Source organism: Microbacterium rhizophilum, assembly GCF_039605615.1.
Taxonomy (GTDB): Bacteria; Actinomycetota; Actinomycetes; order Actinomycetales; family Microbacteriaceae; genus Microbacterium; species Microbacterium rhizophilus.
Genome location: NZ_JBCNUN010000002.1, coordinates 283,424 through 341,094 on the forward strand (window position 1 = coordinate 283,424; position 57,671 = coordinate 341,094).

Sequence of the window (57,671 nt, forward strand, 5' to 3'; positions counted from 1 at the left end):
GCGGTATGTGGCGCCGCGCACCTTGAACGAGCCGGTGCGCTGCAGGTTCTCGAGCTTGAGGTGAACGGTCGCCCCGAGCACCTCGCTCAGGTGCAGCGAGTACTCCATCGGCGTGTGGTTGACGACGTCCTCGAGGCTGCGCGCCGCGGCCTCGATCTCGGCCAGCGCCGGAATCGCCGGCAGGGCCTCCGAGCCGGCGGTGGGCTGGTGCGGGTCGACTGTGGTCACGACGTGCTTCCGTTCTCCGGGTCCGAGCGCAGGCCGGGCACGCGGCCCGTCCTGACCGGTCCGAGTGTCTTCGGGACGGTGTCCCAGATCAGGTTCTCTCCGTGCAGCGCCTCGCCCGTACGCCACGATCCGCTCGACAGGGTCACGGCGACCACGTTCACGAACGCGGCGAGCGGCACGGCGAACAGGGCGCCCGGGATGCCGGCGATCATGGATCCGCCCGCGACGACCATCACGACGGCGAGCGGATGCACCTTCACGGCGGATCCCATCAGGATCGGCTGCAGGACGTGGCTCTCGACCTGCTGCACGAGCAGGACGACGCCGAGCATGGCGAGCGCGATCCACGGGCCGTTGTAGACGAGGGCGATGAACACGGCGACGGCGCCGGTGAGGATCGCACCGACGAGCGGCACGAACGAGCCCAGGAACACCATCACCGCGATCGGGATCGCCAGCGGCAGCTGCAACAGGAACGCGCCGAGGCCGATGCCGACCGCATCGATCGTGGCGACCAGCATCTGCGTGCGGGCGTAGTTGATGACGGTCTGCCAGCCGTTGCGGGCGGCCGCGTCGACCGCGGTGCGCGCCTGCGCGGGGAAGAGTCGCACGGTCCAGCGCCAGATCCCGCCCGCGTCGGCGAGGATGCAGATCAGCGCGAAGAAGGTCAGCAGCACGCCGGCGCCGAAGTGCCCGACGGTCGAGCCGAGGGCGAGGGCGCCGCTCCACAGGCTCGCGGACTCGTCCTGCAGCAGATCCAGGCCCTGCTGGATGTACTGGTCGATCTCGGCCTCGGACACGCCGATGCCTACGAGGAACACGCGGAGCTCCGCGACCGCGTCGAGCACCCGGTCGCGGACGCCGGAGAACTCGTGCGAGATCTGCCACGCCACGAGCCACACGAGCCCGCCCACGATCGCGAACGTGCCGATCAGCGTGATCACGATCGCGGCCCACCGGGGCACACGGTGCCGTATCAGCCACGACAGCGCGGGCCACACGAGGGCCGTGACGAGGATCGCGACGAGCAGCGGGATCACGAGCAGCTTGAACTGGATGACGAGCCACACCAGCACGCCGATCGCGGCGGCCACGACGAGGAAGCGCCATGCGTACGCCGTGGCGATGCGCAGCCCCGTGGGCACCGTGTCGGCCGGCCGTGTCGTGGGAGGCACGGCCGATGCCGCGGGCCGCGGGCGGAAGACGTCCCAGATCCCGGTGCGAGGCTTGTCGTCGCTCATTCCGGCCAGTCTAGAACCGCCCCGGATTCCCGTCCGGATATATGACGGGCCACGATGTCCGAGGCCCTGGGTAGCGTGAGACGGGTGAAGCAGCAGCTCTCCCTCCCCGAGGCCCGCCGCGTCGCGCTCGCGGCGCAGGGCTTCGCGCGTGCGCGACCCGAGGCGCCCGGCACGCGTCAGCTCAACGCCGCGATCGCGCGGATGGGCGTGCTGCAGATCGATTCGGTCAACGTGTTCGCCCGCTCGCACTACGTCCCGCTGTTCTCGCGCCTCGGCGCGTACGACACGGACGACCTCGACCGGCTGGTGCTGCGCCACGGCGTCGGCGGGCGCCCGCGCAGCACCGGGTCGTACATCGAGTACCTCGCGCACGAGGCGACGTTCGTGCCGGTCGAGGACTGGCCGCTGTGGCGCTTCCGGATGGACGCCATGCGCGCGAAGTACGGCGGGCCGGGCAGCTGGTACGCCGAGAACGCGGCGACGGTCGAGTGGGTGCGCGCCGAGCTCGCCGCGCGGGGCCCCCTGCGCCCCGCCCAGATCGAGTCCGACGCGCACCGCGGCACCCGGGGCCCGTGGTGGGACTGGGACGTGGTCAAGCGCGCGCTCGAGCTCATGTGGCGGTTCGGCGAGGTGGCGATCGCGGGGCGGCGCGGCTTCGAGCGTCGCTACGGCCTCGCGGCGGACGTGGTGCCCGGCCGCCTGCTGGACGCGGAGGTCTCTCGGGACGACGCGATCCGGGAGCTGGTGCGCCGCGCGGCCCGCGCGTCGGGCGTCGCGGCGGCGTCGGACCTCGCGGACTACCACCGGATCCGCGACCGCCGCGCGGTGCTCGCCGCCGTGCAGGATCTCGTGGACCAGGGAGAGCTCGCGCCCGTGGCGGTCGAGGCGTGGGACCGCGGTCGCGCGGCGCTGCCGGCCTGGGTGCATCGCGACGCCGTGATCCCCCGCCGCATCGACGCCGCCACGGTGCTCACGCCGTTCGATCCGGTCGTGTGGTTCCGAGAGCGCGCGGAGCGCCTGTTCGGCTTCGACTACCGCATCGAGATCTACACGCCCGCCCACAAGCGGCGCTTCGGCTACTACTCCCTGCCCGTCCTGGTGGGCGACCGGATCGTGGGCCGCGTGGATCTGAAGGCCGACCGGCCCGCGTCGACGCTGCGCGTGCAGTCGGCGTGGTGGGAGGAGGGCGTGCCGGCCGCGGTCGCCGACCGCGTCGCCACCGCGTTGCGCGAGGCCGCCGCTTGGCAGGGGCTCGAGCGGATCTCCCTCTCCACGTGGGGCGATGCCACGGCCGATCTCGCGTTCGTCATGCCCGATGCCGCCCGGCACGAGCGCCCGGCCGTCGAGCCGGCCGCCTCGCCCGGGGACGAGGACGCGCTCGACGTCGCCTGATCGCCTCACCTGCGGGCGAAGCGCGGCGCGTGCTCGGGCCGCGCGCCGATGCCCACCAGCAGCGCCGGCAGCACCGACAGGCCCGGGGCGATCCGCAGCACGCGCGCCAGGCCCCGCGGCACAAGCGGCGTCCAGCCCGCGTCGAAGGCGCGGCGCATGCCCGCGTGGATCACCCGCTGCGCGGCCTGCGTGAGCGCCGTGGGCAGCGCCCGGCGGCGCTGCACCGCCGCGACGCGCGCATCCGACATCCGTCCCACGAGCAACGGCTTCGCGAGCAGCGCGGCGGCGGCCACGCCGTCCTGCACCGCCAGGTTCACCCCCACGCCGCCCGCGGGCGACATCGCGTGCGCGGCGTCGCCGATGCACAGCAGCCCGCGCTGCCACCACCGTCGCGCGCGGTCGAGCTTCACGTGGAGCCCGTGCACGCCCTCGAACTGCAGCCCCGCGACCGGATCCGCGAGCTGGGGCACCGCGGTCGCGATGATCGCCCGGAACGCCTCGACGCCGGCCGCGCGCAGCGCGTCCTCGGTGCCCTTGGGGATCAGCATCGCGGCCTGCACGTAGTCCCCGCGCGGGATGAGGACGAACAGCCTCCCGGCGGCGCCGCGCGGGATCAGGTTGCGGCCCACGTCGATGGGCGCGCCGTCGGCTGCGACCGCGGGGATCCGGAACCACAGCACGTCGAACGGCACGGGGAACTCCCGCATCCGCAGGCCCGCGAGGCGCCGCACGACCGAGTCGCGCCCGTCTGCCGCGATCGTGAGCAGAGCCTCCTGCTCGCCGCTCTCGCCCGTCGCGTGGTCCGTGAAGCGCACGCCGGTGATCCGCCCCTCCCGCCGGATCAGGCCGGTCACCTCGGTCTGCATGCGCAGCGCGAACCGCGGCTCGGCGCGCCCCGCGTCGGCCAGCAGGTCGAGGAAGTCCCACTGCGGCGCGATCGCGATGAACGGGTACGGATGCCGCAGCCGGCGGAAGTCGCCGACGGTCGCGACCGTGCCGTCGGCGGCGGGCACGCGCACGGACTCGAGCCGCGAGTACGGGATGCGCTGGAACTCGTCGATGAGCCCGAGCTCGTCGAGCAGGAGCTGCGTGGACGGGTGGATGGTGTCGCCGCGGAAGTCCCGCAGGAAGTCCGCGTGCTTCTCGAACACCGTCACCGGCACGCCCGCGCGCGCCAGCAGCAGCCCGGCGATCATGCCGGCCGGTCCCCCGCCGACGATGAGGCATCCCCGGTCGGCGTCGCTCACCTCGACCGCCCCTTCCGCCCCGTGCATCGCATGCGTCCAGACTCCCCCGCGTGTCGGCGATCCGCCAGGGGCGGAAACGCACGCCCCGCGCGCGGCGGCGCGGCAGACTGCAGGCATGAGACTCCTCGTGCTCGGCGGCACCGTGTTCCTCTCCCGTGCGGTCGCCGAGGCGGCGCTCACGCGCGGCCACGATGTGACGGTCGTGAGCCGCGGAGCGAGCGGCTCGCCGCCCGAGGGTGCGCGGCACGTGGTCGCGGACCGCGAGGCTCCGCTTCCGGTGGAGCTCGTGGAGACCGGCTTCGACGTGGTCGTGGACGTCTCGTCGCGGCCGTCGCGCGTGCGCGCGGCTCTCGCGCAGCTGCGTCCTGCGCACTGGATCTACGTCTCGTCCCTCAGCGTCTACGCCGACGACGCCACGGTCGGCGGCGGCCCCGGCACGCTGCCGCTGCACGAGCCCCTGGACGAGGACAGCGACGACCTGGCCGACTACGGCCGCCTGAAATCGGGCTGCGAGCGGCTGGTCGCCGAGAGGGCGTCCTCGCACGTGATCGTGCGCCCCGGCCTGATCGTCGGTCCCGGTGACCGCTCGGGCCGGTTCTCGTACTGGATCGACCGGATGCGCCGCGCGGACGAGGCGGAGACCGTGCTCGCACCGGGCGATCCGTCCGATCCGGTGCAGTTCGTCGACGTGCGGGACCTCGGCGACTGGATCGCGCTGCTCGCGGAGCACCGCACCGCGGGAACCTTCGACGCGATCGGGCGTCCGCGCCCGATCGGCGAGGTGCTCGACGAGGTCGCCGCCGCCTGCGGCGCGCGGCCGCGGTAGCGCTGGGCGACCGATGCGCAGCTCGACGGCGTCGGCGTGAACCCCTGGATGGGCCCGCGTTCCCTGCCGCTGTGGCTGCCGCGCCCCGACTACGAAGGCATGTCGACCCACCTCGCCGAGCCCGCACTCGAGGCCGGCCTGCGGATCCGGCCCGTGGCGGAGACGGCGGCCGACACGCTCGCCTGGCTCGACGCCACGCCCGACGCGCCCGTCACGGGCCTGACGGCCGCCGAGGAGGCCGCGGCCCTCGCGGCGCTGGGCTGACCGTGACCGGCGCGGACGCGAAACGGCCGCTCACTGGAGGGTGAGCGGCCGGAGTCAGGCGGTGCGGATCAGAACTGCACGCGCGGCGGCTCCGCGATCGCGGCGCCGTCGACGACCTCGAAGAACTCGCGCTCCGAGAACCCGAGGTTGCGCGCGAACAGGTTGTTGGGGAACACCTTGATCTTGGTGTTCAGCTCGCGGACGCCGCCGTTGTAGAAGCGGCGCGACGCCTGGATCTTGTCCTCGGTGTCGACCAGCGAGTGCTGCAGCTGGAGGTAGTTCTGGCTGGCCTGCAGCTGGGGGTAGGCCTCGGCGACGGCGAACAGGTTCTTCAGGGCCTGCTGGATATGGCCCTCGGCCACTCCGGCCTCGGCGGGACCCCGCGCGGACAGGGTCTCGGCCCGCGCACGCGTGACGTTCTCGAAGACCGCCTTCTCGTGTGCCGCGTAGCCCTTGACCGCCTCGATGAGGTTGGGGATGAGATCCGCGCGGCGCTTCAGCTGCACCGTGATGTCACTCCACGCCTCGTCGACGCGGACGTTCAGCTGCACGAGCGAGTTGTATGTGGCCCACAGGTAGATGCCCGCGATCACGACGACCGCGACCACGATGACGACTGGAATAAGCCATTCCATAGGATCCCCCCTTGGTGATGCCCCCCATCCTAGACGCGCGGTATGACACGCCGCGTCGGCCATCCGGCGGACTCCGCGGTCACGGCACACGCATCCTGCTGAGCGAGAATGAGGGCGGAGGAGCAACGTGACTGTCGTCGATACATCCCCGCCGCGGTTCTGGAGCCGGACGCGTTCCTGGGCCGTCCGCGCGCTGCGGCTCGAGCTCGGGGTCTACACGAGCATCGGCCGCGCGATCGCGCGCCGTCCCGCGCTGCCGCGCCTTGGGATCTGGGGCCTGACCTGGATGGTCGGCCTCCTCTGCGCGATGCTGATGCGCCCGCACGCGGTCGGCCCCGAGGGCATCCGCGCGCGCAGCGGCCTCGAGATCGACGTGCCGCTGTCGTGGGACGACATCGCCTCCGTCGAGATCGCCAAGAGCGTCGCCGAGGAGAAGGCGCCCCGGATCGTCGATGAGGACGGCCGCGCGACGCTCGCCCTGCGGATGGCGAACGAGACGAACATCCTCATCCTGCTCGAGCGTCCCACCCCGGTGCGGCTGCCGGGCCTCGCGCCGAAGGGCGGCGGGCACCTGGTCGAGCGGGTGCGGCTGTGGGCGGACGACCCGAAGGCGCTGATGCGCGAGGTCGCGACGCACATCTGAGCCTGCGGTGGCTACGGCTCCCCGAGGAGAAGCCGCCGGTAGTCCGCCGCGGTCGACAGCGGGCCGCGCCGGCGGTGCAGCTCGTCCAGGGCGCTCGCCCGCGCCTCGGGGTCGGAGACCGCGTGGGCCAGGTGCGCCGCCAGCTCCTGGACTGTGGCGAACACGCGGGAGTGCTCCGAGTCCTTCGCGTGGGCTGCCGTCGCGAGCACCACGAGATCGAGGTGGTACGCGGCCTTCACCACGTCGAGGACGTGCACGCCGGCGTTGATGTCGAGGTACACGGAGGCGCGATCGAGCTCCTCGCGGATCCGGCGGTGATTGACCGTGGGGAGCAGGACCAGGTTCGGGTGACTTCGACCCAGCGCGTGCAGCTTGTCGCTCATCTGCGTGAGGGCGGCGACCGAGAATGTGACCTCCGGGAAGGCCTCGAGGAGCTCCACGAGCCCGGGGATCTCGTCGGTGTTGGTCAGCGTGAAGGCGCGCCGGAGGTCGAAGTCCTGCTTCTGCGTGAACTGGCCGAGATGCGACAGGTACGCGAGGTCGACGGACGTGCCCGGGTGCCGCGCCGCGACCTCGCCCCGCAGCCACTCGTCGAAGAACACGATCCGCTCCAGCGCGCGCGGCTCCTCGAGCTCCAGCGTCATGTTCCCCGGCAGGTCGCCGGCCGCCGGCTCCTGCCAGAACAGCGTCGTGTTCGGCTCGGTCGCACGCGCGCGCATCACGAACAGCGGGTGCGACAGAGAGTTGATCAGCACGCGGTCGTCCGCGATCCGCTGGTCGTCGAGGAAGTACGAGACGAAGTCGGTCAGCGTGCGGAAGGCGAGCCGGGCCCGCGGCGAGCGCATGGTGACCGCGCGCGAAGCGTGATGCACCTCGATCTCCCACTCCCCCGACCCGCGATACACCGTCTGATAGGCGACGCCGGCGCTGTAGTGGGTCGAGGCGTATCGGTTGCCGTAGCGGTCGTAGTGGTCGGTGTGGCCGAGGCTCCGATCCGGCAGGAGCCAGTCGACGCTCTCCACCTGACGGAACGAGTTCGGGTCGTAGTTGATCCGGCCGATCGTCGCGCCCTCGCGGAGGATCTCCCCGTAGATCTCCCGTCCCTGGCGGATCTCGCACCAGGCCGGGACTGGCACCTCATTGAAGAACAGCGGCTCGCCGTCGCGGGCGATCCCGGCGTAGGTCGCGAAGGGGCACAGCGCACCCTCGGGCAGCTCGCCGTCGTACTGGATGACGACGGGCGTGAACGGGATGCCGGCGGTCGCGAGGGACCGCATCAGCTCCTGCGTCGCGTCGTCGAAGGCATCGAACAGCGCTAGCACGGCTCCTCCTCTCCCAGGAGTCGCTCCCACAACTCTCGCACCCGCGGGGCGGTGTACGCCTCCGCTTTGCGCCGGCTCCGGGCCCGCATGTCCTCGAGGGCCCCGGAGGTCAGCGCCTCCACCAGGGCGTCGGCCAGCGCGACGACGTCGCGGTCGCCCGTCGTGTGCGGCACCAGGAGGCCGTTGACGCCCGGCTCCACCATCTCCCGGTTGCCGTAGTCGACGTCGAACCCGACGATCGGCAGCCCCTCGGCGATCGCCTCGAGGAGCGACAGTCCGAAGCCCTCGGAGGTCGACGCCGACACGTACAGCGCGTACGTGCCCAGCACGCCCCCCAGCCGCTGGTGGCCCATCAGGCGGATGCAGTCGCCGGTCCCGGTCTCCTCGATGACGGCGATCAGCGGGCCGCGCTCCCCCTCGCCGTAGACGTCGAGGCGCAGGCCCGGCACCCGCTCGCGGGCCGCCGCGACGGCCCGGATCAGCACGTCGATGTGCTTCTCGTCCGCCAGGCGGCTCGCCGTGACGAGGGCGAGGGCGTCGTACTCGGGCGGAGCGGGACGCAGGGCGACGTACCCCGCGGGGATCCGCTCCACGCGGAAGTCGCCGGGCGGGAAGCGCGATGCGAGCTGCGTCTCCAGCACCTCCTGCTGGCGATGGGTCGATACGACGAACCCGTCGACCAGGTCCGGCCTGGTGAACACGTTCTCGTAATGGTTGTTCCACAGCAGTACGCCGTCGTCGATCTGCTTCAGGTCGTAGTGCTCCGCGTGCACGACCGAATACAGGCGCCGCGCTCCGATCACCGGGTAGATGCTGTCGATCACGTCCAGCGCCCTGTCCACGATCACCACGTCGTCCGGCCTGTCGAAGAGGTGCGCGAAGACGTACCGGAAGAACTGCGAGCGGCCCTCCAGCACGACGTCCCCCCGGAACGAGGTGGGGCGGTCGCTTCCCTCCCGGTGCACGCGGTCGTAGAGCGGCGACGCGGGAGTGATGACCGTGCGGGTGATCTCGCCGTCCCGGTAGAGCTGCTCGGCGCCGACCCGGCCGTCCGGAGTGTGGAAGACCCGGCGGGCCAGCGCGCCCTCGTGGAAGTGCTCGACGTTGTTGAGCGTCTCGTCGTAGTGCTCCATCCGGATCAGCTGCTCGCCCACCAGCGTCTCGACGCGGTCGACGATCCCGCCCGCGAGGGTCCGGATCCGATACAGGATGCTCGAATCGGCCAGCGCGACATCGGTATGGTGCCGGAACGTCTGCGGCTCGGCGTGCGGCTGCCGGATCGTCGCGAGGTAGTCCTCCAGGCGCACGGTGGACGGCCGCGTCTCGCGGCCCGTCACCAGGTTGTAGATCCAGAGCACCTGCGGCTGCGGGAAGCCGAGCCGGTCGGAGAAGTAGCTCAGGTTGGTGCCCATGTAGTCGGTGAAGACGTAGCGGTCGTCGACCCAGTCGATGTCGGCGAAGAGCTCCCGGCGGTACATCTGGGCGTACTCGACGCCGCTCGACGCGAGGCCGACGGCCTTGTTGATGTTGAAGACACGCACGCGACGGCGCCCCTCAGGCGAACTGGATGATGAGGCCGCCGTCGGCGCCGCGCTCGATCCGGCTCAAGCACAGCAGGCGCACGATGTCCCGGTTGATCCGCTTCTTCATCTCCTCGAAGGCGAAGTAGGCCTCCCTGCGGTACTCGTACTCGACCTTGTGCTGCGCCAGGTTGCGGTCCTGGACGACGGTCTTCAGCTGCTCCAGGAAGTCGACCTGCTCGATCCAGGCGACGTCGATCGCCTTGAGGAAGACGATGTTCTGCAGTCGCGCGTACACCTCTGCGTCGGCCAGGACGTCGATCTTGTCCTGGATCGATCGACGGAACATCGTCGCGAGGAATGCGCGCACGGCCTGCCGATCGCCCACGTCGAGGCGGTCGAAGTCGGCGGGCAGCCGGTAGCTCAGATTGTCGAAGATGTACCGCTTCACGGCGCCGGGCGTGCCCCACGCGCCGGCGTCGGCCGCATCGTCGAGCACCCCGGCCGTGATCGCGTCCAGGTCCTCGGGGCCGAGCGGCGGTCCCGTGATGATCCGCGCGCGCATCTCGTAGACCAGGTCCCGCTGTCGCGCCATCGCGATGTCGAAGTCCTTGGAGAGCTTGCGAGCGCCGGCCGCGCTCTCCTCGCTGGCGATCTGCGCGCGGTCCAGCAGCCGCCGCATGGTGCGCGGGCTGCGGCGGCGCCGGTGGATCTTCTCCTGCTTGACCGAGCCGAACTTGACGAAGATCTCGTCCTCCATCGACGCGTAGAACCGGCTGCTTCCGGGGTCTCCCTGCCGCCCGCTGCGGCCGCGCACCTGGCCGTCGACGCGTCGGTTGGGCATCTTCTCGGTGCCGATGATCACCAGACCGCCGAGTTCGCGCGCCTCGGGCGTGAGCTTGATGTCCGTGCCGCGACCGGCGATCAGGGTCGCCACGGTGATGGCCCCGACGCGGCCGGCCTCCCGCACCATCGCGGCCTCCTTCGCCTCGCTCAGGGCATTGAGCAGGTTGTGCTCGATGCCGCGCTGCAGCAGGTACTCCGAGAACGTGATCGAGCTCTTGACCGATCCCGTCGTGATCAGGATGGGCCTGCCCGTCTGCCGCACCTCTTCGAGGTAGTCCAGGACGAGGCGGTCCTTCTCCTCGAGCGTCGACACCACGACATCCGGTTCGTCCGTCCGGATGACGGGCCGATACGTCGGGATCTCGACGACGCGGGTTCCGTACATCTTGAGAAGCTCCTTCTCGGACCCCCGGGCCGTTCCCGTCATGCCGCCCATCGTCTCGAACATGAGGAACAGATTCTGGTAGGTCACGGATGCCATGGCCCGGTTCTCCGTCGTGGTCTCCAGGCCCTCGCGCGCCTCGATGGCCTGGTGCAGCCCGCCCTGGAGCTTGTTGCCCTCGAGCAGACGGCCGGTCACCGCACTCAGCAGCACGAGGCTGCCGTTCATGACCATGTAGTCGCGCATCGGCTCGAACCGCGTGCGGGCGCGGAGCGCGAGATTGACGTGGCGGTTCAGCCGGAACAGCGCGGGGTCGTAGAGGTTCTCGACGTGGAAGAACCGGTTCCCGGCGGCGATGCCCTCCTCGGTGAGACGGACGACGCCCGTGCTCTCCTCGAACTCGTACTCGATCCCCTCGCGCAGCGTCGCGGCGAACTCGTCCGCCAGCGGGTAGAGGTTCGACTGCACGCGCGGCGAGCCCGAGATCACGAGCGGCATCTGCGCCAGGTCGAGCAGCACCGCGTCCGCCTCGTCGATCAGCACATAGTTGAAGGGCCGGAGGTACTTCTCCTCGCTCGTGCCGGACAGGTTCTCGAGCAGGTAGTCGAAGCCGACCTTGTCGCTGGTCGAGTACACGATGTCCGCGGCGTAGATGTCCTTCTTCTCGCGCGATGTGAAGTCCTCGGTCGCCACCTCGGGCACGCCGATCGCCAGCCGCAGGCCCATGAACTCGAACACCGGACGGAACTCCTCCGCGTCGCGGCGCGCGAGGTAGCCGTTCACCGTGACGAGGATGGCACCGCGGCCCGACAGCGCGTTCAGGTACAGCGGCAGCGTCGCGGTGAGGCTCTTGCCCTCGCCGGTCTTCATCGCCGCGATGTCGCCCTGGTGCATCACGATCGCGGCGAGGATCTGGTTGTCGTACGGGAACTTGCCCACGACCCGCAGGTCCGCCTCCCGGATCGCCGCGTACGCCTCGGGGAGGAGCTGATCCAGGGTCTCGCCGTTCTCGACGCGCCGCCGGAACTCGTCCGTCTTCTCGCGCAGCTGCGCGTCGGAGAGGGCGCGCATGGCGTCCTTGTGCGCGTTGACGCGCTCGATGAGCCGGCGGTTCCCGGCCGCGTCACCGGGCATGGTCGTCCACCTCCAACAGGGTGAACGACGTGAAGCGCAGCTCGTCGCAGCCGGCGTTCATGAGCCGGATCGTGTAGTGATGGCAGTCACGCGGGTACTCGAACTCGTACGTCGGCGGGTACAGCACGTCGACGCGCAGCAGCTCGTCGAAGCGATCGAAGCAGCGCACCTCGAAGACCACGCTGTCGGCCGGCATGGACCGGATCGTGGGAGCGATGCGATACCTCCCGCCGTGACGAAGCAGCGGCAGCGTGGGGGCCTCCCGGACCGCCTGGTAGTCGGTGAAGGAGTACCACTCCTGCATCGTCGTCCCGCTGGGCATCAGCCGGTTCACAAGACGGACCTCTCCCGACGGATCCAGGCTCAGCGCCGATCCATACAGCGACGCCCGGCTGTTGATGCTTCCCCAGCGCACGGTCGCGATCTCGTCACTCGCCATCTCGGGCCTCCACGTACTCGTCGATGACCCGCCGGTACTGATTGACGAACCAGGTCACGATCGAGGCGCTGTCGTCGTTGTGCCGCCCCTGGTAGCCACGCGCGATCACGGTCGTGGGCTTCCCGGTCTGCGACTCGAGCAGCGTGTAGTACGCGGCGTCGTCGTAGTCGTCCTGCTGCATGTACGACATCAGGATCTTCGTGTCCCCGAAGCCCGGATCGCCCCGCCACCGGTCGATGAGCTCCCGCGTGAAGGCGTCGGCGCTGCCGGGATCGGCCTTGCTCCAGAAGTTCACGATGTCGAAGATCGTGAGGAACTCCTTCGGGCGCACGAGGCGTCCGCGCTCGGCGACGTACCCGAGGTCGATGATGGGCTTGCCCGCGATGATCGCGTGCGAGCGGAACTGCGACCCGTGGTAGAGCGCGCCGAACGACCCCATGGACAGGCCCGAGAAGATCACGTCCTCCTCGCGGAATCCGAGGGCGTCGATGTGCTCGCGGATCACCTCGTGCAGCCGGCCCTCGAGTTCGTCGCTCGCGAGGTAGAAGCGGCCGCCCTCGAGGCGGGGATCCGTGATCAGCAGGAACGGATGCCCGAGCCCGGCCATCATGAAGTAGCCCTCGAAGCCCTCCGCCGGGCGGTATCCGGCGAAGTAGATGTTCAACGGGGGCGTGAGGTCGCCGGGGTGGAAGTACGTGAACAGCTCCTCGCGGCGGCTGTCGACGATCCGGCGTCCGCCTGGCAGGAAGTGACCGGCGCCTTCGCGCGAGTGGCGGTAGTGGACGGGACCGACCTTCACCTGCCCGCGCCCCCGGGCGAAGACGGAGCACGACAGGTAGCCGCTGGACTCGTGCGAGATCAGGATCGGCTCCGCCAGCTCGGCCTCGGAGTAGCTGCGGTGGAACGCGATGACATCCGACGTGCCGCTCTGGATCAGCTGCACGACGAACTCGATCTCGCAGCCGTCGTCCTTGACGTACTCGGGCCACAGCTCCAGCGCGCGATGGTTCTCGTAGAGGATGTTCTCCTTCCACATCATCAGCTGGCGGAAGTCGCCGTCGTGCTCGATGTCGGTCGCGAGGTAGGAGTTGCCCTCGTACCGCGCGCCCGACCTGTGGAACGGCGCCACCTCGGCGCTGCGGATCTCGAGCTTCTGGCCGAACGGGCGCGCGAAGTACTGGCGGGACAGCTGCGCGACGAGCTCCTCACGGCCCGCCATGTCCCGAAACCGCGCCGCCTTGCGGACGAGGAAGCGGCGGTGCTCGTCGGCGAGCGCCGTCTCGAGGCGATCGTCCACGAGGAGCGCGTGCGGCGAGATCAGCGAGTCGATCGCCTGCAGCTCCGCGGGCGCGCAGGGCGCGTCGAGGATCGTCACGTCGGTGCGGCCGATGAGGGCCGGGTCGAAGCCCCACGACTCGCCGACGTCGGCGAACGTCCATGTGACGCCCGCGGGCAGCGTCATCGTCGCCGACCAGTCGTCACGGCCGATCTGCAGGACCCGCATACGCCACCACCTCCTTGATGAGCTCCCACCGGGTGAGCACCTCCGGCGCGCTGAAGAGATCCTCCAGGACGCGGCACTGCACCAGCGACTGGTTCCAGTGCTCGAGACCCGAGAGGAAGTGATCCAGCGCCGTCGCGAGCTCGGAGTCGTCGCCGATCGCGTAGCCGTTGATCGGGTGCGTGACGAGCTCCTGCTCGTATCGGTTGATCTGCGGCACGCCCGCGTCCACCGCGGCGGCGGCCAGCAGGACGTTCGCCCTCGCGCCGAGGTCGACCAGCACCCGGGTCTTCGCCATCGTGTGGATGAGGTCGGCCTCGCGATCCACGAACGTCAGCTGGATCTTCTCCTCGGGGCCCTCGGCGATGCCGACGTCGACGCTCAGGCGCGCGCTCACGTCGCCCTCCAGGAAGGCGAGGTCGAGGTGCTGGTAGCCCGCGATGACGCGCCGGACCTCCTGGAGGTGGTCGACGTCCTGGCGCCGGAACGTGCAGACCAGCAGGCGGGTGTGCTCCTCGACGAGCTGCGGCGCCATGGTGGCGATCGCGAAGTCGAGCTCCTCGGGGGTGATGTCGTCAGCGAACAGCGAGATGTAGACCGTGGACTCGTTCGCGCTGGCGCCGAAAGTCGCGCGTCGCTCGAGAGGGTAGATCGACAGCACGGGCAGCAGGGCCCACTCCTCCGGTCTCGTGTCGCCGTCCTGCGGCTGGCCGAAGTCCGAGAACACGGCGCCGGCCCGCTCCAGCAGCGCGCTCGAGGCGCGCGTCGGGCGCGCGGCGGAGCACGAGAGCACGAGCGTCTGGTCGCCGAGGCACGACGCCACGAGGTCGTTATGCTGCTCGGCGACCGCGAGCACCACGGTGTCGCCGGTCCCGCTGCGGCCGTCCAGGTAGCCGCGGAGGAACTCCGCCATCAACGACTCCCAGCTGTCGTACGACTGGCTGCGGATCCGCTCATCCGCGGTCTGGACGATGTCGATCCGGCCCGACGGCACGTCCTCGCTCAGGATCACGTCGCCCGCGCGCGAGAGGTAGTACTGCGTCATCGGGCGGCCCTCCTCGTCGTGCATCAGCACGCTCGAGACGAAGCCCCGGTCGTCGTAGATGCGCTCGACGGTCGGCATGCCGTCGCCGTAGTACCGGATGGACTGGAGCGTGCCCGCGCGCGCCAGGTGGACGCGCGCGTACACGTCGGCGCCGCGCATCACCGTCACGATGAACGGGTTGTAGAAGAAGCTGACGTCGTCGGGCCATTCGAGCTCGAGGAAGTCGATGGGGCGGGTGTAGTCGTCCTCGAGCCCCTGGATCTCGTCGAAGAACGACCAGTAGGGCACGTCGAAGATGTTGTGGCTGTGGAGGAACCGTCGCAGGCTCGGGGCGTAGTTCAGCACCACGAGCCCGGTCTTCTCGCTCCCCTGCCGGAAGATCCGCACGCGCGTGACGGTGTCATCCGCCTCCGTCGTGAGGGTGCTCTGGAACCACGCACGGTCGGCGGAGTACCAGGGGCGCGCAGGGTTGTACCAGGACGGGATGAAGTGGATCATGCGGTCGCACCCCCGACGCGGGACGTGAACGCGAAGTCGTACTTCGTCCCGATCCGCGTGTCCGCGATCTCCTCCTGCAGCATCCAGAGCAGTCCCAGCAGGATCATCAGGGTCCCCGGAGCCATCAGCAGGAACTGCAGGTTCGGATGCTCCCCCATGAAGGCGAGCGGCAGGCCCGTGAACACCACGAGGAAGACGCCGCTGACCGCCGACAGCGCGACGACCCGCTGCCGGACGTAGCGCCGCGTGGCCTCCCCGGGGGCGACGTGGTCGAAGTACTCGCCGCCGTCCCGCATCCGCTTCGCGATGTCCCTCGGATCGACCGTGAACAGTCCGAAGAAGATGGTCAGGACAAACAGCAGAGCCAGGTAGAACGTGAAGCCGAGCGGGCTGCTCAGCGTCCAGACCGACAGGAACCGCTCCGCGCCCGCGGAGGCGCCCGGGATCACCGCGCCCGCCGCGTTGACGATGCTCTGCGGGATGGTGAGCAGCGCCAGGGCGTACATGATCGGCGAGACGCCGGCGGGGTTCAGCTTGATCGGGAGGTACGACACTCCGATGAAGCCGTTGTCGATCGCGACCTTGTTGACGTGCAGACGCAGCTCGGCGTTGCCGGCGATGATGCCGATCAGCACGACGCCGATGCACGCGGCGATCACGACCCACAGCACGCCCGCGTCCCGCGCCTCGCCCGCCGCCTCGGACAGCGACTCGAGGTTGCGCATGGACGTGATGATGAGCTGGTACAGGATGAACATGGTGATGCCGCCCAGGCCCAGCTCCTCGTTCCGCTTGGCCAGCCAGGCGACCAGCAGGGCGCCCGCGGTGAGGACGACGACGATCACGATCTGCGCGTTCACCCCGCCGGGGAACAGACCCCAGGGCAGCGGCTCGATGTCGTACGCCGACATCAGGCTGATGGCCTGGATGATGGCCAGGATCACCACGAGCGTGTTGCGCGCACGGTCGACCGTGGACTCGGGGATGTTGCGGCCGCGGGCGATCCTGCCGATGAAGAGGAAGCGCCACAGGATCGCCGCCCCCATCCACGGGCCGAGGCCCAGCGAGAACAGGGACGGGTAGAAGAAGTCGCCGCCCGTGGCGATGTTCGCGGCGTTAAGCAGCTCGACGCCGGTTCCCGTCGCCGTCCCGTGCATGAGCGGGATGGGGATGTAGCGCCCGATCATGAAGCACACGAAGAACAGCGCCGTCCACAGCAGCTTGGTCTTCAGGCTCGCGAATCTGCCGTCAGGAATCTTCGCCACAGCCCATCCTTACCCGATTCACCCGCTGCAACTCACTTCTTCCGGTTCCCGAAGATGTTCAGCGAGGACAGCAGCGACCCGATGCGGGACGTCCCACCGGGCGCCGCGGACTCGCTCGCCAGGACGCTCTCGGCCTGCGACATGCTCTCGATGATCGAGTCGCTGACGGACGACTCGGAGTCGCTCGCCGAGAGCGTGCCGCTGAGCGACTCGTAGATCTCCGCGCTCTGGGAGTCGCTGTCGGTGGCCGACTCCCACTCGCTCGCCGACGCCGACGTCGACGTCGATGCAGCCGCCGACCCCGACGCGCCCGGCGCACCTGCGACCGCCGACTCGCTGGCGGCAGCCGCTCCCGCGATGGATGCGGACTCGGCACCGCGAGCTTCGGCACCGCGCGTTTCGGCCGGCGAGGCGGGTCCCGTCGTCGCGGTCGTGTCGGACGCGCCCGGCGCCGTGGAGCCGCTCGCGGGCGGCGCGGTCGTCGACTCGCTGGACGACGCGGGTCCACCGGGCACCGCCGCCTCGCTCGTGGCGGACTCGGAACCGCTCTCGCTGGGCACGGCCGATCCGGACGAGGAGGTCGACCCACTCGCCGAGTCCGACCCGAGCGCGCCGCCGGGAGCGGACTCACTGGGCAGTCCCGGCACGCTCGTCGACGCGGACCCCGATCCGCTGGTCGAATCCGAGCCGGTTGTCGATGCCGAGCCGGTTGTCGATGCCGAGCCGGTTGTCGATGCCGAGTCGCTCGTCGAGACCGATCCGCTGGTCGAGACCGAGTCGGTGGCCGAACCCGATGCGCTGCCGGACTGCGAGCCCGAATCGCTGGCGGACGAGGGCTCGCTCACCGAGCCGTATCCGCTCGTCGAACCGGACGCAGACTCCGACCCGCTCACGGAAGCCGGTTCGGACTCGCTGGCAGATGCCGACGCACTGCCCGAAACCGGATCACTCGTCGATGCGGAGTCGGATCCGCTGGCCGAAATCGACGCGCTGCCGGGCACCGATTCGGATCCGCCGGTCGAGATCGAGTCAGATGCGCTCGTCGACAGAGAGTCGCTCGTCGAGACGGACTCGGAGTCGCTCGCGGACAGCGACCCGCTCGTGGAGGCCGATCCCGACGCCGACCCGCTCACTGAAGCGGAATCAGACCCGCTGGTCGAGACGGAATCGGACTCGCTCGTAGAAAGAGATCCGCTCGTCGAGCTGGAACCGGACTCGCTCGCCGACAGCGACCCGCTGGTCGACGCCGACTCACTGGTCGACGCCGAGGCGCTGCCCGAAACCGAACCGCTCGTCGAGGCAGAATGAGACTCGCTTGCGGACAGAGACCCACTCGCCGAGACCGAACCCGACTCGCTGGCCGACACAGACCCGGACTCACTCGCCGAAAGCGACCCGCCGGTCGAGACGGAATCGGACTCGCTCGCCGACATCGACCCGCCCACCGAGCTCGAATCCGACACACTCGTGGAAACCGAACCCGACTCCGACACACTCGCGGAAGTGGAATCGGACCCACTTGCGGACAGAGATCCGCTCGCGGAGACCGAGCCCGACTCACTCGCCGACAGGGAGTCACTGGTCGACACCGAATCGGACTCGCTCGTCGAGAGCGAACCACTCGTGGACGCAGAACCGGACTCGCTCGTCGAGAGCGAACCACTCGTGGACGCAGAACCGGACTCACTGGTCGACAACGACCCACTCGTCGACGCAGACCCCGACTCGCTGGCGGAGAGGGAACTGCTTGCCGACGCCGAACCGCTCGTGGACGCGGACTCACTCGTCGAGAGCGAACCGCTCGTCGACGCCGAGCCAGACTCACTCGCCGACAACGACCCGCTCGTGGACGTGGACCCGGACTCGCTGGTCGACGCCGACCCCGACTCACTAGCCGACAACGACCCACTCGTGGACGCAGAACCCGACCCACTCGCCGAGAGCGACCCGCTCGTCGACGCAGACCCGGACTCGCTGGTCGACAGCGAACCGCTCGTGGACGCGGACCCGGACTCGCTGGCGGAGAAGGAACCACTCGTCGACGCCGAACCCGACTCACTCGTCGACAACGACCCACTCGTCGACGCAGAACCCGACTCACTCGTCGACAACGACCCACTCGTCGACAACGACCCACTCGTCGACGCAGAACCCGACTCACTGGTCGAGAGCGACCCACTCGTCGACGCCGACTCACTCGTCGACAGCGACCCACTCGTCGACGTCGACTCACTGGTCGACGCCGAGGCGCTGCCGGAAACAGAACCCGACTCGCTGGTCGACAGCGAACCACTCGTCGACGCAGAACCCGACTCACTCGTCGACAACGAACCCGACTCACTCGTCGACAACGACCCACTCGTCGACTCCGACCCCGACTCACTAGCCGACAACGACCCGCTCGTCGACGCAGAACCCGACTCACTCGTCGACAACGACCCACTCGTCGACTCCGACCCCGACTCACTAGCCGACAACGACCCGCTCGTCGACGCAGAACCCGACTCACTCGTCGACAACGACCCACTCGTCGACTCCGACCCCGACTCACTAGCCGACAACGACCCGCTCGTCGACGCAGAACCCGACCCACTCGCCGAGAGCGAACCACTCGTCGACGCCGAGCCAGACTCACTCGTCGAGAGCGACCCACTCGTCGACGCCGACTCATTGGTCGACGCCGAGGCGCTACCCGAAACAGAACCCGACTCGCTGGTCGACAGCGAACCACTCGTCGACGCAGAACCGGACTCACTCGTCGAGAGCGACCCACTCGTCGACGCCGACTCACTGGTCGACGCCGAGGCGCTACCCGAAACAGAACCCGACTCGCTGGTCGACAGCGAACCACTCGTCGACGCAGAACCGGACTCACTCGTCGAGAGCGACCCACTCGTCGACGCCGACTCACTGGTCGACGCCGAGGCGCTACCCGAAACAGAACCCGACTCGCTGGTCGACAGCGAACCACTCGTCGACGCAGAACCGGACTCACTCGTCGAGAGCGAACCGCTCGTCGACGCCGAACCCGACTCGCTGGCCGACAACGACCCGCTCGTCGACACCGAGCCGGACTCGCTGGTCGAGAGCGACCCGCTCGTGGACGCGGACCCGGACTCGCTCGTCGACAACGACCCGCTCGTGGACGCAGAACCCGACTCACTTGCCGAGAGTGACCCGCTCGTCGACGTCGACTCACTGGTCGATGCCGAGGCACTGCCCGACACCGAGCCCGACTCGCTGGTAGACAGCGACCCACTCGTCGACGCAGACCCGGACTCACTCGTCGAGAGTGACCCGCTCGTGGACGCAGAACCCGACTCACTCGCCGAGAGCGAACCACTCGCCGACGCAGAACCCGACTCACTCGTCGAGAGCGACCCGCTGGCCGATGCGGACCCGGACTCACTGGTCGACAGCGACCCGCTGCCCGAAACAGAACCCGACTCGCTGGTAGACAGCGACCCGCTCGTGGACGTGGACCCGGACTCACTGGTCGACAGCGACCCGCTGGTCGACGCAGAACCGGACTCGCTGGTCGACAGCGACCCGCTCGTGGACGCAGAGCCCGACTCGCTGGCGGAGAGGGAACCACTCGTCGACGCAGAACCCGACTCACTCGTCGACAACGAACCCGACTCACTCGTCGACAACGAACCCGACTCACTCGTCGACAACGACCCCGACTCACTCGTCGAGAGCGAACCACTCGTCGACACCGAACCCGACTCACTCGTCGAGAGCGAACCACTCGTCGACACCGAACCCGACTCACTCGTCGAGAGCGACCCGCTCGTCGACGCAGACCCGGACTCACTGGTCGACAGCGACCCGCTCGTGGACGCAGAACCCGACTCGCTGGCCGACACCGAACCACTCGTCGACGCAGAACCCGACTCACTGGCCGACAACGACCCACTCGTCGACGCCGAACCCGACTCACTGGCCGACAATGACCCGCTCGTCGACACCGAGCCGGACTCGCTGGTCGAGAGCGACCCGCTCGTGGACGCGGACCCGGACTCACTCGTCGACAGCGACCCGCTCGTCGACACCGAGCCGGACTCACTCGTCGACAGCGACCCGCTCGTCGACGCGGACCCGGACTCACTCGTCGACAGCGACCCGCTCGTGGACGCGGACCCGGACTCACTCGTCGACAGCGACCCGCTCGTGGACGCAGAGCCCGACTCACTGGTCGACAGCGACCCGCTCGTGGACGCAGAGCCCGACTCACTGGTCGACAGCGACCCGCTCGTGGACGCAGAGCCCGACTCACTGGTCGACAGCGACCCGCTCGTGGACGCAGAGCCCGACTCACTGGTCGACAGCGACCCGCTCGTGGACGCAGAGCCCGACTCACTGGTCGACAGCGACCCGCTCGTGGACGCAGAGCCCGACTCACTCGCCGACAACGACCCACTCGTCGACGTAGACCCCGACTCACTCGCCGACAACGACCCACTCGTCGACGTAGACCCCGACTCACTCGTCGACAACGACTCACTCGTCGACGCCGAGGCGCTGCCGGAAACAGAACCCGACTCGCTGGTCGACAGCGAACCACTCGTCGACGCAGAACCGGACTCGCTCGTCGAGAGTGACCCGCTCGTCGACGTCGACTCACTGGTCGATGCCGAGGCACTGCCCGACACCGAGCCCGACTCGCTGGTAGACAGCGACCCACTCGTCGACGCAGAACCCGACTCACTCGTCGACAGCGAACCACTCGTCGACGCAGAACCCGACTCACTCGCCGAGAGCGAACCGCTCGTCGACACCGAGCCGGACTCACTCGTCGACAGCGAACCACTCGTCGACGCAGAACCCGACTCACTCGCCGAGAGCGAACCGCTCGTCGACACCGAGCCGGACTCACTCGTCGAGAGCGACCCGCTCGTGGACGCAGAGTCCGACTCACTCGTCGAGAGCGAGCCGCTCGTCGACGCAGAACCCGACTCACTCGTCGACAACGACCCACTCGTCGACGCAGAACCCGACTCGCTGGTAGACAGCGACCCGCTCGTGGACGTGGACCCGGACTCACTGGTCGACAGCGACCCGCTGGTCGACGCAGAACCGGACTCGCTGGTCGACAGCGACCCGCTCGTGGACGCAGAGCCCGACTCGCTGGCGGAGAGGGAACCACTCGTCGACGCAGAACCCGACTCACTCGTCGACGCCGAGGCGCTGCCCGACGCAGAACCCGACTCACTCATCGACAGCGAACCACTGGTCGACGTAGACCCCGACTCACTCGTCGACAGCGACCCGTTCGTCGACGCAGAACCCGACTCACTCGTCGAGAGCGACCCGCTCGTCGACGTCGACTCACTGGTCGATGCCGAGGCGCTACCCGAAACAGAACCCGACTCGCTGGTCGACAGCGAACCACTCGTCGACGCAGAACCCGACTCACTCGTCGACAACGACCCACTCGTCGACAACGAACCCGACTCACTCGTCGACAACGACCCACTCGTCGACTCCGACCCGGACTCACTCGTCGACAACGACCCACTCGTCGACTCCGACCCCGACTCACTCGTCGACAACGACCCCGACTCACTCGTCGACAGCGAACCGCTCGTCGACGCAGAACCCGAACCACTCGTCGAGAGCGAGCCACTCGTCGACGCCGAGCCAGACTCACTGGCAGACAGCGACCCGCTCGTGGACGCGGACCCGGACTCGCTGGTAGAGAGCGACCCGCTCGTGGACGCGGACCCGGACTCACTCGTCGACAACGACCCGCTGGTCGACGCAGACCCGGACTCACTGGTCGACAGCGACCCGCTCGTGGACGCAGAACCCGACTCGCTGGCGGAGAGGGAACCACTCGTGGACGCAGAACCCGACTCACTCGTCGACAACGAACCCGACTCACTCGTCGAGAGCGAACCACTCGTCGACACCGAGCCGGACTCGCTGGTCGAGAGCGACCCGCTCGTGGACGCGGACCCGGACTCACTCGTCGACAACGACCCGCTCGTGGACGCGGACCCGGACTCACTGGTCGACAGCGACCCGCTGGTCGACGCAGACCCGGACTCACTGGTCGACAGCGACCCGCTCGTGGACGCAGAGCCCGACTCGCTGGCGGAGAGGGAACCACTCGTCGACGCAGAACCCGACTCACTCGTCGACGCCGAGGCGCTGCCCGACGCAGAACCCGACTCACTCGCCGAGAGCGACCCGCTCGTCGACGTCGACTCACTGGTCGATGCCGAGGCGCTGCCCGACACCGAGCCCGACTCGCTGGTAGACAGCGACCCGCTCGTGGACGCAGAGCCCGACTCGCTGGCGGAGAGGGAACCACTCGTCGACGCAGAACCCGAGTCACTCACCGACAACGAACCCGACTCACTCGCCGACGCCGACCCACTCGTCGACGCAGAACCCGACTCACTCGCCGACAACGAACCCGACTCACTCGTCGAGAGCGACCCGCTCGTGGACGCAGACCCGGACTCACTGGTCGAGAGCGACCCGCTCGTGGACGCAGACCCGGACTCACTGGTCGAGAGCGACCCGCTCGTGGACGCGGAGCCCGACTCACTGGTCGACAGCGACCCGCTCGTGGAAACCGAACCCGAATCACTCGCCGACAGAGAGCCACTTGCCGACAGCGACCCGCTCGTCGAGGCCGAGGCGCTGCCGGATACCGACCCTGACTCACTAACCGACAGGGACCCGCTGGTGGAGGTCGAATCCGACGCGCTGGCGGAGGCCGACGTCGATTCGCTTGTCGAAAGCGATCCGCTGGTCGAGAGAGACCCAGACTCACTGGTCGACGCAGACGCGCTGTCCGACACCGACCCGGACTCACTCGTCGACAACGAGCCACTCACCGACGCCGAATCAGATTCGCTCGACGACAGCGATCCGCTCGTCGAGAGCGAACCAGATTGGCTGGCCGAGACCGAACCAGACTCGCTGGCCGACAGCGAGCCGCTTGCGGAAGCCGATTCACTCGTCGACAGAGAACCGCTCGTCGACGCCGAACCGGACGCACTCCCCGACACCGACCCGGACTGGCTGGTGGACGCCGACAGCGATCCGGACTGGCTGGTTGACGCCGACTGGCTCGCAGACAGCGAGCCGCTCACTGAGCCCGACTGGCTGGCCGACAGCGACCCGGACTTGCTCGCCGAGGTCGATCCGCTGACCGATGACTGGCTGGCAGACAGCGAACCGCTCGTCGAACCCGACTGGCTGGCCGAGACGGAGGCCGACTTGCTCGTCGACGTCGATTGGCTCACCGACGCCGACCCAGACGTGCTCGCCGAGCTGGACTGGCTGGCAGAGAGCGACCCGGACTTGCTCGCCGATGTCGACCCGCTGACCGAAGCCGACTGACTCGCGGAGCCGGACTGGCTGGCAGAGAGCGACCCGGACTTGCTTGCCGATGTCGACCCGCTGACCGAAGCCGACTGACTCGCGGAAGCAGATCCGGACTTGCTCGCCGACGCGGAGCCGCTGGCGGAGGTCGACTGACTTGCCGAGATGGATGCCGACTTGCTCGCCGAAGCAGATCCGCTGGCGGTGCCCGAGGGAGTGGCGGACTGACTTGCCGAAAGACTCGTCGACTGGCTGTTGGAGACGATCAGGCTCGGCGTATTGCTGGGTGTGCTCGCGCTGTTGAAGTAGTAGAAGAGCGAGTTGAGGTTGTAGATCGAGATGCCGCCTGCCGGCAGCGCCTGCACGGCGATCAGCACGCCACTGCCCGTGGTCATGTATCCGGCGTACAACGTGTTGCCGATGTACATCGGGCTCGCGACGAACTGCGCTTTGACGCCATTGATCGTGATGTTGGTCGCGGCGAGAACAGCCGCGAAGTTCGCGGAGGTGATGTTGCTGTTGGACGTGGTGATCGCGGTGTTGTACGTGACGACACTGCCGTTGTACGAACCGGTTCCCACGCTGGAATACGGCGCCTTGCCCGCGCCGGTGCTCGACAACGACGGATCCGCTCCGGCGCCGTACGAGATCGAGGCGTTCGTGAGCCCCTGATCCGAGTAGGTCGGCGGAGCCGCGGGCGTCGACGTGCTCGCGCTGGCGGACGGAGTCGACAGCGCTGCGCGCATCAGGAGGGTCGACCGCGCCGGTGCGGTCGACTGGCTTGCCGACGCGCTCTCCGACGTCGACGCGCGCGGCGACCCGCTCACTGACGAAGAGTCCGACGTCGACGCGCTCGCCGACCCGCTCGCAGACAGAGACTCGGATGTCGACACGCTGTCGGCATACGCCCCGCCGGACTCCGGCGCGGCCGACTGGCTCCCGGTCGCCGGTGCAGCCGACTCGGACTCCGGTGCGGCCGACTCGCCCATGGCATCCGATGCCGTCGACTCGCTCGACGCGCCCGGCACGGCCGACTCGGACTCCAGCGCAGCCGAATCGCTCCCCGCCTCCGGAGCCGCGGACTCACTCGCCGCCTCCGGCGCCGTCGACGCGGACTCGGGAGCCGCGGATTCACTGGCGGGCGCAGGAGCCGCAGACTCACTCGCCGGCGCAGGAGCCGCAGACTCACTCGCCGGCGCAGGAGCCGCAGACTCACTCGCCGGCGCAGGAGCCGCAGACTCACTCGCCGGCGCAGGAGCCGCAGACTCACTCGCCGGCGCAGGAGCCGCAGACTCACTCGCCGGCGCAGGAGCCGCAGACTCACTCGCCGGCGCAGGAGCCGCAGACTGGCTCGCTGCTCCGGTCTTCAGATTGGCGTGCTCGGCGTTGGCGCGGGTGTTGACGTTCCCCTTGCCGTCGTTGTTCGAGAACTGGCCGCCGGTCTCGGAATCGGTGCTCGACTGCGACGTCGACTCGGAGCCGGACTCGCTCGGGGCCCCGCTGCCCGGCGTGAGCACCGCGCTGCCCTCGGTGGCCAGAGCCTTGAGGTTCGCCGCCGTGACGTCATATGAGACGGGCGTGCTGTCGGACATGGTCTCTCGTCCCCTCCTCGCCCCGCATCGAGATCGATCGCATCGAGATATCCCTCGTCGACCGCGTCCCCGCCCGCGTGGCATCCGCCAACTGTCTCGGAGCCAGGTTATCGAAGGTGTCCGTCATCGCCAGAGACACGGGCGCCGCGCGTCACGCGCGACCGCTCGTCGGTCCCCCCGCTGGGATTCGAACCCAGACTCGGGCGAGTTTAAGTCGCCTGCCTCTGCCAGTTGGGCTACGGGGGGGGCTCGTCCACGCTACCGGCGCAGACGGCGAGAGCCGCCACCCGCAACGGGTGGCGGCTCTCGAAGCTCGAGGCCTACTTGGCGCCGGCCTCGGCGGGCAGCTTGTCGCCGGCGGCCTTGTCGGGCGCGGGCTCGACGGGGGCCTCCATCGGCGGCTTCGGACGCGAGGCGTAGGCCTCGAAGAAGTCGCGCGGGCGCTCGACGGTGATGAGCTCCACGGTGTCGCGGCCGAGCCAGAGGTTGTGCCACCAGCCCCAGAGCACGCGCCACTTGCGCTCCCACGTCGGCATGGCCAGGCCGTGGTAGCCGCGGTGCGCGACCCAGGCGAGGAATCCCTTGAGGGCGAACTTGCCCGACTGGAAGACGCCGTCGTACAGGCCGAGACCCGCGACCGCGCCGAGGTTCTTGTGGTAGTAGTCCACGGGCTCCTCGCCGCGCAGCACGGCGACGAGGTTCTTCGCGAGGCGCTTGGCCTGGCGGACGGCGTGCTGCGCGTTCGGCACGCACGTGCCGTCCGGCAGGCCGCCGGTCTTGTCCGGCACCGCGGCGATGTCGCCGGCCGCCCAGGCGCCCTCGACGACGTTCTTGTCCGCGTCGATCACCCGCAGGTCGGCCTGCGTCGTGATGCGGCCGCGCGGCTCGGTCGGAAGGTCACCGGCGCGGACGACACCGGGGTTCGCCATCACGCCGGCGGTCCAGACGATCAGACCGGACGGGTAGGAGTCTCCCGTGGACGTCTCGACGATGCCGTCGACGGCGCTCGTCACCTGCGTCTCGAGGTGCACGTTCGCACCGCGCTGAGCGAGGTCCTTGAGCACCCACTCGCTCGTGGGCAGCGACACCTCGGGCATGATGCGGCCCATCGCCTCGATGAGGTGGAACTGCGTCTCCTCGAACGAGATCTCCGGATACTGGCCGACCAGCGACGAGGCGAGCGAACGCAGCTCGGCGAAGGTCTCGATGCCGGCGAAGCCGCCGCCGACGACCACTGTCGTCAGCAGGCGCTGGCGCAGCGGGTCGCCCGCCGGCAGCGCGGAGGCCTTCTCGAAGTTGTGGATCAGGGTGTCGCGGACGTAGACGGCCTCCTCGACCGACTTCAGACCGACCGCGTTCTCGGCGATGCCCGGGATGGGGAACGTCCGCGAGACGGATCCGGCGGTCACGACGATGTGGTCGTACGCCAGCTCGTAGGACTCGCCGCCCTCGGGCGTGATGGTGGCCGTCCGATTCGCGTGGTCGATGCCGGTCACCTTGGCGGTGATGAGCTTCGTGCGCTTGAGGTGACGGCGGTGCGAGACCACCGTGTGACGAGCCTCGATCGATCCGGCCGCGACCTCGGGGAGGAACGGCAGGTACGTCATGTACGGGAGCGGGTCGACCATGATGACCTCCGCCTCCCCGCGACGCAGGTGCTTCTCGAGCTTCCACGCGGTGTAGAAGCCCGCGTAACCGCCACCGACGATGAGAATCTGGGGCACGAGTGAAGAACTCCTTGAGTCAGGGTTTGCCCGGCGACCGCCGCACACGGGCCGAGCGGACGCGTCGCACAGCCGCGATGACGCCCAGCATCACGAGAATACCAGCGCCGCTGAGGGCCGCGAGCGGAAGCGTCCCGGACCGCAGCTCGTCCTCGGACGGGAGGAACGAGGAACCGGCCTCGGCCGGCGGATCCGCGGGCGGCAGCGGCGGGATCTCGACCGGGGTCACGGTCGGCGTCGGCAGCGGCGCCGCCGGCTGACGGCGGTTGACCTGGATCCAGCGCTCGAGGTCGCCCATGGGGTTCTTCGTGACATGCGGCACCGAGGCGGTGACCGCGGCCTCCGCGTCGATCAGGCCGTATCCGTAGAACGCGTCGGGGACCTCGACGTCCTTCGGCTTCCGAGCGGTCTTGATGATCCGGTTGATCACGTCATCCGCGCTCATCTCCGGATGCGCCGCGCGGACGAGCGCGGCGATGCCGGCCACGATCGGCGCCGCACCGCTTGTGCCCCGCCACTCGACGATCTCACCGTCATTGGACACCCCGAGCAGTTTCTCGCTCGGCGCGGAGACGCCGATCGTGATGCCCTGCGTCGACGCCTCGACGCTCGCCTTGCCCTCGGGATCGACCCCGGCGACCGTGAGGACCCCGGGGATCGTGGCGGGAGCACCGACCGAGTTGGTGCCACTACCGCGATTGCCCGCGGCGACGACGATCACGACGTCGTGCTGCATTGCGTAGAGGAACGCCTGGTCCCACGACTCGTCCCAGCTCTGCGAGTTCGTGGTGAGGGAGAGGTTGATGACGTCTGCGCCGTGGTCGACGGACCAGACGACCGCCTCGGCGACCTGCTGCGCGAACGGGACCGTCGCGGAGTCCCCGAACCCGAGTGACACCGACAGCAGATCGGCCTCCGGCGCTACGCCGACCATCCGGTCCGGATCTCCGGCGGCGCGCGCAGCCGCGACGGAGGCGACCCAGCTGCCGTGGTTGCGGTCGATGACGTCCACCGGCGTGCGGCCGTCGGGTGTTCCGACCCCGGAGACGTCCGTGCCGTCCACGACGGCGCCCTCGAACTCCTTCGGCCCGTCGGCGATGCCCTTGTCGATCACCGCGATCGTGGTGCCCTCGCCGCGAGTGACCTTCCACGCGTCGCGGATCCCGTACTCCTCGAGCCAGTACTGGCGCTCGCGAAGCGTCGGCTCCTTCGTCGCCTCGGGCTCGGGCGTCGCCTCGGCGCCGGGCGTCTGCACGGGATCCGGCGTGGGAGCGGGAGCCGCCCCGGTCAGCAGGGCGGCCAGGGCCGTGAACGCGGCCAGCCGCGCGAGACGACTCATCCGGCCTTCCCCGGCTCGGCGCACTCGCAGCGCTCGGGCGACCACGCCGACCGCTCGAGCGCGGCGTCGCCGACGGGGTTGACTCCCGGACCCGCTGCCAGGGCGTGGCCGGCGAGCGCGTGCAGGCACTTCACGCGGGTGGGCATGCCGCCCGCGGAGATGCCGTCGATCTCGGGCACGTCACCGAACGCGGCGCGGTCGGCGAGGTAAGCCTCGTGCGCGCGCAGGTACTGCGCCGCGAACTCCGGCTCCTCCTCCAGGCGCGCGGCGAGCTCGGGCATCAGCTGCCCCGCCTCAAGCCGCGACATCTCCGCCGTCGCGGCGGGATGCGTGAGGTAGTAGAACGTCGGGAACGGCGAGCCGTCGGGCAGCCGGGGCGAGGTCGCCACGACCGTCGGGTTGCCGCAGACACAGCGCGCGGCGATGCCGATCACGCCACGCGCCTCGCGGCCGAGCTGGGACGAGACGACCTCGACGTCGATCGGGCGCAGGGGTTCGAAGGAGGCGTTCGTCACCGATCCAGGCTACCCGCGGGGCACGGGACGGACCCGGGCGGACGGGCGCGTTGCCAGCATTCCGGCAGGTGCGCGGTCGTCGATCAGGGCGCCGGCGCCTCCGACGGCGGCGACGGCACATCCGGCTGGCCGATCGTGATCTCCATCGCGTTGCGCGACGTCCCCGCCGCGACGACGGAGCGCAGCAGACCGCCGGCCCAGTCCGCGTGCTTCTCCTCGACCTCGGCGCTGATGGGCTCCGGGTCCTGCGGCGTCTCGACCTCCTCGAGGTCGTCGATCACGAGGAAGCGCACCTCGCCCGGCTTGACGTAGTAGAGCCGCTCGCGCGCCTGAGTGGTGATGTAGGCCGGATCCTTCCAGCGGTCGCGTTCGCGCTCGAGATCCGCGATCTCGGCGTGCGTGACCTGCACGGCCTCCTCCAGCGCGGCGATCTTCTGCCGCTGCTCGACGTAGGTCGCCACGGTCGGCGCCAGCACCGCCACGGCGAGCACCACGAGACCGAGCATGATCGCCGCGAATCCGGAGAACCGGATGCCGCCGAGCCACTCGCGCGCGTCCGCGCCCGGTCGCGGGGTCCGCCGGGCAGACGCTCCCCGGGATGCGGAAGAGGGAGCCGTCTTCCTGCTCACGGCTCCCCCTCTCGCGGATCCGGATGGATCCTCGTCAGAACTTCAGTGCGTCACGCCGAGAAGCGCGGGTACGCGCTGCGGCCCGCGAAGACCGCCGCGGAGCCCAGCTCCTCCTCGATGCGCAGAAGCTGATTGTATTTCGCGACCCGGTCGCTGCGAGCAGGCGCGCCCGACTTGATCTGGCCCGCGTTCACGGCGACCGCGAGGTCGGCGATCGTGGTGTCCTCGGTCTCGCCGGAGCGGTGCGACATCATCACGGTGTAGCCCGAGTTCTGCGCCAGCGCGACGGCGTCGAGCGTCTCGGTGAGGGAGCCGATCTGGTTCACCTTGCACAGCAGCGAGTTCGCGACGCCGCGCTTGATGCCGTCGGCGAGGCGCTGCGGATTGGTGACGAACAGGTCGTCGCCGACGAGCTGGATCTTCGAGCCGACGCGGTCGGTGAGGGCCTTCCACCCGTCCCAGTCGTCCTCGGCGAGCGCGTCCTCGATCGTGACGAGCGGGAAGTTGGCCAGCAGGTCCTCGTAGTAGTCCGTCAGCTGCTCGCTCGACCACTCCTTGCCCTCGAAGCGGTACACGCCGTTCTCGAAGAACTCGGTCGCGGCCACATCGAGGCCCACCGCGATATCGGTGCCGGGCGTATAGCCGGCCTTCTCGATCGCCTTGAGCAGGAAGTCCAGCGCCTCGCGGTTGCTGGGCAGGTCGGGGGCGAAGCCGCCCTCGTCGCCGAGGCCCGTGGCGTAGCCGCCGGCCTTCAGCTCGCTCTTGAGCACGTGATAGGTCTCGGTGCCCCAGCGCAGCGCCTCGCTGAACGAGTCGGCGCCGAGCGGCACGAGGAAGAACTCCTGCATGTCCACGCCGGTGTCCGCGTGGGCGCCGCCGTTGATGACGTTGAGCGCCGGGACGGGCAGGATGTGCGCGTTCGGGCCGCCGATGTAGCGGAACAGGGGCAGGTCGGCGCTGTCCGCTGCGGCCTTGGCGACCGCGAGGCTGATGCCGAGGATCGCGTTGGCGCCCGTGCGCTGCTTGTTGGGGGTGCCGTCCGCCTCGATCAGCGCGGCGTCGATCACGCGCTGGTCGCTGGCGTCGAGGCCCTCGATGGCGGGGCCGAGCTCGTCGATCACGGCGTCGACGGCCTTCTGCACGCCCTTGCCGGCGTAGCGGCCCTTGTCGCCGTCGCGCAGCTCGTACGCCTCGAACGCGCCCGTGGACGCTCCCGACGGGACGGCGGCGCGCTGCACGATGCCGTCATCGAGGAGCACCTCCACCTCGACGGTCGGGTTGCCGCGCGAATCCAGGATCTCGCGCGCGCCTACAGCTTCGATCAGTGCCACGGAATGACTTCCTCTCGGTGGACGCTCTGTGTGCGGGGCCCGCACAGCCCCGCGGTCAGTCTATGGCTCCGCCGCGGCGCGGTCAGGACGGGGTGCCGCCCGCCCGCGACGCCTCGCGCACGATCGCCACGGCCACGCAGCGCCTCGCGCGTGCCGCGCCCCTGCCATCTGCGCGGGTGACGTGCAGCGCCTCGCCCGGGCGCCTCCTGGTGGGGTCAGCGGCCCGTCCGCTCGTCCTCCACCTCGCTCGCCGAGGCATCCTCCGGGGTCACGCGGGTCTCGGGTCCCTCCACCAGGGACAGCGGATCGGCGATGTCCTCCAGCGACTTGCCGGCCGCGCTCACTCCGAAGATGCCGCAGATCACGCCCCCGAGGATCATGATCACCGCCCCGAGGACGTACCCCCAGAACAGCGGCGTCCGGTCGCCCGTCTCGGCGCTCTGGCCGATCAGCGCGCCGTACAGCAGCGGCGCGATCGCGCCCACGAACTGCCCCACCGAGAACACGTACGAGATCACCTGGCTGCGCAGCTCGAGCGGGAAGATCTCGCTCACGGTGAGGTAGGCGGCCGACGCTCCCGCCGAGGCGAAGAAGAACGACGCGCACCAGAACGCCGTGTGCGTCGCGGCCGTCAGCACGCCCGCGTTGAAGAGAAACGCGCTCACGAGCAGGATGAGGCCGGCGAGCACGTAGGTGCCGAACAGCATCCGTCGGCGGCCCCAGGTGTCGAAGAAGTGCCCCAGCAGGAGCGCTCCGGCGAGATTGCCGACCGCGAACACGATGAAGTACTGGGATGCGGCGGCCGGAGGTGTGTCGTAGAAGTTCTCCAGCACCAGCGCATACGTGAAGAAGATCGCGTTGTACAGGAACGACTGCGTCACCATCATGCTGATGCCCACGAACGTGCGGCGCGGATACTTCCGGAACAGCACCTTCGCGATGACGAGGAAGGGCACCCGTCCGTACTCCTTGACGGTGATCGTCTTCGACTCGTCGACCGGTGGGATCTCCTTGCCCTCCCGACGGATGCGCTCCTCGATGCCGTCGACGTTGCGCTCCGCCTCCTCCTCGAGCCCGTGGGTCATCTGCCAGCGAGGGCTCTCCGGGATGTGCCGGCGGAGCCAGATGATGAGCAGGCCGAGCACGGGGCCGAGGAAGAAGCTGAGCCGCCATCCGAGGTCCTCGGGAAGGATCTCGGTGTTCAGGAAGAACATGTTGGCGAACGCGCCGAGCGCCGCCCCGCCCCAGTAGGTGCCGTTGATCGCGATGTCGACGCGGCCCCGATACTTCGAGGGGATGATCTCGTCGATCGCGGAGTTGATCGCCGCGTACTCGCCGCCGATTCCGGCACCCGCGACGAATCGCCAGATGTAGAAGAACCACGGGGCGAACGACAGGCCCGCCACGGCGCTGCCGATGAGGTAGACCGCGAGCGAGAGGATGAACAGCTTCTTGCGACCGAGTCGGTCGGTGAGGCGGCCGAAGAACAGCGCGCCGGCGACCTGCCCGAGCAGGTAGGACGTGCCGGCGAGGCCCACTTCCGCGGGGCCCATGCCGAGGGTCGCGGCGTAGCCGTTGGCGGCGACGATCTGCACCTCGAGGCCGTCGAGGATCCAGGAGAAGCCGAGTCCGACGACGATCATCCAGTGGAACCGGGCCCACGGCAGCCGGTCCATCCGCGCGGGGACGAGGGACTTCACTTCCTTGGCCTGTGTGCCCGACGACGACATCCGGCGCTCCCTTCTCGCGGGGGCACCCGTCGCCCCCGCCTGATCTGTTCTACTCCTGGGCGGACGAGCCGCGCCTCGGACTTGCCCGTTCGCCGGGTTTCGGGTACTCGTCACGCGTCACCGCCGCGCACCGTCCGGGTCATCCGCGCCACCTATACTCCGGCGCATGACGACGCCCCCGGCCCTCGCCCGCCGCCTCGGACTCGCGGACGCGGTCGCCATCGGCCTGGGAGCCATGATCGGCGCGGGGGTGTTCTCCGCGTTCGCGCCGGCGGCGCAGGCGGCCGGCTCGTGGCTGCTCGCGGGACTCGCGATCGCGGCCGTCGTGGCGTACTGCAACGCGACGGCGTCGGCGCAGCTCGCCGCCGTGCACACGATCGCGGGCGGCACGTACGCGTACGGGCGCGCCGAGCTCGGCGCCTGGTGGGGATACGCGGCGGGCTGGTGCTTCGTGATCGGCAAGCTCGCGAGCTGCGCGGCCATGGCCATGACCTTCGCCGCGTACGCCGCGCCCGCCGGGTGGGAGCGGCCGGTCGCGATCGTCGCCGTCGCCGCGCTCGTGGGCGTGAATCTCCTCGGCGTGACGCGCACCGCCCTGGCCGCCAAGATCATCGTCGCGGTATCTCTCCTCGCGCTCGCGGTCGCGGTCGCCGCGGGTTTCAGCGCGCCCGCCGTCGCGGGCGGCGCGTTCTCCGGCGCGCCACCCGCCGGCGGAACCGGCCTGCTGCAGTCGGCGGGGCTGCTGTTCTTCGCGTTCGCCGGGTACGCCCGGATCGCCACCATGGGCGAGGAGGTGCGGGATCCGGCGCGCACGATCCCGCGCGCCATCACCATCGCCTTCGTCGTCGCCCTGGCCGTGTACGCCGCGGTCGGCGCCGTGCTGCTGTGGACGCTCGGCGCGGGCGGCACCGCGGCATCGACCGCTCCCCTGTCCGATGCGGTCGTCGCCGCGGGATGGGACTGGGCGTCGCCGGTCGTGCGGGTGGGGGCCGCCGCCGCGTCGCTGGGCGCCCTGCTCGCGCTCATCGCCGGCATCGGGCGCACGGGCCTCGCGATGGCGCGCGAGCACGACCTGCCGCGGTTCCTGGCGGCGATCCATCCGCGATTCCACGTGCCGCACCGCATGGAGCTGGCGGTGGGAGCGATCGTCATCGCCGTCGTCGCGTTCGCCGACCTGCGCGGGGCCATCGGGTTCTCGTCCTTCGGCGTGCTGCTGTACTACCTGATCGCCAACCTGTCGGCCTACCGTCAGGGTTCCGCGGTGCGCCGCTACCCGCGGTGGATGCAGGTGCTCGGCGCGGGCGGGTGCGTCATCCTGGCGTTCACCCTGCCCTGGCAGAGCGTCGTCGCAGGCGTCGCCGTGCTCGTGATCGGCCTGCTCTTCCGAGCGATCCGCCTGCACCGCGAGCGCGCCCGCGCGGGCGACTGAGGCCGCGGCGCCCGGCGCAGAGGGTGTGTCCCCGTTTCCGCCGGTATCACCGCGCATGACGGCGCGAAGTGGGACACGGATCGGGCCAGAGCGGCGCGCGCTGGGACCTCGGGATGCCGCAGCGGGCCCATCGAGGGCGGTGCGAGGCGCAGGACGCGCGTGCCGCGGCCTGTGAGAATGATCACGTGACCGAGCGATACAGCGAGGCGTACGCCGCCGCGCACGGCCGATTCACCGTGATCCCCGCCGTGTACGTGCTGCTGCGCCGCGGCGACGACGTGCTGCTGCAGCTGCGCGCGGGGACGGGCTACTACGACGGGCACTGGGCAGCGGGCGCCGCCGGTCACGTCGAGCAGGGCGAGTCGCTGCTGCAGGCCGCGGCGCGCGAGGCCGCGGAGGAGCTCGGCGTCGCCGTCGCCCCCGGCGACCTGGAGTTCCTCACGCTCGAGCACCGCACGGGCGACGGCGCCGCGGTCGACGAGCGCATCGACCTCTTCCTCGGCTGCCGGATCTGGACGGGCACGCCCGCGCTGCAGGAGGACAAGGCCGTCGACCTGGGCTGGTTCGCGCTCGACGCGCTGCCGGATCCCGTCGTGCCGCACGAGCGCGTCGTGCTCGAGCGATGGGCGGACGGCTCCCTCACGCCGATCACGCCGATCGGCTTCTGACCCGCGTCAGCCCAGCGGCTTGAGCTCGAGGTCCCTGCGGGTCGCGCCGGCCGACACCGCGGCGAACGCCGTGTAGCCGTCGGCGCCGGCGCGGTCGAGCAGCGCCTTCAGGTTCTTGGTGCGCTGCTCGAGGCGCACGCGCGAGCCCTCGGCGACGAGCTGCGCCTTGAGCGCGAGCAGCTCGGCCACCGGCACGTCGCGGTCGTGCACGAGCACCACGGCCGGCGCGGCATCCGCCTCCCGCAGCAGGACGAGGTCGACGATCCGCTCGAAGCCGATCGAGAACCCCACGGCCGGGACATCCTGACCGAGGAACCGGCCGATCATGCCGTCGTAGCGCCCTCCGCCGCCGAGCGAGTACGAGACGGACGGGTGAGCGAGCTCGAAGATCGTGCCCGTGTAGTAGCCCATGCCGCGCACGAGGAACGGGTCGAACTGCAGCGGGACGTCGCCGTCCGGCCGCGCGGCCGCGACCGACTCGCCGATGCCGACGAGGTGCGCGACGATCTCGTCGGGCACGCCCTCCGGCAGAGCGGCGCGGATCTGCGCCTCGCCGTACGGCGGGATCTCGCCGCCCAGCGGGCGCGCCAGGAACTCCTCGAACGCGTCCACGGCCGCGGCGGTCGCACCGCGCTCACGGAGCTCGGCCGTGACGCCCGACGGGCCGATCTTGTCGAGCTTGTCGATCGTGATCAGGACGCCCGGGCGCTCCTCGGCCGCGAAGCCGAAGACGTCGAGCATGGCGTCCAGCGCGCGGCGGTCGTTGATCCGGACGCTCGCGCCCGCGAGCGACAGCGCCGCGAGCGTGTCGAGCGAGGCGACGATCAGCTCCGCCTCGGCGCGCGCGGACGGATCGCCGATGATGTCGATGTCGCACTGCATGAACTGGCGGTAGCGGCCCTTCTGGGGGCGCTCCGCGCGCCACACCGGCGCGATCTGGATCGAGCGGAAGACGGTCGGCAGCGCCGCGCGGTTGCTGGCGTAGAAGCGCGCCAGCGGCACGGTCAGGTCGTAGCGCAGACCGAGGTCCGTGAGCGCGGCCTGGTCCTCCGCTGCCGCGTGGATCGCCTCGGTGTCGAGCCCGCGGCGCAGGATGTTGAAGGCGAGCTTCTCGTTGTCACCGCCGATGCCGGCGTGCAGCCGGGCGTACTCCTCCACGACGGGCGTCTCGATCTCGTCGAAGCCGTGCGCGCGGTAGCGCTCGCGGATGACGGCGAGCACGCGCTCGCGACGGGCCTTGTCGGCGGGGAGGAAGTCGCGCATGCCGCGCGGCGGATTCACGGAAGCCATAGCGTTCCTAGTTTCCCACGCCTGACGCATCCGCTCGGGCACCCTTCGGGCGCCGCTCGCGGCTGCGTACGCTGTCGCAGGCTCCATCGGGGCGTGGGGGCAGCGCTTCGCGCTGCGGGCCGCATCCGCGGCGAGCTCGCACGGTCGGCTGCACCTTGACAGCTCGCGCCGAGCCTCAGCCCTCAGCGACCCGGATCTCGGCTTCGAGGGCGCGCAGGCGCTCGCGGAGGGCGCGTTCGGCGTCCCACCCGTTGGCCCGCGCCGCGGCCGTGAGCGTGAGCAGCAGGTCGCCGAGCTCCTCCTCGGACTCCGGCACGGCGCCGACCTCGGCGGCGTCGTGGACCGCGAGCGCGATGTCCGCGCCCACGCCCACCTGGCCCGCCTTGCCGAGCAGCTTCTGCGCGAGCGCGAGCGACGGCATCGAGCGCGCGACGCCGTCGAGCACGCTCGCGCGCTGGCGCTTCTCGGCGGCCTTGGCGGCGTTCCACAGCTCGAGCACGCGCTCGGGAGTCTCGGCGGTCTCGCCCGCGAAGACGTGCGGATGACGTCGCACCATCTTCTCCACGAGGCCTGCGGCGACGTCGTCCACGTCGAACGGGGCGTCCGTCGCACGAGAGGCGATCTCGGCGTGGAACAGCACCTGCCACAGCAGGTCGCCGAGCTCCTCGCGCATGTCGGCCGCGTCGCCCGACTCGATCGCGTCGATCAGCTCATGGCTCTCCTCGAGCAGGTACGGCACGAGCGCGCGGTGGTCGATGCCCTGCGTCCAGACGCATCGGTCGCGCACCGCGCGCATGGTCTCGACGGCCTGCCTCAGCGCATCCGCGCCCATCCGGATCTCCTCGCTCACGACGACGATGCCCCATTCAACTCGATGCCGGCCTGCGGTGGTGCCGGGCGCGCAGCGACACCAGCACGGCGCACAGGACGAGCGCGATCGTCGATCCGCCGAGCACGCCCAGGATCGCCTGGTCGCGGATCGCCGCATCGTCCGCGAACGCGAGGTTCGCCAGCAGGAGCGAGACCGTGAATCCGATGCCGCCCAGGGTGCCGGCGGCGATCAGATCGGGGAACGCGACGGCCGGCGCCGTGCCGCGCGGCCGCATCCGCATCGCCAGCCAGCCGAACAGCGAGATGCCGATGATCTTCCCCACCGGCAGTGCCACGAGGATGGCCCACAGCGCCGGCGACAGCTCCCGCGGCGAGACCTGCGGGATCACGACCAGCGCGGCCGCGAAGGCGAACAGGGGCAGGATGGCGCCGTTGATCCACGGCTCCAGCACGTGCCGCGCGCGCATCGCCGGGCTCTGCTGCATCGCGAGCCCGAGCAGCACGCCCGCGATCGTGGCGTGCACACCCGACAGCAGCACGAACGCCCACGCGAGCACGGCCGTGCCGGTCAGAAGCGCGACGACCGCGATCCGCGGCCCGCGGCCATCCGGATCGATCCGGCTCAGGATCGCGAAGACCACCACGAGCAGCGCGCCGACCGCGAGCATGCCCAGCTGGATGTCGTGGGCGAACAGCAGCGCGATGAAGACGATCCCGACGATGTCGTCGATGATCGCCAGCGCGAGCAGGAAGACCCGCACGGGCGACGGCAGCCCGCGCCCGAACACCGCGAGCACGCCGAGCGCGAAGGCGATGTCGGTCGCGGTGGGGATCGGCCATCCGTCGCGCGTGGCGGGATCCGCGCCGGCGACGGCCAGGTAGATCAGGATCGGCACCAGCACGCCGCCCGCCGCCGCGATCGCGGGCTGGAGCGCCCTGCGCACGCTGGAGAGCTCGCCCGTCGTGAGCTCGTACTGCAGCTCGACGGCGACGCCGAAGAAGAAGATCGCGAGCAGCCCGTCGGAGACCCAGTGGGCCAGCGACAGGTCGATCGGCGTGCCGGGGATCGGCAGGTGGGCGTGGCTGAACTCGATCACGGCGCCGCCGAACGGCAGGTTGGCGACGAGCAGGCCGAGAGCAGCGGATGCCAGCAGCAGGATCGCGGGGAATCGCTCGGAGCGGAGGAGCTTCATATGCGCCTTTCGGGCGGGCGGGAACCGTGAGACGGGGTCACCCCGCCGCCGACCAGACTTCCCGGCACTCCGCGGTCCAGCCTACCGGCGGGCGCGGCGGCGCGTTCCTCGCCGCTCGACGCGTCAGGCGACGAGGTCCGCCTGGTCCGGATGGCGCTCGAGCCAGCTCTGCACGAAGGTGCACACCGGCACGATCTTCACGCCCCGCTCGCGCGCTTCCGCGAACGCGCGCGTCGCGAGCAGCCCGCCGATGCCGTGTCCGGAATGCTCCTCCCACACGACCGTGTGCAGCAGCGTGCGTGCGTCCACGGCGTCGTCGTAGGCCAGCACCCCGGCGAGCGCGCGCTCCCCCGTCTCCGGGTCGGCGATGTGCGCCTCGTAGCGCGCGTGCTCGGGGTTGTCCGTGACGACGATGTCGGGATCCATGCGCCCCATCCAACCGCCGGTCGGTCCCGCCCTCAACCCCGGATCACGACGTCGCGCCCGTCGCCTTCGGCGCCGGACGTTCTATTCGCCCGCCGCCTTCGGCGCCGGGAAGAGCGCGTCGAGCAGCTGCCCCACCCACGCCAGCAGCTCCGCATCGCCAAGCGGCTCGCCGCCCGCCGTCGGCAGGGGGACGACCATCGCCTCGCCACCCGCGAGCAGCTTGGCGCCCGGGTACAGGCGCTGCAGCCGGACGCGCATCGAGTCGGGCAGGTTCGCGGGCGCCACGCGGAGGTTGCGTCCCATCGCCACGACGTCGCTGAGCCCCGCCTGCGCCGCGCGCCGGCGCAGGCGGGCCGCGGCGACCAGGCCGTCCACCTCGGGCGGCGGCGTGCCGTAGCGGTCGGACAGCTCCTCGATCACGAGGTCGATCGCGTCGTCCTTCGCGGTCGGCGCGGCCGCGGCCGAGAGCTTCTGGTAGGCCTCGAGGCGCAGTCGCTCGGCGTCGATGTACGACTCGGGCAGGCGCGCCTCGATCGGCAGCTCGAGCCGCAGCTCGACGGGGCCCTCGGTGTCCTCGCCCCGGAACGTGGCGACCGCCTCGCCGATCATCCGCAGGTACAGATCGAAGCCGACGCCCGCGATGTGGCCGGCCTGCTCGGCGCCGAGCAGGTTGCCGGCGCCTCGGATCTCGAGGTCCTTCATGGCGACCTGGATGCCCGATCCGAGGTCGTTGTGCACGGCGATCGTCTGCAGACGGTCGGCCGCGGTCTCGGACAGCGGCTTCATCTCGTCGTACACGAAGTAGGCGTACGCCCGCTCGCGGCCGCGGCCCACGCGCCCGCGCAGCTGGTGCAGCTGCGCGAGGCCGTACTTGTCGGCGCGGTCGATGATGATCGTGTTCGCGTTGGCGATGTCGATGCCGGTCTCGATGATCGTCGTGCAGACCAGCACGTCGAACTTACGCTCCCAGAAGTCGTCGACGACCTGCTCGAGCTGATGCTCGCCCATGCGGCCATGCGCGACGGCGATGCGCGCATCCGGCACCAGCTCCGCGAGGTGCGCCGCGACGGCGTTGATCGACGTCACGCGGTTGTGCACGTAGAACACCTGGCCCTCGCGCAGCATCTCGCGGCGGATCGCGGCGGCGATCTGCTTGTCGTTGCGTGGACCGACGTACGACAGGATCGGATGCCGGTCCTCGGGCGGCGTCGCGAGCGTGGACATCTCGCGGATGCCGGTGACCGCCATCTCGAGCGTGCGCGGGATCGGGGTCGCGCTCATGGCCAGGATGTCGACGTTGGTCTTGAGCTTCTTCAGCTGGTCCTTGTGCTCGACGCCGAAGCGCTGCTCCTCGTCGATGATCATCAGGCCGAGGTCCTTGAAGATCACCTGGTCCGTGAGGATCCGGTGCGTTCCGATGACCATGTCGACCGTGCCGTCGAGCAGGCCGTCGAGGGTCTTCCTCGCCTCGGTCGCGGTCTGGAACCGCGAGAGCGGCTTGACCGTGACGGGGAAGCCGGCGAACCGCTCCTGGAACGTGTCGAGGTGCTGCTTGACGAGCAGGGTCGTCGGCACGAGCATCGCGACCTGCTTGCCGTCCTGGATCGCCTTGAACGCGGCGCGCACGGCGACCTCGGTCTTGCCGAAGCCGACGTCTCCCGACAGCAGGCGGTCCATCGGGATCGGGCGCTCCATGTCGCGCTTGACCTCGTCGATCGTCTGCAGCTGATCCGGCGTCTCCGCGAACGGGAACGCCTCCTCCAGCTCGCGCTGCCACGGGGTGTCGGGACCGAACGCGTACCCCTTCGCGGCCATGCGCGCCGAGTAGAGCTTCACGAGCTCGACCGCGATGTCCCGCACGGCGCGGCGGGCCTTGCCCTTGGCCTGGGCCCAGTCGCTGCCGCCCATCTTGGACAGCACGGGCGCCTCGCCGCCGACGTACTTCGACAGCAGGTCGAGCTGGTCGGTCGGCACGTACAGTTTGTCGCCCGGGTAGCCGCGCTTGGAGGGCGCGTACTCGAGCACGAGGTAGTCGCGCTTGGACTTGGTCGCGTTGCGCCCGCCGCTGGACACCTCGCGCTGCGTCATCTCCACGAACCGTCCGATGCCGTGCGTGGCGTGCACGACGTGGTCGCCCGCCTTCAGCTGCAGCGGGTCGACGACGTTGCGCCGGCGCGACGCCAGCTTCTTCACGACGCGCGCGTCGCCGCCGATCGTGCGGCCGTAGAACTCGGTCTCGGTGAGGACGGCGAGATTCGCCTCCGGCACCTCGAAGCCGCGCTCGATCGCGGCCTGGGTCAGGATCGCGACGCCCGCGTCGGGCGCCTCGTCCAGCGACTCGACGATGCGTGCCGCGAGCCCGCGCTCGGCCAGCACGTCGCGCGCGCGGTCCACGAGCCCGGCGCCGCTTGCGGCGACCACGACGCGCCAGCCGTCGGCCAGGCGCGCCGCGACGTGCTCGATCGCGCCGTCGATGCTGCCGGCGAAGGACGGCACGGCCGATCCGCGGATCCGGATCGCCGTCCCCGACTCCCCCGCGACCGGCACCCGCGCGAGGCGCACGTCGTCGTCGGCGAGGGCGTCGAGCTCGGCGGCGATGTCGGCCGCGCCCGAGTCGAAGGGGCTGAGCGTCCACCACACGCCGCGGCGGTCGCGGACGTCGTCGTGCAGGCGCGAGATCGTGAGGAAGTCGCCGGACTCGAGGTTGATCGGCGCGCGCGCCCCGCTCGTCGCGGCGCTCCACGCGGCCTCGAGGAACTCGCGGTTGGTCTCCCCCAGTGTCAGGGCGCGCGACACGGCGCGCTCGGGATCGACCAGGGCGACGGCCGCACCCTCGGGCAGGTAGTCGACGACCGAGGCGAGCGGCCCCGCGACGACGGGCGTGAGCGACTCCATGCCCTCGACCGGGATGCCCTGGCTCATCTTCTCGAGCATCTGCGCGATGCCGGGGAACTCGTGCTGCAGCTCGCGCGCGCGTCGGCGCACCTCGTCGGTCAGCAGCAGCTCGCGGCTCGGGACGAGGCTCACCTCACGCACCTCGCCGGGCAGCGACCGCTGGTCGGCGACCGAGAACGCGCGGATCTGATCCACCTCGTCGCCGAAGAACTCGACGCGGAACGGGTGGTCGGCGACCGGCGGGAAGACGTCGAGGATGCCGCCGCGCACGGCGAACTCGCCGCGGCGCGAGACCATGTCGACGCGGGCGTAGGCGAGCTCGACCAGCCGGCGCACGACGTCTTCGAGCTCGGTGCCGCGTCCTCCGGCCGCGAGCCGGATGGGCGCGGCGTCGCCGAGCCCTCGCGCGAGCGGCTGGATCGCCGAGCGCACGGATGTCGTGACGACCAGCGGCGCGGAGCCGTCCCACGTCGCGAGGCGACGGATGGTCTCGAGGCGGCGGCCGACGGTCTCGGGGCTCGGACTCAGTCGCTCGTGCGGCAGCGTCTCCCACGACGGGAAGTCGCGCACCTCGGCGCCCGGCATCACGGCCTGGAGCGCGGCGGCGAGGCTCTCGGCGCGGCGGCCCGTGGGGGCGATCGCCAGCAGAACCGCCGGGTGCCCGGCCTCAGCGCGGCGGGCCAGCAGCGCGGCGAGCGCGGGAGCGTCGAGCCCGTCGACGAGCGACAGATCGGCATCGACGGCGGAGGCCGTGAGGGCATCCCGGAACGATTCGGCGGTCTCGAGGGCGCGCAGAATCCCGGAAACAGTCACCAGAAGAGCTTACTTCGAGGCGCGGACACCGCGGCGGCCGGGATGAAGCGCCCGCGAGGCGATCGCCGGGCATAGCATGGGCCCGTGCCGATGAAGGACGAGATGACGGTCGCGCTGAGCGCCTCACGGAAGATCTTCGCCGTTCTCGACGCCCTGCACCGCACGCGCCGGCCGATGACGCTCTCGGCGATCGCTCGCGCCGCCGGGCTCCCGCTGTCGACCGTGCATCGCATCGCCGGAGATCTGGCGGAGTGGGGCGGCCTCGAGCGGGATGCGCGGGGCCGGTACCAGATGGGACTCCATATGTGGGAGCTCGGCTCGCTCGCGCCGCGGAGCACGGGCCTCGTCGACGCGGCTCTGCCGTTCCTCGAGGACCTCTACGAGGCGACGCACGGCAACGTCCGCCTGGGCGTGCGAGAGGGCACCGAGGTGATCTTCGTGTCGCACCTCTCCGGTCATGGCTCGGTGCCGCTGCGCACGCGCGCCGCGCAGCGGCTGCCGATGCCGACCACCGGCGTCGGCCTCGCTCTGCTCGCACACGCGCCGAACGACGTGCTCGAGAAGGTGCTCACGCAGGAGCTTCCGCGGTTCACGCCGTTCACCGTGCCGGACAGCGGCGCTCTGAGGCGCCTGCTCGCCGATGCGCGCCGGAACGGCTACGCGATCTGCGACCGGCAGATGACGAGCGATGCCGTGTCGGTCGCGGCTCCCATCCGCACGATGACGGGCGAGGTCGTGGCGGCTGTATCGGTCGCGGTGCAGGGGTCCGGTCCGGAGGCCGTGCGCCGCCACGTGCCTGCGGTGCTGATGGCCGCACGCGGCATCTCACGCAACATCGCCAGGACGCCCGAGCCCACCTGGACGACGTCCCCGCGGTTGACCCAGTCGGCCTGATCGCCTGAGCTCCCGCCCGGCGGAAGGTGCGTGGTCGAGCGCGCGCGGGCACAAGAGCATGGCATGATGCGCGCGACGACGATCCACGGCCCCGGCGACATCCGCTTCGAGACGGTCCCGGATCCGGAGATCCTGCATCCGACGGACGCCATCGTGCGCGTCACGGCCGGATGCGTATGCGGATCCGACCTCTGGCACTACCGCGGGCTGTCGAGCGGGCAGAAGTTCCCGCGCACGATCGGACACGAGTGCCTCGGCGAGGTCGTGGAGACCGGGTCGGACGTGACCCGGTTCGCGGTCGGCGATCGCGTCGTTGTGCCCTTCAACCACAGCTGCGGGCACTGCGCCCCGTGCTTCGCCGGGGTGACCTCGGCCTGCGAGAACCGCAGCCTGACCGTCAGCGGCCAGGCCGAGCTCGCCCGCGTGGGTCAGGCCGACGGCTCGCTCGTGCGGTACGAGACGGACGCCCCGGATCGGATCCCGTCGCTGCTCGCGCTGTCGGACGTGATGGCGACCGGCTGGCACGCGTCGGTCTCGGCCGGCGTGACCACGGGATCGACCGCGGTCGTGGTGGGCGACGGCGCGGTGGGGCTGTGCGGTGTGATCGCAGCGCACCAGCTCGGCGCCGAGCGCATCGTCGCGATGTCGCGGCATCCCGAGCGCCAGACGCTTGCGCGGGAGTTCGGAGCGACCGACATCGTCGCCGAGCGCGGCGCTGAGGGCGAGACCGCGGTGCGGGAGCTCATGGGAGGCGCGGGCGCCGATGCGGTACTGGAGTGCGTCGGCACCAACGAGTCGCTCGCGACGGCCTACGCGGTGGCGCGCCCCGGCGCGACGGTGGGTTTCGTGGGCGTGCCGCACGGGGTGTCGTCGTTCCCGATGTTCGCGGCGTTCGCGAAGAACGTCGGCCTGCGCGGCGGCAGCGCGCCCGTGCGTCGCTACCTGCCGGACCTGCTGGCGCTCGTCGAGGACGGCGAGATCGACCCGGGCAGGGTGTTCGACCTCACCCTGCCGCTCGCGGACGCCGCCGAGGGCTATCGCGCGATGGACGAGCGCCGCGCGGTCAAGGTGCTGCTGACGCTCTGACCCGCGCGCCGGCTGGGGCGGTCACATCCGGGCGCTCACACCCGGGCGAGGTGACGGGCGACCGCGGCAGCGAAGGCGGCCGGCTGCTCGAGGTGGATCATGTGCGCCCCCTCGAGCTCGACGTACGCCGCGTCGGGCAGCCCCGCGGCGAGCGCCCGCGCCGCCGCCGGGGGCACCGAGGTGTCCCCGCTGCCGGCGACGACCGTGACGGGGATCCGGATCTCCGCGAGCCGGTCGGCGACGTCGTGCCCGGCGATGAGGCGCCACCCGCCCGCGACGATGCGCGGGTCGTCGGCGAGGAGGCGCCGCTCGACCTCGCCGACGTACGCGGGCCGCGCCTCGAGGACGCCCGGCGAGAACCACCGCTCCCGCATGGAGGCGAGCATCCCGGCCATGCCCTCGCGCTCGGTCGCGTCGGCGCGCTCGCGCATCACCTCGACGGGCGTCGCCGCGGGCGCGCACGCGACCACCAGCGAGCGCACCCGGTCGGGATGCCGCAGCGCGGTGTGCAGCGCGACCATGCCCCCGAGCGAGACGCCGACCACGTCGATCCGCTCCCCCTCCGGGGCCCGCGCGACCACACGATCCGCCACCTCGTCGAGATCCCGAGGGTCGTCCCACGGCGCGTCGCCGTGGCCCGGCAGGTCGAGCGCGAGCGCGCCGGGGATCGGCACGTCGCGCCACGTGGCGCGATCGAGCGCAATCGGGTGAAGGAGGACGGTGGTCATCAGGCGGCGTCGAACAGCTCGACGAACTCGGACCGGGTGATGGTCGCGAGACGGCCGATGTTCTTCGTGCGCGGCGTCGACTCGGCGAGCGCCCTCTTGTACTCGGGCGTCTCGAGGGCGGAGACGTCGTCGAGCTCGTAGAGCGCCAGGTACTTCGGGGTCTCGGCGTTGCTGCTCTCGAGCCGGAAGCGACGGGCGGAGCGGAAGCCGGGGCAGGCCAGACGCTCGGGGACGTGCTCCTCCCAGTACCAGGCGTTCAGCTCGTCCTCGTGCTCGGCGGCGATCTCCATCTGCACCATCAGCAGGCCGGGACGCTTCTCATCCGTCATGTCCGTCTTCCTCTCGCGGGGTTCTCGTGGCCGGATCGTCGTGACCCAAGTCGTCGTGGCGCGGATCGCCGAGGCCGAGGTCTCCGAGAGCGTCGACCCAGGCGAGGTGCTCTTCGACCGCTTCGCGGAACCCACGCGGGTTGTCCAGGTGCACCATGTGCCCGCCCGGGATCCGCACGACCCGCCGGGTCGGGAAGGCCTCGGCCAGGCGTTCGGTCGCGCCGATGCCGACGTGGTCGTCCTCGCCGATCACGAAGGTCACCGGGTGCGGATCGCCGCGGAGCGCGTCCATCGCGTTGTGGTCGGCCATCGCTGCCTGCACCTCGGCCAGGCCCTCCCAGGAGATGCCGGCCAGCACCTCGCGGAGGTAGTCGATCGCCGGTCCGCCGGCGGTGACGGTCGCCGAACGCAGCCAGCGCGGCAGCAGCTCGGCGGCGTTCGGGCCGTCGGCGCGCGTCGCCGCCGCCCGGGCATGCAGCGCCGCAGGGGCGGACACGTCGCCCGGGGTGTTGGCGAGCACGGCCGATCGCACCCGGCCGCCGTGGCGCGCGAGGATGTGCTGACCGACGATGCCGCCGAGCGCGACGCCGACGAGATCCACCGGCCCGCTCGCCCTCACCATCGCCTCGTCCGCCAGCCCTTCGAGAGTGACCGGCACCGCGGCGCGGTCGCCGTGTCCGGGGTAGACGAAGGTGCGCGCGTGGCCCAGCCCCGCGAGCTCGTACGCGCGCTCGTCCTGGGCCATCCCGGGCAGGAGCAGCAGCTCGGCGGCGCGGCTCATGCGCCCGGGCGCGGCATCTCGACGTAGACCCGGCGCAGGTTGGTGTTGAGCATGCGCCCGATCGCCTTGGTGTGCGGATCCGGCGGGTTCACGAGCGCGCGGTACTCGGGGCTCTCGAGCACCGAGAGGTCCTCCAGGTCGTACACCGCGAGATACTTCGGCGAGACGCCATCGGCCGCCTCGAACCGGCGACCGCTCAGGAAGCCGGGCACCGCGAGCCGCTCGGGCAGGTGCTCGTTCCAGTACCAGTCGTTCAGCTCCGCCTCATGCTCGGCGGGGACGTCCATCTGCACGTGCAGCAGCGCACGCCTCTTCTCGTTCGCGTTCTCCTCGGCCATGTCAGGCTCCTTCCGTCTCGCGCACGCCGATCCCCGCGGCCTCATACACCCTGTCCAGCAGCGCCGTCGCGCGGGCCGCGTCGCGGAGATCCGCGAACGGCTTGTCGCCGCGCTTGACCCGCTCGATCGTGTCGTCGACGAACCGCGGGTAGTACGGCATGTTCGTCGTGCCCACCTGCCATGTCTCGCTGGTGCCGTCCGTGCCCGACACCTCCACGCTCGCGCCGTCGCGCACCACGTAGTAGTGCGACGCCGTGCGCAGGGAGAAGTGCAGGTCCATGTACTGGTCGGGCGACGGGTACCGGTAGCCGGTCTGGATCGTCGCGATGCTGGATCCGATCCGCAGCGTCACTGCGGCGAAGTCCTCGATCGGCAGGCCCCAGGCGGCGTTCGACATCGCGGCCGAGAGGATCTCGACCGGCTCGTCCGGGACGAGGTGCGGCACGAGGTCGAGGAAGTGGATGCCGAGGTTGATCATCGCGCCGCCGCCGGACGTGCGGCGATCGAGCATCCATGGCGACGACAGGCGGTCGTACTGCTGCGGCGGGCGGCCGATCATCGTGAAGGACAGGTGGTCGAAGCGCTCCCCCGCCGACTGCTCGCGCATGCGCCCGATGAAGTCGCCCTGCCGGAAGACGAACGGCACGGCCGCGAACGCGCCGGCCGTCTCAGCCTGGTCGGCGATCGCCGCGACCTCCGCGCCGTCGAGGCCCGCGGGCTTCTCGATCGCGAACGGGATGCCCGCCGCAATGAGGAACGACGCAGTCGCCGCCATCTCGTGGTGCGGGCCGAGGACGATCGCGAAGTCCGGCTTCGCGTCGGCGACGAGGTCCTCATAGCGCGCGAACGCCGCGCACGAGAGGTCGTCCGCCACCCGCCCGGCGATCTCGGCGTCCGGGTCGGAGATGCCGACGAACTCGATGTCGTCCCGCGCGCGCAGGGGTTTCAGGAACAGGTTCAGGTGCCAGTGCGAGACACCGATGATGATCGTGCGGACCATGGTCTTCCCTCTCTCGTCCCGCCTCAGCCGATCACGGCCGCACCGTTGCCGACGAGCTCCGCGAGGCGCTCGTCGTCGTATCCCGCGACGTCCCGCAGCACCCGCTCGGTCGCGTCCCCGAGGCGCGGCGGAGCGGCGAACTCGGTGCGCCCGCCCGGGAAGCGGATCGGGTTGCCGACCGCGCGGATCCCGTCGCCGCGTCCCTGCAGCGTGACGACCATGTCGTGCCCGACGACCTGCGGATCCGCGAGCGCCGCGTCGATCGTGTTGATCGGCGCCGACGGCACGCCCTCCTCCGCGAGCCGCGCCAGCAGCGCCTCGGCCGTGCTGTCCGCGGCCACGCCCTCGAGGATCGCGTCAAGCTCCGCGCGGTGCGCGCGGCGCGCGTCGTTGTCGAGGAAGCGCGGATCGTCGACGAGCTCGGCCCGGCCGAAGGCCGCGGCGAGCCCGCGCCAGAACGGCTCGGTGTTCGCCGCCACGACGATGTCTCGCCCGTCGCCGCAGGTGAAGGCGCGGTAGGTCGGGATGCTCATGTGTCCGCGGCCCTGGCGCCCTGCGACGTCGCCGGAGGCGAGGTAGTAGCTCGCGACATACGAGAGCAGGGAGACCTGCGTGTCGAGCATCGACACGTCCACCCGCGTGCCTGTGCCGGTCCGCCCGACCTGGATGAGCCCGGCGAGCGCGCCGACCGCGCCGTACATCCCGGCGGCCACATCGCCGATCGGGAGGCCCGAGCGCACGCTCTTCCCGTCCGCCTCCCCGGTCAGCGACATGCCGCCCGAGAGCGCCTGCACCACGATGTCGAACGCCGGAAGCAGCCGGTACGGCCCGTCGGATCCGAAGCCGGTGATCGAGCACAGCACGATCCGGGGGTTAGCGGTGAGCAGGTCGTCGAGGTCGATGCCGAGCTTGGCGAGCGTGCCGGGGCGGAAGTTCTCGACGACGACGTCCGCCTTCGCCGCGAGGGCGAGCAGCGCCTCGCGACCCCCAGGCGCCTTCAGGTTGAGGACGACGCTCTCCTTGTTGCGGTTCGCGCTGAGGTAATAGGCGCTGTCGCCATCCTCGAAGTATGGGCCGATCCGGCGCGTGGGATCGCCGGCCGGCGGCTCCACCTTGATCACCCGCGCGCCGAGGTCGCCGAGGATCATGCTCGCGAACGGGCCGGACAGGTGCTGCGTGAGATCCAGCACGGTCGTGCCGGCAAGCGGTCCCGCCGTCGTCGTCTGATCGATCGTCGTGTGATCCATCGTCGTCTCCTTCATTCGACGCCCGCGCGCCAGCGCACGAGCGTCACGTCGTCGGTGACCGCGTCGAACGTCGCCGTCACGATGTCCCCGATGCGCACCTCGCCGTCCCGGTCCGCGTCCCCGGTCGAGGTCTCGATCGTGCCGAGCATCCGGATCCCTTCCGGCAGCTCGAGCATCGCGACCGTGTAGGGGACGCGGCCCGCGAAGGCGGGGTGCATGGCGCGGTGGTAGACGGCGAGGCTCCAGACGGTCGCCTCGCCGCGCAGCGGCTCCCAGGTCGCCTCGGGCGCGAGGCAGTCGGGGCAGAGCTCGCTCGGCGTCCAGCGAAAGTGGCCGTTCACGCAGCGCTGCGCGACCAGGCGGTGCTCCCTCGCTGCCGCCCAGAACGGGGCGGTGAGCGGGTCGTCGACATCGGGCAGGTATCCGGTGGTGCTCATGCTCCGGCCGTCAGGATCGACGCCGCTCCCTTCAGGAAGTCGTGCGAGGAGACGTCGAGCGCGACCTCGATCCCGGCGATCTGCCGCTCCCCCGCCTCGCCGCGCAACTGGCGCACGGCCTCGACGAGGTGCAGCCAGCCCCACATGTAGGCCTCGGAGAGCTGCCCGCCGTTGGTGTTGACCGGCAGGGACCCGCCGGGCCGGGTGTGCCCCTCGGCGAGGAACGCACCGCCCTCGCCGAGCGGGGCGAAGCCGTACCACTCGAGCATCTGCAGTACCCACACCGAGGTGGCGTCCTGGATGTAGAGCGCGTCGATGTCCTTCGGGGTGAAGCCGCTCGTCGTCCAGAGCTCCTGGGCGAGGTCGCCGAGCCATGGGCGCAGCAGGCTGTCCGGCGCGTGATCGGCGCGGAACGCGGTGCGCTGCGCCATCGCCGAGAGGCGCACGGGCTTGCGCGGCAGATCCCTCGCACGCTCGGCGGTCGTGACGACCAGCGCCGCCCCGCCGTCGGAGATCATCGTGAGATCGGCGCGGCGGAGGGGTGCGACCAGCGGATCGCTCGCGAGGTAGTCGCCGATCGTCAGCGGCTTGCGGAAGATCGCGAGCGGATTATGCTGCGCCCACTCGCGCTGCGCGACCGAGACCCAGCCCAGCTGCTCCTCGGTGGTGCCGTACAGGTGCTGATGCCGGCGGAACGCCAGCGCCGCGCGCCCGGCCACGTGCACCACCCCCGCGGCCTGCGCCATCTCGGCGCCGCCGCCCACGGCGATGCCGAAGTCGGCGTGCGCCGAGCGCTGGTTGGTACCGTAGGCGAGCACGATCGTCTCCGCGAGCCCCGCCCCGATCGCCATGGCCGCAAGGTGCAGCGAGAAGTTCCCGGTGCCGTAGTCGAGCGTCGCGCCGTAGCGCGGGGCGATGCCGAGCAGCTCGCCGACCTGCTCGTCGATGCCCGCACGCGCCTGCAGGTTGCGGCAGGTGATCAGCCCGTCCACGTCCTCGCGGCCGAGGCCCGCATCGGCCAGGGCGGCTTCGATCGCCTCGACGGCGATCGAATTGGCGGTGCGCCCGGGCAGCTCGCCCTGCGCGGTCGTGCCGATCCCGACGATCGCGATGTCGTCGCTCCTCTTCGTCACGACGCGCTCAGCTCGCCTGGCGCGCCACGAAGTGGACGTGTTCGGCGCGTACGCCGATCTGCAGGGCGTCGCCGACGGCCACGCGCGCGGTGGGCGGCAGCTCGCCGCGCACGCGGTGGCCCTCCACGCGGTACTCCACGTCGAGGTGGCGGCCGAGGTACGAGACACGCTCCACCGTCGCGGGCCAGGTGTTCTCGACGGATCGCGCCTGCTCGCCCGCGAGCACGTTCTCGGCGCGGAAGACCGCGGAGGCCGCGCCCGTCACTCCCGCCGGGGCGGCCTCGGCGCCCGCGACCTCGCCCGCGACGCCGTCGACGGCAAGACGGTCCCGCGTCGGCGCCAGCGTGCCGGGCAGCATGTTCGCGCGGCCGACGAAGTTGGCCGCGAACTCGGTGCGGGGACGCTCGTAGATCTCGCGCGGCGCCGCCTGCTGCTCGACGATCCCGTCGTTCAGGAGGACCACGCGATCCGACATCGACATCGCCTCGGTCTGGTCGTGCGTGACGTAGATGGCGGTGATCCCGACCGCCCGCTGCAGCTCGAGGATCTCGAAGCGCATCTGCTCGCGCAGGCCCGCGTCGAGGTTCGACAGCGGCTCATCGAACAGCAGCACCTTGGGCCGGGTGACGATCGCACGCGCCAGCGCTACGCGCTGCTGTTGGCCGCCCGAGAGCTCGGTGCCGTAGCGCTTCGCGAACTTCGTCAGGCCGACGAGGTCGAGGACCTCGTCGACGCGGGCCTGCGCGTCGGCCTTCGGCAGGCCGCTGAGGCCGTAGCCGACATTCTTCGTGACGGTCATGTGCGGCCACACGGCGTACGACTGGAACACCATGTTGATCCCGCGCTTCTCGGGCGGGACGCTGCGGCCGGGACCGGCGACGATGCGGTCGTCGATCGAGATCGTGCCGGACGACGCCGGCTCGAGGCCCGCGATGCAGCGGAGGGTGGTCGACTTGCCGCAGCCGGACGGGCCGAGCAGCGTCAGGAACTCGCCCGGCTGGATGTCGAACGAGATGCCCTTCACGGCCTCCACGTCGCCATAGCGGATGCGCAGGTCCTTCACGCTGAGGGCGGCTCCGACGGGACCGGCACCGGCCTGGGAGGCGACGGCGGGGAAAGTCATTGTCATGGCGATGTCAATCTCTTGCGGGTGTCCGGGTCGTCACAGCTGCGACGAGTTGATGCGGACGCGGAAAACGAATCGGGAGATGATCAGGCCCGCGAGCATGATCAGCGACATGAGCAGGCCGACGACGGCCGTCTGGTTGAGCTGCCCGTCCTCGACGTAGTTCCATGCCAGGACGGAGAGCGGCTGCGACCGGGGCCCGGCCACGATGACCGCCTCGTTCACCTCGCGCGAGGAGAAGATGAACAGCAGCACCCAGGACGATGCGAGCGACGGCGCCACGATCGGCATGGTGACGGTGAGGATCGCCTTGATCTTGCTCGCGCCGTTCATCCGTGCGGCCTCCTCGAGCGATCCGTCGACCTGCATCAGGCCGGTGGCCGCGAACCGCGCGGCCTGCGGCATGTAGGCCGCGACGAGGGTGATGATCAGCAGGCCGATGGTCGCGTACAGCGGCGTGCGCACGTAGAGCCACACGATCCCGGTGGCGAATACGATGCCGGGCACGGCCATCGGGAAGTTCGACACGTAGTCGATGACGGTCGCGAGGCGGCCGCGCTCGCGGATCGACACGTACGCGACGCCGAGGCCCAGGGCCACCGCAAGGGTCGGCACGGCGAGCGCGATCCAGATGGTGTTGAGCAGGGCGCTCGTCACCTCGGGCGAGGACATGACCTTCCACAGCGAGTCGAACGACCAGGTCATCTTGCGCAGGTCCGTGATCGTGTACGGCGTCAGCGAGATCAGGATGATCGCGGCGTACGGCAGCACGGCGGCGAAGAACCCGTACAGCGACAGCAGGATCGTGATGGGCCAGCGTGCCCAGCGCAGCCGCACCACGCGGGGACGGGTCGCCTTGCCGCCGACCGTGACGAAGCGGCGCCCGTTGCGCAGCGACCGGCGGTAGAAGTAGATGCCCAGCAGCGTGAACCAGAAGATCAACGTTCCGAGCGCGGCCGCCGCGGGCGGATCCGCCGGGAACACCGTCATCTTGCGGTAGACCTGGACAGCCAGCGGCGAGAACCACGCGTCCATGCCGAGCGCCGCCGGGATGGCGAAGATGCCCGTCGAGAACACGGCGATCATGAAGAACGAGGCGACGATCGCGGGGCGCACCACGGGCAGCGTCACCCGCAGCGCGGTCTGCACGATGCCCCGGCCGTTGAGGTACGAGGCCTCCTCGAGGCTCGGATCCATGTTCTTCAGCGACGAGGAGATGAGCATGTATGTGTACGGCAGGAAGTACAGCAGCTGCACGAACATCACGCCGGGGACCGTGCTGATGTCGACGTAGGTCGTGTCGGTGCCGAGCAGCCATTGCAGGTTGACGTTGATGATGCCCGAGCGCGGGGCGCCGAGCATGTTCCATGCCACGGCGCCGATGAACGGCGAGATGAACAGCGGGGCGATGAGGCCGAGCTCGAGGATCGCGCGCAGGCGCACGTCGGTGCGGGCGAGGATCCAGGCGGCCAGCGCGCCGAGGACAACGGCGATGGCGGCGACGCCGATCGACATCAGGAGCGTGCCGACGATCGAGCTCACGTACGCCGGGCTGGCGTAGACCGACAGCACGGCGCGCAGCGAGAACGTGCTGCCCGGCAGGCCGGGCGCCGCGCTCTGGAAGGCGCCGAAGAAGACGGTCGCGACGGGCACCAGGATGAGGCCCGTCAGCAGCACGAGCATCACCACGGCGAGCGCGCTGGGCCGGCGACGCAACGCCTTCGCCTTGGTCTCGATCGTGACCGTGACGGCCGGGTCGAGAGCCCCGCCCGCGCGCATATCGGCGCGCGGGCGGGGCTCGGTTCCGAGACTCGTCATCCGGCGTACCCGAACGTCTCGTTCCACTTCGGGAAGTACGGGCCGTCGGCGGTCATCGCGTCCAGGAAGTCCTGGTCCTTCGCGAAGTCGAACCACGTGTCGTCGCCGGCTGGCGCGTACCAGGGCAGGCCCGCGAGCTCGCGGCTGTCGGCGGCCTCGGTGTTCGTCGGGGCCGACTGCGACAGCTTCGAGTACATCGCGTTCGTCTCCGCCGTCGATGCCCACTCCATGAACAGCCGGGCGGCGTTCGGGTGCGGCGAGTCCGCCACCACGGCGACGCCATCGTTCTGTCCGATGGTGGGCTTCGGGTAGGCGAACTCGAGGGGCGCGCCGTTGTTGACGATCTGCGCCGACGCCCACGAGTCGACGATCGGCACGGCGATGTCGATCTCGCCCTGGATGAGGTTCTGGCCGAGGGTGAGCGTGTCGGAGATGCGCGACGTGTTGTCGGCGATCTTCTGCAGCCCGTCCCAGCCGAGGTCGGATCCGACTCCGTCGGTGTACGTGTACCAGAACGCCTGCACACCCGACGAGATCTGCGGGTTGACGACGCCGATGCGGTCGGCGAAGCGCGGGTCCTCGAGCGCCTCCATCCCCTTGTCCTGGATGAGCGCGATCTCGTCGTCCGAGAGCTTGTCGGGGTTGTAGGCGATGGACTGCGCGTTGCCGTTCTCGACCGGGTAGTAGTAGCCGGCCCGGCCGAGCTCGGCGGGGTACTGATCAGCGGCCTGGGGCGTGTACTCGGCGAGCCAGCCTTGATCGACGGCCTGATCCAGGGCCGTGAAGTCGACGATGCTGATGATGTCGGCCTGCCCCTGGCCCGCCGACTGCTCCTGCGCGAACTGCTGGTAGAGCGGGCCGGGGGTGTTGCGGACGACGAACACCTGGATGCCGTACTTGTCGGTGAACGCCTTGGTCCACGCGCTGAGGTTGGCATCGGACGCGTCGCCGTAGAGCGTGAGGCTGCCCTCGGCCTTGGCCGCGTCGGTGAGCACCGCGAGGTCGAACGCTCCCCCGTCGGCGGAGCTGGCGGGGGTCGCGGCGGGGGCGTCGGACGAGCACGCCGCGAGGGCGAGGGCCGCGATGGCCGTTCCGACGATGCCGAGGACGCGCATCTGGGGGATTCGCATGGAGTTCCTTCTTCGGGAGGAGATGTCTGCTGTGGCGACGCGGGTCATCCGGCATATCCGAACGTCTCGTTCCACTTCGGGAAGTACGGACCGTCGGCCTTCATTGCGTCAAGGAATTCCTGATCCGTGCCGAAGTCCGTCCACGGGTCGTCGGAGCGCGGAGTGAACCACGGCTCCTCGAGGTAGCTGCGCGGGTCGTCGACATCCGTGCGCATCGGCTCGTTGTTCGCTGCCTTCGCCCAGGCGGCGACGCCGTCCTGCGAGGATGCCCACTCGTCGAACAGCCGCGCCGCGTTGGGATGCGGGGCCTCCTGAGCCACGGCGAGCGCCGAGGTCACGACCACAGACGGATCCGGATAGACGAAGCCGAGCGGCGCACCGCTCCCGGTGATGAGCGAGATCACGTAGCTGTCCGCGAGCGGCAGACCGAAGTCGACCTCACCCTGCACCACGGCCTGGCCGACCGTGACTGTGTCCGAGATCGTGCCGGTGTTGGCGGCGATGCCCTCGAGGTTCGTCCAGCCATAGTCGCCGCCCGCGGGACCGTCCGAGTAGAGGTACCAGTAGGCCTGCAGCTGCTGACCCGCCTGCGGCGCGACGACGCCGATACGATCCGTCATCCCCTTCTGCGCGAGGAAGCCCATCGGATCCGCCTGGAGCTTCTCCACCTCCTCGGGTGTCACCTTGTCGGTGTTGTACGCGATGACGGGCACGGTGACGTTCTGCATCGAGTAGTAGTAGCCGTCACGGGCATACTCGGCCGGGAGTGCGTCGGCACCCTCCGGCGTGTACGGCGCGATCCACTTGTTGTCGATCGCCTGATCCAGCGCGGTGTGGTCTAGGAGGCTGATGAGGTCGGCCTGGTTCTGCCCGGCCGACGCCTCCTGGGCGAACTGCTGGTAGAGCGGGCCCGTCGCGTTGCGGACGATCGTGGCCGAGATGCCGTACTCGGCCGTGAACGCGTCGGTCCACGCCTTGAGGCTCGCGTCGGACGCGTCGCCGTAGAGCGTCAGCGTGCCCTCGGCCTTCGCCGCCTCGACGAGCGCGTCCATGTCGGTGGTGGTCGTCACGGCCGGGGCGTCGCCGTCGGCCTGCGCCGGCGCCTCCGCGGAGCACGCGCCTAGCCCGAACGCCAATGTCGCGAGTACCAGGCCGACTGTCACGCGGTGCTGTGTGGTCTTCATGCAAAGCTCCCTTGCCTTGTCACGTGAGGGGTGTATCGCGGTCGCGCCCGTGCCAGGTCTGGGCGAGTTTGCAGATCGCGCGATGACCATCCTGAGGTTGCGCACGACAGCCGGCCGCCACCCTTCCGTGTGACGGAAGGCGCTGTGGGCACCTTTTCCATCGTGATAGCGATCTAGCCAGGAACAGCGGAGGTTCTTCACACTTGCGCGAACCTCGATGCGTGTAGATGGTGTCGACGCATCCGCCGGTCGACCTGACATGATCGTGCGGAAGTGCACCGTCGCACTGCACCGCAGGTCACCGATGCGACACCGAACAGAGGACTGAATGTGACGAGCGCCGAGCGGGTGCGGATGAGAACACCGGACGTCTCCACCGACGACTTGCGGATGCTGCTCGCGCTCGCTCGCACGGGCAAGCTCGTGACAGCCGCGACATTGCTTGGCATCGATCACACGACGGTGAGCCGACGACTGAGGCGTTTAGAGACGGGCCTTGGTGTCACGCTCGTGGAACGCGGAACAGATGGATGGGCGCTCAGCGAGATCGGGCGCGTCGTCGTCGAGCGTGCCGCGCCGCTCGAACAGATCCTGCAGGAAGTCCGCGACGCGGTCTCAGGAGACGAAGGAACCGTCCGCGGGTCGGTGCGGCTCTCGACTCCCGACGGCTTCGGCACCAAGATCGCGAGCGTTGCGGTTGCCGAGGTCATCGCCGCCCACCCGGGAATCTCCGTCGAGCTCGTGACGTCGACGCGCCCCATCAGTTCCCGAGCGTCGGGATACGACCTCGCAGTGAGCATCGGCGAGCCACGTCAGGGTTGGCTGGCCTCGGAATTCCTCACCAACTACACCCTGGGCCTCTACGCAAGCCGGAGGTATCTCAACACTCGCCCTCGCATCGCGTCGCCGACCGATCTCACCGACCATCGGCTTGTGTTCTATGTCGACTCACATCTCAATGTCGCCGAACTGGATCTCGCCCGCCGCTTCGCCGGCATGCACGTGGGCCTGGGCTGTACAAATGTCTCCGCGCAGGTCGAGGCGACGCTGCACGGTGCGGGTGTCGGGCTCCTCCCCTGCTTCATGGCCGAGGAGGAGCCCGACCTCATCCGCGTGCTGCCGAGCGAGATCGCATTCACTCTGGCGTTCTCTCTCAGCAGCCGTCGCAACAGTCCCGCGCCAGATGCCGTGGGGCTGATCCGGCAAGCCATACGCAGCGTGGTCGTCGCGCGCCAGGATCTTCTGGTTCCGCGGACGTGACCCCGGACGGGATCTGCGTTTTCGCACTTCCGTCAGGCAGCAATGACGCTTGTCTGCAGATCGTCGTGGCGTCGAGGATGGGGACCGAAACTCATCGATGAAGATTCGGAGACCGCCGATGACGACCGTCGCCCCCGCCCCCGCACGGATGCGGGCAGCCGTCCTGCGCGACCAGGAGCCCGGCCTGGAGGTCCTGGAGATCGACACCCCGGCGCCGCGGGCCGGCGAGGCGCTCGTGAGGGTGCGGGCGTGCGGCGTGTGCCACACAGACCTGCACGTCATCAAGGGCGAGGTCGCGTTCCCGCGACCCGCCGTGATGGGACACGAGATCTCCGGCACCATCGTCGCCTTCGGCGACGGCACGGATGACGCGCGCGGGCTCACCGTGGGCGACGACGTGGTGGGCGCGTTCATCATGCCGTGCGGTTCCTGCGACGCGTGCGTACGTGGACGCGACGATCTCTGCGCCGACTTCTTCGGCAAGAACCGCCTGGCCGGGACGCTCTATGACGGCGAGAGCCGCCTCGCGATGCCCGACGGCTCGTTCCTCGCCATGTACTCCATGGGCGGTCTCGCCGAGTACTCGGTGGTGCCGGTCACGGCGCTCGCGAAGCTCGCGCCCGGCCTGGACCCCATCGCCTCGGCCGTGCTCGGCTGCGCCGCCTTCACCTCCTACGGCGCCGTGCACCGTGCCGGCCAGGTGCAGCCGGGCGACGCGGTCGCCGTGGTGGCCGTGGGTGGCGTCGGCAGCGGAGTCGTGCAGGTCGCCAAGGCGGCCGGTGCCGATCCCGTGATCGCCGTCGATGTCTCGCCCGAGAAGCTCGCAGCCGCCGCGGCCCTCGGCGCCGACCACACGGTCAACTCTCTCGAGGAGGACGCTGTGGCCGCAGTGCGCCGCCTCACCGATGGGCGCGGGGTCGACGTCGCCTTCGAGGCTCTCGGCAGGCCGCAGACGTTCTCACAGGCGGTGGGCATGCTCGCCGACGGCGGTCGCATGGTCGCGATC

General features: G+C 70.3%; 48 protein-coding genes and 1 tRNA gene (2 of these 49 running past the window's edge). 14 read left to right on the plus strand and 35 right to left on the minus strand.

Features of this window, described 5'->3' with window-relative positions:
• Together ilvA and AAD528_RS05320 are read right to left on the minus strand one after the other, a co-directional pair.
• Positions 1–183: the 5' end (the start) of a threonine ammonia-lyase gene (gene ilvA, locus AAD528_RS05315; protein ID WP_345751260.1), read on the minus strand. Its footprint begins 1,047 nt before the window's first position; only the first 183 of its 1,230 coding nucleotides appear in the window; it begins with the start codon at positions 181–183; the stop codon falls past the left edge of the window.
• 41 nt (positions 184–224) lie between these two features.
• On the minus strand, positions 225–1,469 hold the full coding sequence (locus tag AAD528_RS05320; protein ID WP_345751007.1) for an AI-2E family transporter: 1,245 nt from the start codon (positions 1,467–1,469) through the stop codon (positions 225–227).
• Positions 1,470–1,553: 84 nt separating this feature from the next.
• Between AAD528_RS05320 and AAD528_RS05325 the strand changes: the two genes are divergently transcribed.
• Positions 1,554–2,861, plus strand: coding sequence for a winged helix-turn-helix domain-containing protein (locus AAD528_RS05325; RefSeq protein ID WP_345751008.1), 1,308 nt, complete (start codon positions 1,554–1,556; stop codon positions 2,859–2,861).
• Positions 2,862–2,866: 5 nt separating this feature from the next.
• On the opposite strand, the gene AAD528_RS05330 is transcribed toward AAD528_RS05325, so the two are convergent.
• Positions 2,867–4,108 carry an FAD-dependent oxidoreductase gene (locus tag AAD528_RS05330; RefSeq protein WP_345751009.1) on the minus strand — a complete coding sequence of 414 codons (1,242 nt, stop codon included), beginning with the start codon at positions 4,106–4,108 and terminating at the stop codon, positions 2,867–2,869.
• A gap of 115 nt (positions 4,109–4,223) precedes the next feature.
• On the opposite strand from AAD528_RS05330, the gene AAD528_RS05335 reads away from it, so the two are divergent.
• The gene (locus AAD528_RS05335; RefSeq protein WP_345751010.1) at positions 4,224–4,934 is read left to right on the plus strand and encodes an NAD-dependent epimerase/dehydratase family protein; all 711 of its coding nucleotides are present in this window, start codon (positions 4,224–4,226) and stop codon (positions 4,932–4,934) included.
• Positions 4,935–4,982: 48 nt separating this feature from the next.
• On the plus strand, positions 4,983–5,198 hold the full coding sequence (locus AAD528_RS05340) for a hypothetical protein (protein WP_345751011.1): 216 nt from the start codon (positions 4,983–4,985) through the stop codon (positions 5,196–5,198).
• A gap of 68 nt (positions 5,199–5,266) precedes the next feature.
• Here AAD528_RS05340 and AAD528_RS05345 read toward each other — a convergent pair whose 3' ends face one another.
• Positions 5,267–5,833, minus strand: a complete 567-nt coding sequence (locus AAD528_RS05345; RefSeq protein ID WP_345751012.1) for a LemA family protein — start codon at positions 5,831–5,833, stop codon at positions 5,267–5,269.
• A gap of 127 nt (positions 5,834–5,960) precedes the next feature.
• Between AAD528_RS05345 and AAD528_RS05350 the strand changes: the two genes are divergently transcribed.
• The gene (locus AAD528_RS05350) at positions 5,961–6,476 is read left to right on the plus strand and encodes a hypothetical protein (RefSeq protein ID WP_345751013.1); all 516 of its coding nucleotides are present in this window, start codon (positions 5,961–5,963) and stop codon (positions 6,474–6,476) included.
• Between the two features lie 11 nt (positions 6,477–6,487).
• On the opposite strand, the gene AAD528_RS05355 is transcribed toward AAD528_RS05350, so the two are convergent.
• Genes AAD528_RS05355 through AAD528_RS05385 form a run of 7 tightly spaced genes read right to left on the minus strand, consistent with a single transcriptional unit; the run spans position 6,488 to position 16,428 of the window.
• Positions 6,488–7,798, minus strand: coding sequence for a glycosyltransferase family protein (locus tag AAD528_RS05355; protein WP_345751014.1), 1,311 nt, complete (start codon positions 7,796–7,798; stop codon positions 6,488–6,490).
• On the minus strand, positions 7,792–9,339 hold the full coding sequence (locus tag AAD528_RS05360; RefSeq protein ID WP_345751015.1) for a glycosyltransferase: 1,548 nt from the start codon (positions 9,337–9,339) through the stop codon (positions 7,792–7,794). Before AAD528_RS05360 ends, AAD528_RS05355 begins: the two co-directional genes overlap by 7 nt.
• 13 nt (positions 9,340–9,352) lie before the next feature.
• Positions 9,353–11,680 (minus strand): accessory Sec system translocase SecA2, encoded by a 2,328-nt coding sequence (secA2, locus tag AAD528_RS05365; RefSeq protein WP_345751016.1) that lies wholly within the window; start codon positions 11,678–11,680, stop codon positions 9,353–9,355.
• The gene (asp3, locus tag AAD528_RS05370) at positions 11,670–12,119 is read right to left on the minus strand and encodes an accessory Sec system protein Asp3 (RefSeq protein WP_345751017.1); all 450 of its coding nucleotides are present in this window, start codon (positions 12,117–12,119) and stop codon (positions 11,670–11,672) included. The genes secA2 and asp3 overlap by 11 nt, the downstream gene beginning before the upstream one ends.
• Entirely contained in the window at positions 12,109–13,623 is a 1,515-nt protein-coding gene (asp2, locus tag AAD528_RS05375) for an accessory Sec system protein Asp2 (protein ID WP_345751018.1), read from the minus strand. The genes asp3 and asp2 overlap by 11 nt, the downstream gene beginning before the upstream one ends.
• Positions 13,598–15,163 carry an accessory Sec system protein Asp1 gene (gene asp1 / locus AAD528_RS05380; protein WP_345751019.1) on the minus strand — a complete coding sequence of 522 codons (1,566 nt, stop codon included), beginning with the start codon at positions 15,161–15,163 and terminating at the stop codon, positions 13,598–13,600. The genes asp2 and asp1 overlap by 26 nt, the downstream gene beginning before the upstream one ends.
• Positions 15,160–16,428: a hypothetical protein gene (locus AAD528_RS05385; RefSeq protein WP_345751020.1), complete on the minus strand. Its 1,269-nt coding sequence runs from the start codon at positions 16,426–16,428 to the stop codon at positions 15,160–15,162. The genes asp1 and AAD528_RS05385 overlap by 4 nt, the downstream gene beginning before the upstream one ends.
• Before the next feature lie 54 nt (positions 16,429–16,482).
• Between AAD528_RS05385 and AAD528_RS05390 the strand changes: the two genes are divergently transcribed.
• From AAD528_RS05390 to AAD528_RS05405, 4 genes are all read left to right on the plus strand, one after another.
• The gene (locus tag AAD528_RS05390; RefSeq protein WP_345751021.1) at positions 16,483–16,644 is read left to right on the plus strand and encodes a hypothetical protein; all 162 of its coding nucleotides are present in this window, start codon (positions 16,483–16,485) and stop codon (positions 16,642–16,644) included.
• Between the two features lie 27 nt (positions 16,645–16,671).
• On the plus strand, positions 16,672–17,736 hold the full coding sequence (locus tag AAD528_RS05395) for a hypothetical protein (protein ID WP_345751022.1): 1,065 nt from the start codon (positions 16,672–16,674) through the stop codon (positions 17,734–17,736).
• 195 nt (positions 17,737–17,931) lie between these two features.
• Positions 17,932–23,787, plus strand: a complete 5,856-nt coding sequence (locus AAD528_RS05400; protein ID WP_345751023.1) for a hypothetical protein — start codon at positions 17,932–17,934, stop codon at positions 23,785–23,787.
• Between the two features lie 321 nt (positions 23,788–24,108).
• The gene (locus tag AAD528_RS05405) at positions 24,109–24,441 is read left to right on the plus strand and encodes a hypothetical protein (protein WP_345751024.1); all 333 of its coding nucleotides are present in this window, start codon (positions 24,109–24,111) and stop codon (positions 24,439–24,441) included.
• A gap of 1,092 nt (positions 24,442–25,533) precedes the next feature.
• On the opposite strand, the gene AAD528_RS05410 is transcribed toward AAD528_RS05405, so the two are convergent.
• The 7 genes from AAD528_RS05410 to AAD528_RS05440 all read right to left on the minus strand — a co-directional run bounded on the left by AAD528_RS05410 (position 25,534) and on the right by AAD528_RS05440 (position 32,575).
• Positions 25,534–25,607, minus strand: a tRNA-Leu gene (locus AAD528_RS05410).
• A gap of 74 nt (positions 25,608–25,681) precedes the next feature.
• On the minus strand, positions 25,682–27,085 hold the full coding sequence (locus AAD528_RS05415; RefSeq protein ID WP_345751025.1) for an NAD(P)/FAD-dependent oxidoreductase: 1,404 nt from the start codon (positions 27,083–27,085) through the stop codon (positions 25,682–25,684).
• Positions 27,086–27,104: 19 nt separating this feature from the next.
• Positions 27,105–28,424 (minus strand): S8 family serine peptidase, encoded by a 1,320-nt coding sequence (locus tag AAD528_RS05420; protein WP_345751026.1) that lies wholly within the window; start codon positions 28,422–28,424, stop codon positions 27,105–27,107.
• Positions 28,421–28,939, minus strand: a complete 519-nt coding sequence (locus AAD528_RS05425) for a DUF501 domain-containing protein (protein ID WP_345751027.1) — start codon at positions 28,937–28,939, stop codon at positions 28,421–28,423. The genes AAD528_RS05420 and AAD528_RS05425 overlap by 4 nt, the downstream gene beginning before the upstream one ends.
• An 83-nt stretch (positions 28,940–29,022) precedes the next feature.
• A complete protein-coding gene (locus tag AAD528_RS05430) occupies positions 29,023–29,568 on the minus strand; it encodes an FtsB family cell division protein (protein WP_345751028.1) in 546 nt (181 codons plus the stop codon).
• A 50-nt stretch (positions 29,569–29,618) separates the two neighbouring features.
• The gene (eno, locus tag AAD528_RS05435; protein ID WP_345751029.1) at positions 29,619–30,899 is read right to left on the minus strand and encodes a phosphopyruvate hydratase; all 1,281 of its coding nucleotides are present in this window, start codon (positions 30,897–30,899) and stop codon (positions 29,619–29,621) included.
• 215 nt (positions 30,900–31,114) lie between these two features.
• The gene (locus AAD528_RS05440) at positions 31,115–32,575 is read right to left on the minus strand and encodes an MFS transporter (protein WP_345751261.1); all 1,461 of its coding nucleotides are present in this window, start codon (positions 32,573–32,575) and stop codon (positions 31,115–31,117) included.
• Positions 32,576–32,795: 220 nt separating this feature from the next.
• On the opposite strand from AAD528_RS05440, the gene AAD528_RS05445 reads away from it, so the two are divergent.
• The gene (locus tag AAD528_RS05445; RefSeq protein ID WP_345751030.1) at positions 32,796–34,058 is read left to right on the plus strand and encodes an APC family permease; all 1,263 of its coding nucleotides are present in this window, start codon (positions 32,796–32,798) and stop codon (positions 34,056–34,058) included.
• 185 nt (positions 34,059–34,243) lie between these two features.
• Entirely contained in the window at positions 34,244–34,726 is a 483-nt protein-coding gene (locus tag AAD528_RS05450; protein WP_345751031.1) for an NUDIX domain-containing protein, read from the plus strand.
• A 6-nt stretch (positions 34,727–34,732) separates the two neighbouring features.
• Here AAD528_RS05450 and hisS read toward each other — a convergent pair whose 3' ends face one another.
• The 5 genes from hisS to mfd all read right to left on the minus strand — a co-directional run bounded on the left by hisS (position 34,733) and on the right by mfd (position 42,174).
• Positions 34,733–36,016, minus strand: coding sequence for a histidine--tRNA ligase (gene hisS / locus AAD528_RS05455; RefSeq protein WP_345751032.1), 1,284 nt, complete (start codon positions 36,014–36,016; stop codon positions 34,733–34,735).
• A 175-nt stretch (positions 36,017–36,191) separates the two neighbouring features.
• Positions 36,192–36,848 carry a nucleoside triphosphate pyrophosphohydrolase gene (locus tag AAD528_RS05460; RefSeq protein ID WP_345751262.1) on the minus strand — a complete coding sequence of 219 codons (657 nt, stop codon included), beginning with the start codon at positions 36,846–36,848 and terminating at the stop codon, positions 36,192–36,194.
• Between the two features lie 34 nt (positions 36,849–36,882).
• Entirely contained in the window at positions 36,883–38,040 is a 1,158-nt protein-coding gene (gene nhaA / locus AAD528_RS05465) for a Na+/H+ antiporter NhaA (RefSeq protein ID WP_345751033.1), read from the minus strand.
• A gap of 123 nt (positions 38,041–38,163) precedes the next feature.
• Positions 38,164–38,466, minus strand: a complete 303-nt coding sequence (locus AAD528_RS05470; protein ID WP_345751034.1) for a GNAT family N-acetyltransferase — start codon at positions 38,464–38,466, stop codon at positions 38,164–38,166.
• A gap of 81 nt (positions 38,467–38,547) precedes the next feature.
• On the minus strand, positions 38,548–42,174 hold the full coding sequence (gene mfd / locus AAD528_RS05475; RefSeq protein ID WP_345751035.1) for a transcription-repair coupling factor: 3,627 nt from the start codon (positions 42,172–42,174) through the stop codon (positions 38,548–38,550).
• Between the two features lie 90 nt (positions 42,175–42,264).
• Between mfd and AAD528_RS05480 the strand changes: the two genes are divergently transcribed.
• Both AAD528_RS05480 and AAD528_RS05485 read left to right on the plus strand, forming a co-directional pair.
• On the plus strand, positions 42,265–43,068 hold the full coding sequence (locus AAD528_RS05480; protein ID WP_345751263.1) for an IclR family transcriptional regulator: 804 nt from the start codon (positions 42,265–42,267) through the stop codon (positions 43,066–43,068).
• 66 nt (positions 43,069–43,134) lie between these two features.
• Positions 43,135–44,154 carry a zinc-dependent alcohol dehydrogenase family protein gene (locus tag AAD528_RS05485; RefSeq protein WP_345751036.1) on the plus strand — a complete coding sequence of 340 codons (1,020 nt, stop codon included), beginning with the start codon at positions 43,135–43,137 and terminating at the stop codon, positions 44,152–44,154.
• Positions 44,155–44,189: 35 nt separating this feature from the next.
• Here AAD528_RS05485 and AAD528_RS05490 read toward each other — a convergent pair whose 3' ends face one another.
• Genes AAD528_RS05490 through AAD528_RS05545 form a run of 12 tightly spaced genes read right to left on the minus strand, consistent with a single transcriptional unit; the run spans position 44,190 to position 55,405 of the window.
• Positions 44,190–44,882, minus strand: coding sequence for an alpha/beta fold hydrolase (locus AAD528_RS05490; protein WP_345751037.1), 693 nt, complete (start codon positions 44,880–44,882; stop codon positions 44,190–44,192).
• Positions 44,882–45,211, minus strand: a complete 330-nt coding sequence (locus tag AAD528_RS05495; protein ID WP_345751038.1) for a DUF4286 family protein — start codon at positions 45,209–45,211, stop codon at positions 44,882–44,884. Before AAD528_RS05495 ends, AAD528_RS05490 begins: the two co-directional genes overlap by 1 nt.
• Positions 45,201–45,992 carry an alpha/beta fold hydrolase gene (locus AAD528_RS05500; protein WP_345751039.1) on the minus strand — a complete coding sequence of 264 codons (792 nt, stop codon included), beginning with the start codon at positions 45,990–45,992 and terminating at the stop codon, positions 45,201–45,203. The genes AAD528_RS05495 and AAD528_RS05500 overlap by 11 nt, the downstream gene beginning before the upstream one ends.
• Positions 45,989–46,330, minus strand: coding sequence for a hypothetical protein (locus AAD528_RS05505; RefSeq protein ID WP_345751040.1), 342 nt, complete (start codon positions 46,328–46,330; stop codon positions 45,989–45,991). Before AAD528_RS05505 ends, AAD528_RS05500 begins: the two co-directional genes overlap by 4 nt.
• Before the next feature lies 1 nt (position 46,331).
• Positions 46,332–47,330, minus strand: a complete 999-nt coding sequence (locus AAD528_RS05510) for a Gfo/Idh/MocA family protein (RefSeq protein WP_345751041.1) — start codon at positions 47,328–47,330, stop codon at positions 46,332–46,334.
• 23 nt (positions 47,331–47,353) lie between these two features.
• Positions 47,354–48,577: a CaiB/BaiF CoA transferase family protein gene (locus tag AAD528_RS05515; protein WP_345751042.1), complete on the minus strand. Its 1,224-nt coding sequence runs from the start codon at positions 48,575–48,577 to the stop codon at positions 47,354–47,356.
• Between the two features lie 11 nt (positions 48,578–48,588).
• Positions 48,589–49,014, minus strand: a complete 426-nt coding sequence (locus tag AAD528_RS05520) for a Zn-ribbon domain-containing OB-fold protein (RefSeq protein ID WP_345751043.1) — start codon at positions 49,012–49,014, stop codon at positions 48,589–48,591.
• Entirely contained in the window at positions 49,011–50,147 is a 1,137-nt protein-coding gene (locus AAD528_RS05525) for a thiolase C-terminal domain-containing protein (protein ID WP_345751044.1), read from the minus strand. Before AAD528_RS05525 ends, AAD528_RS05520 begins: the two co-directional genes overlap by 4 nt.
• Before the next feature lie 7 nt (positions 50,148–50,154).
• A complete protein-coding gene (locus AAD528_RS05530) occupies positions 50,155–51,276 on the minus strand; it encodes an ABC transporter ATP-binding protein (RefSeq protein ID WP_345751045.1) in 1,122 nt (373 codons plus the stop codon).
• A gap of 33 nt (positions 51,277–51,309) precedes the next feature.
• A complete protein-coding gene (locus AAD528_RS05535; RefSeq protein WP_345751046.1) occupies positions 51,310–53,091 on the minus strand; it encodes an ABC transporter permease in 1,782 nt (593 codons plus the stop codon).
• Positions 53,088–54,221, minus strand: a complete 1,134-nt coding sequence (locus AAD528_RS05540; RefSeq protein ID WP_345751047.1) for an ABC transporter substrate-binding protein — start codon at positions 54,219–54,221, stop codon at positions 53,088–53,090. Before AAD528_RS05540 ends, AAD528_RS05535 begins: the two co-directional genes overlap by 4 nt.
• Positions 54,222–54,265: 44 nt before the next feature.
• Positions 54,266–55,405, minus strand: coding sequence for an ABC transporter substrate-binding protein (locus AAD528_RS05545; protein ID WP_345751048.1), 1,140 nt, complete (start codon positions 55,403–55,405; stop codon positions 54,266–54,268).
• A gap of 330 nt (positions 55,406–55,735) precedes the next feature.
• Here AAD528_RS05545 and AAD528_RS05550 point away from each other — a divergent pair, with 330 nt between their 5' ends.
• Together AAD528_RS05550 and AAD528_RS05555 are read left to right on the plus strand one after the other, a co-directional pair.
• Positions 55,736–56,665, plus strand: a complete 930-nt coding sequence (locus AAD528_RS05550; protein ID WP_345751049.1) for a LysR family transcriptional regulator — start codon at positions 55,736–55,738, stop codon at positions 56,663–56,665.
• A 118-nt stretch (positions 56,666–56,783) separates the two neighbouring features.
• Positions 56,784–57,671, plus strand: partial view of a zinc-binding dehydrogenase gene (locus AAD528_RS05555; RefSeq protein WP_345751050.1) — the 5' portion only. Its footprint extends 252 nt past the window's final position; only the first 888 of its 1,140 coding nucleotides appear in the window; the start codon lies at positions 56,784–56,786; its stop codon lies beyond the right edge, outside the window.

Excerpts from the sequence above, each read along its gene's own strand:
- AAD528_RS05445 (WP_345751030.1), top strand. The coding sequence starts at position 32,796 with ATGACGACGCCCCCGGCCCTCGCCCGCCGCCTCGGACTCGCGGACGCG.
- AAD528_RS05420 (WP_345751026.1), bottom strand. The coding sequence starts at position 28,424 with ATGAGTCGTCTCGCGCGGCTGGCCGCGTTCACGGCCCTGGCCGCCCTG.
- AAD528_RS05505 (WP_345751040.1), bottom strand. The coding sequence starts at position 46,330 with ATGGCCGAGGAGAACGCGAACGAGAAGAGGCGTGCGCTGCTGCACGTG.
- AAD528_RS05530 (WP_345751045.1), bottom strand. The coding sequence starts at position 51,276 with ATGACAATGACTTTCCCCGCCGTCGCCTCCCAGGCCGGTGCCGGTCCC.
- AAD528_RS05500 (WP_345751039.1), bottom strand. The coding sequence starts at position 45,992 with ATGAGCCGCGCCGCCGAGCTGCTGCTCCTGCCCGGGATGGCCCAGGAC.
- AAD528_RS05320 (WP_345751007.1), bottom strand. The coding sequence starts at position 1,469 with ATGAGCGACGACAAGCCTCGCACCGGGATCTGGGACGTCTTCCGCCCG.
- AAD528_RS05470 (WP_345751034.1), bottom strand. The coding sequence starts at position 38,466 with ATGGATCCCGACATCGTCGTCACGGACAACCCCGAGCACGCGCGCTAC.
- hisS (WP_345751032.1), bottom strand. The coding sequence starts at position 36,016 with ATGGCTTCCGTGAATCCGCCGCGCGGCATGCGCGACTTCCTCCCCGCC.
- AAD528_RS05490 (WP_345751037.1), bottom strand. The coding sequence starts at position 44,882 with ATGACCACCGTCCTCCTTCACCCGATTGCGCTCGATCGCGCCACGTGG.
- secA2 (WP_345751016.1), bottom strand. The coding sequence starts at position 11,680 with ATGCCCGGTGACGCGGCCGGGAACCGCCGGCTCATCGAGCGCGTCAAC.
- AAD528_RS05540 (WP_345751047.1), bottom strand. The coding sequence starts at position 54,221 with ATGCGAATCCCCCAGATGCGCGTCCTCGGCATCGTCGGAACGGCCATC.
- AAD528_RS05495 (WP_345751038.1), bottom strand. The coding sequence starts at position 45,211 with ATGACGGATGAGAAGCGTCCCGGCCTGCTGATGGTGCAGATGGAGATC.
- asp2 (WP_345751018.1), bottom strand. The coding sequence starts at position 13,623 with ATGCGGGTCCTGCAGATCGGCCGTGACGACTGGTCGGCGACGATGACG.
- AAD528_RS05510 (WP_345751041.1), bottom strand. The coding sequence starts at position 47,330 with ATGGTCCGCACGATCATCATCGGTGTCTCGCACTGGCACCTGAACCTG.
- asp1 (WP_345751019.1), bottom strand. The coding sequence starts at position 15,163 with ATGATCCACTTCATCCCGTCCTGGTACAACCCTGCGCGCCCCTGGTAC.
- nhaA (WP_345751033.1), bottom strand. The coding sequence starts at position 38,040 with ATGAAGCTCCTCCGCTCCGAGCGATTCCCCGCGATCCTGCTGCTGGCA.
- AAD528_RS05485 (WP_345751036.1), top strand. The coding sequence starts at position 43,135 with ATGCGCGCGACGACGATCCACGGCCCCGGCGACATCCGCTTCGAGACG.
- AAD528_RS05335 (WP_345751010.1), top strand. The coding sequence starts at position 4,224 with ATGAGACTCCTCGTGCTCGGCGGCACCGTGTTCCTCTCCCGTGCGGTC.
- AAD528_RS05390 (WP_345751021.1), top strand. The coding sequence starts at position 16,483 with ATGTTCAGCGAGGACAGCAGCGACCCGATGCGGGACGTCCCACCGGGC.
- AAD528_RS05345 (WP_345751012.1), bottom strand. The coding sequence starts at position 5,833 with ATGGAATGGCTTATTCCAGTCGTCATCGTGGTCGCGGTCGTCGTGATC.
- AAD528_RS05480 (WP_345751263.1), top strand. The coding sequence starts at position 42,265 with ATGAAGGACGAGATGACGGTCGCGCTGAGCGCCTCACGGAAGATCTTC.
- AAD528_RS05340 (WP_345751011.1), top strand. The coding sequence starts at position 4,983 with ATGGGCCCGCGTTCCCTGCCGCTGTGGCTGCCGCGCCCCGACTACGAA.
- AAD528_RS05460 (WP_345751262.1), bottom strand. The coding sequence starts at position 36,848 with ATGGGCGCGGATGCGCTGAGGCAGGCCGTCGAGACCATGCGCGCGGTG.
- AAD528_RS05535 (WP_345751046.1), bottom strand. The coding sequence starts at position 53,091 with ATGACGAGTCTCGGAACCGAGCCCCGCCCGCGCGCCGATATGCGCGCG.
- AAD528_RS05405 (WP_345751024.1), top strand. The coding sequence starts at position 24,109 with ATGCCGCCTGCCGGCAGCGCCTGCACGGCGATCAGCACGCCACTGCCC.
- asp3 (WP_345751017.1), bottom strand. The coding sequence starts at position 12,119 with ATGGCGAGTGACGAGATCGCGACCGTGCGCTGGGGAAGCATCAACAGC.
- AAD528_RS05545 (WP_345751048.1), bottom strand. The coding sequence starts at position 55,405 with ATGAAGACCACACAGCACCGCGTGACAGTCGGCCTGGTACTCGCGACA.
- AAD528_RS05520 (WP_345751043.1), bottom strand. The coding sequence starts at position 49,014 with ATGAGCACCACCGGATACCTGCCCGATGTCGACGACCCGCTCACCGCC.
- AAD528_RS05440 (WP_345751261.1), bottom strand. The coding sequence starts at position 32,575 with ATGGACCGGCTGCCGTGGGCCCGGTTCCACTGGATGATCGTCGTCGGA.
- AAD528_RS05515 (WP_345751042.1), bottom strand. The coding sequence starts at position 48,577 with ATGGATCACACGACGATCGATCAGACGACGACGGCGGGACCGCTTGCC.